At 65.1% G+C, this 55451-nt stretch carries 52 protein-coding genes (1 of these 52 running past the window's edge); 22 read left to right on the top strand and 30 right to left on the bottom strand.

The annotated features are described in order from the left end of the window. From ACVOLQ_RS08820 to ACVOLQ_RS08790, 7 genes are all read left to right on the top strand, one after another. Positions 1–2683, top strand: partial view of an efflux RND transporter permease subunit gene (locus ACVOLQ_RS08820; RefSeq protein ID WP_023093949.1) — the 3' portion only. Its footprint begins 413 nt before the window's first position; the window shows 2683 of its 3096 coding nt (coding positions 414–3096); its start codon lies off the left edge, out of view; it ends in the stop codon at positions 2681–2683. Positions 2684–2750: 67 nt separating this feature from the next. Continuing rightward, positions 2751–3902, top strand: coding sequence for an MlaE family ABC transporter permease (locus ACVOLQ_RS08815; protein WP_023093948.1), 1152 nt, complete (start codon positions 2751–2753; stop codon positions 3900–3902). Continuing rightward, positions 3896–4711: an ABC transporter ATP-binding protein gene (locus ACVOLQ_RS08810; protein ID WP_481527745.1), complete on the top strand. Its 816-nt coding sequence runs from the start codon at positions 3896–3898 to the stop codon at positions 4709–4711. The genes ACVOLQ_RS08815 and ACVOLQ_RS08810 overlap by 7 nt, the downstream gene beginning before the upstream one ends. 86 nt (positions 4712–4797) lie before the next feature. Further along, positions 4798–5727: an MlaD family protein gene (locus ACVOLQ_RS08805; protein WP_023093946.1), complete on the top strand. Its 930-nt coding sequence runs from the start codon at positions 4798–4800 to the stop codon at positions 5725–5727. Beyond that, positions 5724–6434 (top strand): ABC-type transport auxiliary lipoprotein family protein, encoded by a 711-nt coding sequence (locus ACVOLQ_RS08800; protein WP_023093945.1) that lies wholly within the window; start codon positions 5724–5726, stop codon positions 6432–6434. Before ACVOLQ_RS08805 ends, ACVOLQ_RS08800 begins: the two co-directional genes overlap by 4 nt. Positions 6435–6463: 29 nt before the next feature. Further along, on the top strand, positions 6464–6841 hold the full coding sequence (locus ACVOLQ_RS08795) for an FAD-dependent oxidoreductase (RefSeq protein ID WP_128665403.1): 378 nt from the start codon (positions 6464–6466) through the stop codon (positions 6839–6841). Beyond that, entirely contained in the window at positions 6838–8142 is a 1305-nt protein-coding gene (locus ACVOLQ_RS08790; RefSeq protein WP_031687786.1) for an NAD(P)/FAD-dependent oxidoreductase, read from the top strand. Before ACVOLQ_RS08795 ends, ACVOLQ_RS08790 begins: the two co-directional genes overlap by 4 nt. 198 nt (positions 8143–8340) lie before the next feature. Here ACVOLQ_RS08790 and ACVOLQ_RS08785 read toward each other — a convergent pair whose 3' ends face one another. The 9 genes from ACVOLQ_RS08785 to ACVOLQ_RS08745 all read right to left on the bottom strand — a co-directional run bounded on the left by ACVOLQ_RS08785 (position 8341) and on the right by ACVOLQ_RS08745 (position 16080). Then, a complete protein-coding gene (locus ACVOLQ_RS08785) occupies positions 8341–10335 on the bottom strand; it encodes a relaxase/mobilization nuclease domain-containing protein (RefSeq protein WP_023093942.1) in 1995 nt (664 codons plus the stop codon). A 448-nt stretch (positions 10336–10783) separates the two neighbouring features. Next, positions 10784–11383: a S26 family signal peptidase gene (locus ACVOLQ_RS08780; protein WP_023093941.1), complete on the bottom strand. Its 600-nt coding sequence runs from the start codon at positions 11381–11383 to the stop codon at positions 10784–10786. Continuing rightward, positions 11380–11925: a DUF2840 domain-containing protein gene (locus ACVOLQ_RS08775; RefSeq protein ID WP_023093940.1), complete on the bottom strand. Its 546-nt coding sequence runs from the start codon at positions 11923–11925 to the stop codon at positions 11380–11382. The genes ACVOLQ_RS08780 and ACVOLQ_RS08775 overlap by 4 nt, the downstream gene beginning before the upstream one ends. After that, on the bottom strand, positions 11922–12206 hold the full coding sequence (locus ACVOLQ_RS08770; protein WP_023093939.1) for a hypothetical protein: 285 nt from the start codon (positions 12204–12206) through the stop codon (positions 11922–11924). The genes ACVOLQ_RS08775 and ACVOLQ_RS08770 overlap by 4 nt, the downstream gene beginning before the upstream one ends. After that, positions 12203–12841 carry a ParA family partition ATPase gene (parA, locus tag ACVOLQ_RS08765; protein WP_023093938.1) on the bottom strand — a complete coding sequence of 213 codons (639 nt, stop codon included), beginning with the start codon at positions 12839–12841 and terminating at the stop codon, positions 12203–12205. Before parA ends, ACVOLQ_RS08770 begins: the two co-directional genes overlap by 4 nt. Positions 12842–13094: 253 nt before the next feature. Continuing rightward, on the bottom strand, positions 13095–13964 hold the full coding sequence (locus ACVOLQ_RS08760) for a replication initiator protein A (RefSeq protein ID WP_425529046.1): 870 nt from the start codon (positions 13962–13964) through the stop codon (positions 13095–13097). A 14-nt stretch (positions 13965–13978) separates the two neighbouring features. Further along, the gene (locus ACVOLQ_RS08755; RefSeq protein ID WP_023093936.1) at positions 13979–14263 is read right to left on the bottom strand and encodes a helix-turn-helix domain-containing protein; all 285 of its coding nucleotides are present in this window, start codon (positions 14261–14263) and stop codon (positions 13979–13981) included. A gap of 111 nt (positions 14264–14374) precedes the next feature. Then, complete coding sequence (locus ACVOLQ_RS08750; RefSeq protein WP_023093935.1) at positions 14375–15142, bottom strand: DUF2285 domain-containing protein; 768 nt, start codon at positions 15140–15142, stop codon at positions 14375–14377. A 344-nt stretch (positions 15143–15486) separates the two neighbouring features. Beyond that, a complete protein-coding gene (locus ACVOLQ_RS08745; RefSeq protein ID WP_441084493.1) occupies positions 15487–16080 on the bottom strand; it encodes a DUF2958 domain-containing protein in 594 nt (197 codons plus the stop codon). 36 nt (positions 16081–16116) lie between these two features. Between ACVOLQ_RS08745 and ACVOLQ_RS08740 the strand changes: the two genes are divergently transcribed. Next, entirely contained in the window at positions 16117–16449 is a 333-nt protein-coding gene (locus tag ACVOLQ_RS08740) for a helix-turn-helix domain-containing protein (protein ID WP_220276632.1), read from the top strand. Between the two features lie 303 nt (positions 16450–16752). Here ACVOLQ_RS08740 and ACVOLQ_RS08735 read toward each other — a convergent pair whose 3' ends face one another. Continuing rightward, complete coding sequence (locus tag ACVOLQ_RS08735; protein ID WP_023093932.1) at positions 16753–17067, bottom strand: DUF736 domain-containing protein; 315 nt, start codon at positions 17065–17067, stop codon at positions 16753–16755. Between the two features lie 713 nt (positions 17068–17780). Beyond that, positions 17781–18167, bottom strand: a complete 387-nt coding sequence (locus ACVOLQ_RS08730) for a winged helix-turn-helix transcriptional regulator (RefSeq protein WP_049419227.1) — start codon at positions 18165–18167, stop codon at positions 17781–17783. Between the two features lie 89 nt (positions 18168–18256). On the opposite strand from ACVOLQ_RS08730, the gene ACVOLQ_RS08725 reads away from it, so the two are divergent. Then, positions 18257–18664 carry a YybH family protein gene (locus ACVOLQ_RS08725; RefSeq protein WP_023093931.1) on the top strand — a complete coding sequence of 136 codons (408 nt, stop codon included), beginning with the start codon at positions 18257–18259 and terminating at the stop codon, positions 18662–18664. Positions 18665–18760: 96 nt separating this feature from the next. On the opposite strand, the gene ACVOLQ_RS08720 is transcribed toward ACVOLQ_RS08725, so the two are convergent. From ACVOLQ_RS08720 to ACVOLQ_RS08710, 3 genes are all read right to left on the bottom strand, one after another. Then, positions 18761–18970, bottom strand: coding sequence for a hypothetical protein (locus ACVOLQ_RS08720; RefSeq protein WP_023093930.1), 210 nt, complete (start codon positions 18968–18970; stop codon positions 18761–18763). Between the two features lie 59 nt (positions 18971–19029). Further along, complete coding sequence (locus ACVOLQ_RS08715; protein ID WP_023093929.1) at positions 19030–21099, bottom strand: ParB/RepB/Spo0J family partition protein; 2070 nt, start codon at positions 21097–21099, stop codon at positions 19030–19032. Positions 21100–21178: 79 nt separating this feature from the next. Further along, entirely contained in the window at positions 21179–22009 is an 831-nt protein-coding gene (locus ACVOLQ_RS08710; RefSeq protein WP_023093928.1) for a DUF932 domain-containing protein, read from the bottom strand. A gap of 652 nt (positions 22010–22661) precedes the next feature. Between ACVOLQ_RS08710 and ACVOLQ_RS08705 the strand changes: the two genes are divergently transcribed. Genes ACVOLQ_RS08705 through ACVOLQ_RS08695 form a run of 3 tightly spaced genes read left to right on the top strand, consistent with a single transcriptional unit; the run spans position 22662 to position 25694 of the window. Continuing rightward, on the top strand, positions 22662–24161 hold the full coding sequence (locus ACVOLQ_RS08705; protein ID WP_023093927.1) for an MFS transporter: 1500 nt from the start codon (positions 22662–22664) through the stop codon (positions 24159–24161). 13 nt (positions 24162–24174) lie between these two features. Further along, a complete protein-coding gene (locus tag ACVOLQ_RS08700; protein WP_023093926.1) occupies positions 24175–24750 on the top strand; it encodes a TetR/AcrR family transcriptional regulator in 576 nt (191 codons plus the stop codon). Beyond that, a complete protein-coding gene (locus ACVOLQ_RS08695) occupies positions 24747–25694 on the top strand; it encodes a cation diffusion facilitator family transporter (RefSeq protein WP_023093925.1) in 948 nt (315 codons plus the stop codon). Before ACVOLQ_RS08700 ends, ACVOLQ_RS08695 begins: the two co-directional genes overlap by 4 nt. A 176-nt stretch (positions 25695–25870) precedes the next feature. Here ACVOLQ_RS08695 and ACVOLQ_RS08690 read toward each other — a convergent pair whose 3' ends face one another. From ACVOLQ_RS08690 to ACVOLQ_RS08675, 4 genes are all read right to left on the bottom strand, one after another. Continuing rightward, complete coding sequence (locus ACVOLQ_RS08690) at positions 25871–26380, bottom strand: JAB domain-containing protein (protein WP_023093924.1); 510 nt, start codon at positions 26378–26380, stop codon at positions 25871–25873. Positions 26381–26713: 333 nt separating this feature from the next. Continuing rightward, positions 26714–27778, bottom strand: coding sequence for a PDDEXK nuclease domain-containing protein (locus ACVOLQ_RS08685; RefSeq protein WP_023093923.1), 1065 nt, complete (start codon positions 27776–27778; stop codon positions 26714–26716). Further along, entirely contained in the window at positions 27775–28974 is a 1200-nt protein-coding gene (locus ACVOLQ_RS08680; protein WP_023093922.1) for a tyrosine-type recombinase/integrase, read from the bottom strand. The genes ACVOLQ_RS08685 and ACVOLQ_RS08680 overlap by 4 nt, the downstream gene beginning before the upstream one ends. A gap of 246 nt (positions 28975–29220) precedes the next feature. Further along, positions 29221–29934: a response regulator transcription factor gene (locus ACVOLQ_RS08675; RefSeq protein ID WP_057630720.1), complete on the bottom strand. Its 714-nt coding sequence runs from the start codon at positions 29932–29934 to the stop codon at positions 29221–29223. Positions 29935–30097: 163 nt separating this feature from the next. Between ACVOLQ_RS08675 and ACVOLQ_RS08670 the strand changes: the two genes are divergently transcribed. Further along, positions 30098–30451: a DMT family protein gene (locus ACVOLQ_RS08670; protein ID WP_313494765.1), complete on the top strand. Its 354-nt coding sequence runs from the start codon at positions 30098–30100 to the stop codon at positions 30449–30451. A 238-nt stretch (positions 30452–30689) separates the two neighbouring features. Here the strand turns inward: ACVOLQ_RS08670 and ACVOLQ_RS08665 are convergent, their stop codons facing one another. The 4 genes from ACVOLQ_RS08665 to ACVOLQ_RS08650 all read right to left on the bottom strand — a co-directional run bounded on the left by ACVOLQ_RS08665 (position 30690) and on the right by ACVOLQ_RS08650 (position 35574). Beyond that, positions 30690–31616: a DUF6607 family protein gene (locus tag ACVOLQ_RS08665; RefSeq protein WP_481527730.1), complete on the bottom strand. Its 927-nt coding sequence runs from the start codon at positions 31614–31616 to the stop codon at positions 30690–30692. A 90-nt stretch (positions 31617–31706) separates the two neighbouring features. Beyond that, a complete protein-coding gene (locus ACVOLQ_RS08660; protein ID WP_481527729.1) occupies positions 31707–33911 on the bottom strand; it encodes a TonB-dependent hemoglobin/transferrin/lactoferrin family receptor in 2205 nt (734 codons plus the stop codon). 151 nt (positions 33912–34062) lie between these two features. Further along, the gene (gene hemP, locus ACVOLQ_RS08655) at positions 34063–34257 is read right to left on the bottom strand and encodes a hemin uptake protein HemP (RefSeq protein ID WP_313173472.1); all 195 of its coding nucleotides are present in this window, start codon (positions 34255–34257) and stop codon (positions 34063–34065) included. Between the two features lie 345 nt (positions 34258–34602). Next, complete coding sequence (locus ACVOLQ_RS08650) at positions 34603–35574, bottom strand: aldo/keto reductase (protein WP_313173425.1); 972 nt, start codon at positions 35572–35574, stop codon at positions 34603–34605. Positions 35575–35778: 204 nt separating this feature from the next. Here ACVOLQ_RS08650 and ACVOLQ_RS08645 point away from each other — a divergent pair, with 204 nt between their 5' ends. From ACVOLQ_RS08645 to dusB, 3 genes are all read left to right on the top strand, one after another. After that, entirely contained in the window at positions 35779–37077 is a 1299-nt protein-coding gene (locus ACVOLQ_RS08645) for a NupC/NupG family nucleoside CNT transporter (protein ID WP_481527728.1), read from the top strand. A gap of 101 nt (positions 37078–37178) precedes the next feature. Continuing rightward, complete coding sequence (locus tag ACVOLQ_RS08640) at positions 37179–38129, top strand: ribokinase (protein WP_313494758.1); 951 nt, start codon at positions 37179–37181, stop codon at positions 38127–38129. A 150-nt stretch (positions 38130–38279) separates the two neighbouring features. Then, complete coding sequence (gene dusB, locus ACVOLQ_RS08635; protein WP_481527727.1) at positions 38280–39269, top strand: tRNA dihydrouridine synthase DusB; 990 nt, start codon at positions 38280–38282, stop codon at positions 39267–39269. Between the two features lie 312 nt (positions 39270–39581). Here dusB and ACVOLQ_RS08630 read toward each other — a convergent pair whose 3' ends face one another. After that, positions 39582–40181 (bottom strand): nitroreductase family protein, encoded by a 600-nt coding sequence (locus ACVOLQ_RS08630; RefSeq protein ID WP_313173421.1) that lies wholly within the window; start codon positions 40179–40181, stop codon positions 39582–39584. 355 nt (positions 40182–40536) lie between these two features. Here ACVOLQ_RS08630 and ACVOLQ_RS08625 point away from each other — a divergent pair, with 355 nt between their 5' ends. Continuing rightward, positions 40537–41358, top strand: a complete 822-nt coding sequence (locus ACVOLQ_RS08625) for a methyltransferase domain-containing protein (RefSeq protein WP_296247192.1) — start codon at positions 40537–40539, stop codon at positions 41356–41358. Here the strand turns inward: ACVOLQ_RS08625 and ACVOLQ_RS08620 are convergent. The 7 genes from ACVOLQ_RS08620 to olsF form a co-directional block, all read right to left on the bottom strand. Further along, positions 41352–42407, bottom strand: coding sequence for a metal-dependent hydrolase (locus ACVOLQ_RS08620; protein WP_481527726.1), 1056 nt, complete (start codon positions 42405–42407; stop codon positions 41352–41354). The genes ACVOLQ_RS08625 and ACVOLQ_RS08620 overlap by 7 nt on opposite strands. Positions 42408–42436: 29 nt before the next feature. Further along, entirely contained in the window at positions 42437–43549 is a 1113-nt protein-coding gene (locus ACVOLQ_RS08615) for an ABC transporter permease (protein WP_481527725.1), read from the bottom strand. Further along, positions 43546–44709, bottom strand: coding sequence for an ABC transporter permease (locus ACVOLQ_RS08610; protein WP_313494753.1), 1164 nt, complete (start codon positions 44707–44709; stop codon positions 43546–43548). The genes ACVOLQ_RS08615 and ACVOLQ_RS08610 overlap by 4 nt, the downstream gene beginning before the upstream one ends. Then, on the bottom strand, positions 44694–45704 hold the full coding sequence (locus ACVOLQ_RS08605) for an HlyD family secretion protein (protein WP_481527724.1): 1011 nt from the start codon (positions 45702–45704) through the stop codon (positions 44694–44696). Before ACVOLQ_RS08605 ends, ACVOLQ_RS08610 begins: the two co-directional genes overlap by 16 nt. After that, complete coding sequence (locus ACVOLQ_RS08600) at positions 45701–47086, bottom strand: TolC family protein (protein ID WP_481527744.1); 1386 nt, start codon at positions 47084–47086, stop codon at positions 45701–45703. The genes ACVOLQ_RS08605 and ACVOLQ_RS08600 overlap by 4 nt, the downstream gene beginning before the upstream one ends. A gap of 66 nt (positions 47087–47152) precedes the next feature. Then, complete coding sequence (locus tag ACVOLQ_RS08595; protein ID WP_481527723.1) at positions 47153–47956, bottom strand: UDP-2,3-diacylglucosamine diphosphatase; 804 nt, start codon at positions 47954–47956, stop codon at positions 47153–47155. Next, on the bottom strand, positions 47953–49665 hold the full coding sequence (gene olsF / locus ACVOLQ_RS08590) for a bifunctional ornithine lipid synthase OlsF (RefSeq protein ID WP_481527722.1): 1713 nt from the start codon (positions 49663–49665) through the stop codon (positions 47953–47955). Before olsF ends, ACVOLQ_RS08595 begins: the two co-directional genes overlap by 4 nt. Positions 49666–49859: 194 nt before the next feature. On the opposite strand from olsF, the gene metK reads away from it, so the two are divergent. The 5 genes from metK (at position 49860) to ACVOLQ_RS08565 (ending at position 55393) form a co-directional block, all read left to right on the top strand. Next, a complete protein-coding gene (gene metK, locus ACVOLQ_RS08585) occupies positions 49860–51095 on the top strand; it encodes a methionine adenosyltransferase (protein WP_293715206.1) in 1236 nt (411 codons plus the stop codon). 128 nt (positions 51096–51223) lie between these two features. Next, positions 51224–52438 carry a DUF1444 domain-containing protein gene (locus tag ACVOLQ_RS08580; RefSeq protein WP_481527721.1) on the top strand — a complete coding sequence of 405 codons (1215 nt, stop codon included), beginning with the start codon at positions 51224–51226 and terminating at the stop codon, positions 52436–52438. Positions 52439–53196: 758 nt separating this feature from the next. After that, positions 53197–53820 (top strand): CDP-alcohol phosphatidyltransferase family protein, encoded by a 624-nt coding sequence (locus ACVOLQ_RS08575; RefSeq protein ID WP_313173413.1) that lies wholly within the window; start codon positions 53197–53199, stop codon positions 53818–53820. Continuing rightward, positions 53820–54413, top strand: a complete 594-nt coding sequence (locus tag ACVOLQ_RS08570; protein WP_313173412.1) for a lysophospholipid acyltransferase family protein — start codon at positions 53820–53822, stop codon at positions 54411–54413. Before ACVOLQ_RS08575 ends, ACVOLQ_RS08570 begins: the two co-directional genes overlap by 1 nt. 77 nt (positions 54414–54490) lie before the next feature. After that, positions 54491–55393, top strand: a complete 903-nt coding sequence (locus tag ACVOLQ_RS08565) for a phosphatidate cytidylyltransferase (RefSeq protein ID WP_481527743.1) — start codon at positions 54491–54493, stop codon at positions 55391–55393. Positions 55394–55451 lie beyond the last annotated feature (58 nt).

Here is a 55451-nt window from a genome sequence, read left to right as displayed (position 1 = left end):
GGCCTCGATCGCTGTCACCGCGCCGGGCTTCGGCATGAGCGAGATGCGCGAGCCGCTACGCGACCTGCGCGCGCAGTTGCATACCTTGCCTGGCGTCGAGCGGGTGACATTCTATGGCCTGCAGGAAGACCGGGTCTACGTGGCGTTCGATCGCGGGCGCCTGGTCGAGGCCGGGCTGAGCCCGGCCTCGGTGATGCAGCAGTTGCAGGCGCAGAACGTGGTCGCGCCCGGTGGGCTGGTGTCGGCTTCGGGGCTGGCGATGACGGTGGCCACTTCCGGCGAGTTGCGCAGCACCGAGGAGTTGCGCCACTTTCTGGTCTCGGTGTCGGACACATCCGGTGCGGGCGGTACGCGCGAGGTGCCGCTGGGACATCTTGCCCGGATCGAGGTGATGCCGGCCGATCCGCCCGAGAGCGCCGCGGTCTACGAGGGCATGCCGGCGGTGGTGGTCGCGGTGTCGATGGCCACCGGCTACAACATCGGCGACTTCGGTGCGCAGCTGCGTACTAAGCTGGAAGAGACCGCACGGCAGTTGCCGGCCGGCTTCGAGCAGCACGTGGTCACCTTCCAGGCCGACGTGGTCGCGCGCGAGATGGGCCGCATGCACCAGGTCATGGGCGAGACAATCCTGATCGTCATGGTCGTCGTGATGCTGTTTCTGGGTTGGCGCACCGGTCTGATCGTCGGCGCGATCGTGCCGCTGACCATCCTCGGCGCACTGATCGCCATGCGCGCGCTGGGCGTGGAACTGCAGACGGTATCGATCGCGGCCATCATCATGGCTCTCGGCCTGCTGGTGGACAACGGGATCGTCATCGCCGAGGACATCGAACGACGGTTGGCCGCCGGCGAAGAGCGCCGCCATGCATGTATCGAGGCCGGCCGCACGCTGGCGGTGCCGCTGCTGACCTCCTCGCTGGTGATCGTGATGGCGTTCTCGCCGTTCTTCATCGGCCAGACCGCCACCAACGAATACCTGCGTTCGCTGCCGATCGTACTCGGCCTGACCCTGCTCGGCTCCTGGCTGCTGAGCATCACGGTGACGCCGCTGCTGTGCCTGTACTTCGCCAAGGTGCATCCGTCCCACGGCGAGGGTGCTGGCCAGTACGATTCGCGCTTCTACCGCGGCTACCGCCGGATCATCACCCGGGTGCTGGACCACAAGGCGCTGTTCATCGGCACCATGCTGGTGCTACTGACCGGCGCCGGCGTTGTGCTGGCGTCGATCCCCTACGACTTCCTGCCCAAGTCCGACCGACTGCAGTTCCAGATGCCGGTGACCCTGCAACCTGGTAGCGACTCGCGCGAAACCCTGCGCACGGTGGAGGCGATGAGCCGCTGGTTCGCCGACGACAAGGTCAATCCAGAGGTGACCGATAGCATCGGCTACGTCGCCGACGGCGGTCCGCGCATCGTGCTGGGCCTGAATCCCCCGCTGCCGGGCAGCAACATCGCCTACTTCACCGTCAGCGTCGCGCAGGGCACCGACATCGAGCAGGTGATCGACCGCACCCATCGGTACATGCGCGAGGCGTTTCCGCAGGCTCGCGCCGAGCCCAAACGCTTCCCGCTGGGTGCGACCGAGGCCGGCGTGGCCATCTACCGCGTGGTCGGCCCGGACGAGGCGGTGCTGCGCGAGACGGGCGAGCGCATCGCCGCGGCGCTGCGCGGGTTGCCTGGTATTCAGGACGTCTACGACGATTGGTTGCCGCGCGTGCCGCGCTACGTGGTCGAGGTCGACCAGCTCAAGGCGCGCCGCGCCGGCATCAGCAGCGAAGACGTGGCCCAAGCACTGCAACTGCGCTACAGCGGCCTGCAGGCCTCGCTGATCCGCGACAACGGCGTGGCTGCGCCGATCGTGTTGCGCGGCGATGCGCGCGAGCGCGATGCCGCGGGCAGCCCGGCCGATACGTTGGTCTATCCCGGCGCGGGCGGCGCGCCGCTACCGTTATCGGCGATCGCGTTGGTCTCCACGGCGAGCGAGCCCTCAACGATCATGCGCCGCAACCTGGTGCGCACGCTGACGGTCACCGGCCGCCATCCCAGCATGACCGCCAATGGAATCGTCGCCGAGATCGCGCCGCAGATCGATGCGATCGAGCTGCCGCCGGGCTACCGCATCGAACTTGGCGGCGAGATAGAGGATTCGGCTGAAGCCAACCAGTCGCTGCTGCAGTTCATGCCGCATGCGCTGATCATGATCCTGCTGTTGTTCGTGTGGCAATTCAATTCTTTCCGCAAGCTGTTCATCGTGGTGGCGAGCATCCCGTTCGTGCTGATCGGCGCGGCCCTGGCGCTGCTGCTGACCGGCTACCCGTTCGGCTTCATCGCCACCTTCGGCCTGCTGGCGCTGGCCGGCATCATCGTCAACAACGCTGTACTCCTGCTCGAGCGCATCGAGGCTGAACTGGCCTCGGGCCTGGCGCGGCGCGAGGCGGTGATCTCGGCGGCTGTGATGCGGCTGCGCCCGATCGTGATGACCAAGCTGACCTGCATCGTCGGCCTGATCCCACTGATGCTGTTCGGCGGTCCCCTGTGGACCAGCATGGCGATCACGATGATCGGCGGCCTAGCGCTGGGAACACTGGTGACGCTGGGCCTGATTCCGATCCTGTACGACCTGCTGTTCTCGCTGCGCGTGCGCAGCGGCGGCAAGTCCACGAATGGGGAAGCGACCGCATGAGTTTCCCCTCCGCCATGCATGCACGCCGACTCCGGTCCGCGTTGCGCCACGACCAGGAGGCTTTGCGATGACGCAGGCATGGCTACGCCGCGAGGCCAACGCTGACGGACACGCGGCCTGGATTGCCGGCGGCGACTGGACGATCGAGCACTACGGCCGATTGGCCACGTTGGTATCCGACGCGCGCGCAAACCCCGGTGCGCAGCGCGCGGTGCCGTTCCTAGACTGGACGCAGGTCCGCCAGCTCGACACCGCGGGCGCGGCGCTGCTGGTCGAGATGCTCGGCCCAGTGCTGGCGCGCGAGCACCTGCGCGCCGATCCACGGCTGGAGCCGGAACGCCGAGCCCTGCTGGAGGTGCTGGTGGACGCTGCGGAGGCCCAACAGGTCGCGGGGCACCCTGCGCTCGATTCCGCGCCTGCATGGCTGCGCGGCATCGCGGGCATCGGCGCAACGGCCGAGCGGGGGCTGCATTCGTTACTGGATCTGGCCGGCTTCGTCGGCCAGATCCTGGAGACTTGGCTGCGCATTGCGCCGTACCCGCGGCGCTGGCGGCTGACTGCGGTGGTCGCGCAGATCCAGCGTGTCGCTGTCGATGCTGTGCCCATCGTCGCCCTGCTGAGTTTCATGGTCGGTACCGTGGTCGCCTTCCTCGGCGCAACCGTGCTGGCCAACTTCGGCGCCAGCATCTTCGCCGTGCACCTGGTCGCGTTCTCGTTCATGCGCGAGTTCGGCGTGCTGCTACCGGCGATCCTGATCGCCGGGCGCACCGCCAGCGCCTACACCGCACAGATCGGCTCGATGAAAGCGAACGAGGAGATCGACGCGCTGCGCTCGGGAGGGTTGAACCCAATCGAGCTGCTGGTGTTGCCGCGGGTGCTGGCACTGCTGGTCTCGCTGCCCCTGCTGACCTTGGTGGGCGTTCTGGCGGGCATCGCTGGCGGTGCCGCGGTCTGCGTGCTGAGTCTCGACATCTCGCTGGCGCAGTTCCTGGCCATAGTGCAGGACAAGATCGAGGTGCGGCATTTTCTGGTCGGGCTGAGCAAGGCACCGTTCTTCGCCGTCATGATCGCCGCGATCGGCTGCCACGAGGGTTTCAAGGTCTCCGGAAGCGCGCAGTCGGTGGGCGACCACACCACCTCGAGCGTGGTGCAGTCGATCTTCGTCGTGATCCTGCTCGACGCGCTGGCGGCGCTGTTCTTCATGGAGATGGGCTGGTGAGCGGCCTTTCGAACGGAACGGCAACTCATGCCATCGAGGTGCGCGCGCTGGACAACCGCTTCGGCGAGCAGCAGGTGCACCAGAACCTGGACTTGGACGTTCGGCGTGGCGAAATCCTGGGTGTCGTCGGCGGTTCGGGCACCGGCAAATCGGTCCTGCTGCGTAGCATCGTTGGTCTTCAGCGCCCGCATGCCGGCGTGGTCCGCATCGAAGGCCTGGATCTGCTGCAGCTCCACGGCGCAGCGCGCACGCATCTGGAACGGCGCTTCGGCATCCTGTTTCAGAAGGGTGCCCTGTACTCGTCGCTGAGCGTGACCGAGAACGTCGCCCTGCCGCTGATCGAGCACGCCGGCCTGCCGCGTGCCCAGGCCGAGCACCTGGCGCGCAGCAAGCTGGCGCTGGCTGGCCTGCCACCGGATGCCGGCGACAAGTCGCCGGCATCCCTGTCGGGTGGCATGGTCAAGCGTGCGGCCTTGGCGCGGGCGCTAGCCTTGGACGCGGGCATCCTATTCTTGGACGAGCCGACGGCAGGACTGGACCCGATCGGCGCAGCCGCGTTCGACCAGCTGATTCTGACCTTGCGCAATGCGCTGGGGCTGACCGTGTTCCTGGTGACCCATGACCTGGACTCGCTCTACACGATCTGCGATCGCGTGGCGGTGCTTGCCAATCGGCAGGTGCTTGTCAATGACAGCATCGAGGTGGTGGAGCGCTTCGACCACCCCTGGATCCAGGCCTATTTCCACGGACCGCGCGGCCGCGCGGCGGTGCAGGCGCGCGCCGGATCCCCGCGCGCGGCGCCGCCGTGATGCGCGGGTCCGCCTCCTTCCCCCGACCGCGGTCGCGCGCGCCTGCGCCGAACAGCCGCATGCCTATCAGAGAGGTGCACTGAATCATGGAGCCCCGTGCCCGCCACGTCGCCATCGGCGTCTTCGTCCTTTTCCTGGCCGCGCTCGGCTTCGGCGTCGCGCTGTGGCTTGGCGACGCCCGTTCCGACCGTGACTTCCACTACTACCGCGTCATGTTCGACGAGCCGGTGACCGGGCTCTCGATCGGCAGCCCGGTCCAGTACAGCGGCATCACCGTCGGTGAGGTCGCTGCTTTGTCACTGCTGCCCGAGGACCCGCGCCGGGCCATCGCCCGTGTGCGCATCGAGACCTCGATTCCGATTCGCCAGGACACCCGGGCCGAACTGGTGATCACCGGCATCACCGGCGCTGCGGTGATCGAGCTGAGCGACGGTGGTCCTGACGTGCCGCTGCTACCCAGGAAAGAGGGCGAGGAACCGCTGATCCTGGCGCCGCGCTCGGCTCTGGCTTCGCTGGTCTCCGGCGACGGCAACACCATGACCACGATCAACGGCATCTTGCTGCGCACGCATGAACTGTTCTCCGAAGAGAACGTGGCACTGGTGCATAAGACCTTGGTGAACCTCGAGGACACCACCGGCACGCTCGCCGGACAGCGCACCGAGCTGGCCGGGCTGGTCAAGAACCTGACCGAAGCGAGCCGGGAATCAACCGCGGCACTGCGCCAGGCCAATGCCGTGATCGACGATGCCCAAGCGATCCTCAACGAGGAGGGACGCCCCGCACTGGCCAGCACGCGTGAGGCCATGGCCTCGCTGGAGCGTAGTTCGGCGCGGATGGAAGCCCTATTGCAGCGCAATGCGGCCTCGCTGGATCAGGGCATGGCCGCTACCGGCCCGGCGATGAACGAACTGAGGCAGTCACTGGCCAGCCTCAACACCGTGCTGCGCCGTCTGGATCGCAACCCCGCCGGCTACCTGCTCGGCAGCGAGAACATCGAGGAAACCACCCCATGACCCATGCTTCCCGCAAGCTGCCCGCGACCTTCGCGGCGCTCCTGCTCGCCGCCACGCTGCCGGCCTGCAGCATCCTGCCCAAGCAGGCGCCAGCCGCCACCTACCAACTGCCGTTGCAGCACCCGGCACAGGCGCGCAGCGGCGTACATGGGCCGCGCGCCGATGGCCCCATACTGGTCATCCATTCCCCGGCGAGCAATCGGGTGCTCGATTCGGACCGGGTCATCATTGCCCAGCCCGATGGACGCCTTGCGGCCTGGCAGGGACTGCGCTGGGCCGATACCGCACCGGTCCTGCTGCGCGACCGCCTGGCCGAAGCCTTCATCCAGGATGGACGACTGACCGTGCACGTGGACAGTGCGGCGCCCGCCGCCGAACTGGACCTGCTCGGCGCGCTGCGGGCGTTTCAGGTCGAACAGCGCGGCACCGCGCCGGTGGTGGCGATCCGGCTCGACGCGCAACTGGCCGAGCGCGACCGTGCGGGCGCCGGCGTCAGCCGGCGCTTTGAGGTGGTGCATGCCGCCGCGAGCAAACGCGAGACCGACGTGATAGCTGCGTTCGGCGCCGCGTCGGATGCGTTGGCTGCCCAAGTCGTCGACTGGGTCCTGGAGCAGCCCACGGCATCCGCCACCGGTTCGGACGCGCGCGCGCGCCACGCCGACCTGCCATCCCCCGCTGCGGCCGAGTCGTCGCACTCGACTAGGTAAGCTGCCATGCCCAAGTCCGTCCACAGCTACTGGTCACCCGAGCCCATCGCCGTTACCCAATCGCCGAACTGCAGGAGCTCGGCTACGACTGCGCCTTGGTGTCGCCAGAGCAGGTCGCGGTGACGAGCGCCCAGACTTTCGGCGCGGCCCGGATCCTGCAGTGGATCGTTGATCCGGCCAAGTTCATCGTCTCACTGAAACAGCTGGCACTGCGCGCCGGTATCCGCATCCACGTGCGCAGCCAGGTCTCCGGCATCAACGAGGTTGGTGCGGGAGTGCGCGTCGATACCTTCGCCGGTAAGGTGACGGCCGCCAAGGCGATGCCGTGGGTCAGCGCCTTGCCGCCGTCACATTCACAAGCCTGCCAGGTTCCGCCTGCAGCCTTTCTGCTTGGGGTTCTATCATGACTGATCAGCGGCAAAGACATCGCCTAGTGATCGTTGGAGGGGGCGTGGCGGGGCTGGAGATTGCCAGCGCATTGGCCCGCCGATGGCGACGTCCGGGAACGCCCACAGTCACACTGGTCGATCGGGATTCGGCCCACGTCTGGAAGCCTATGCTGCACATGATCGCGGCAGGTACGCGCGATGTTTCGCAGCAGCAAACACCCTACTTGGCGCAGGCGCGCGATACCGGATTCGTCTACCAGCCTGGCGAGCTGTGCGGCCTGAATCGGGAACGGCGAGAACTGCAGATCGCCGCAGTCTACGCTGACGACGGGCGACTTCTGATTCCCGGCCGCATAGTTGGATATGACACTCTGATTATTGCCATCGGCAGTCAAGCGAACGACTTCAGGACGCGTGGTGCCGCAAACCACTGTTACCGGATCGACTCGCGCGAGCAGGCCGATGCATTCAACCGGGAGATTCGACTTCGTGTCCTGCAGTGCGTGGCGCAGGATGCCCAACTCTCAATCGGGATAGTTGGCGGCGGCGCCACAGGCGTGGAGTTGGCTGCCGAATTGGTGCAACTGGCCGAATCAGCGGCGGCGTATGGCGCCCACGACCTGATGTCGCGCATGTCAGTTGCTTTAATCGAGAGCGGACCGCGATTACTGGCCGCCTTTCCCAAAGACATCTCTGAAGCTACCCGAGCGCGTTTGGAGCAATTGGGTGTCCGTGTGTACACCGACACACGGGTCAGCGCAGTGGATGCCGATGCCTTCCTGTTTAGCGACGGCACTCGGCGGGAGGCATCCCTAAAGATCTGGGCGGCCGGGGTCAAGGCTGCGAACTTGCTGTCGAATCTAGCGGGGCTGGAAGCGAATGCTATCAACCAGTTACTGGTACGGCCCTCGCTGCAGACGACGCAGGACCCGCGGATCTACGCCGTGGGCGATTGCGCGAGCCTTACTTTGTCGGGCAACCAGCGCTCCTTGCCGCCGACAGCACAGGTTGCACATCAGCAGGCGCAATACCTCATCCGCCAACTTCCGCGCGTGATCGAGCGAGGCTTGACGCCCCCTGACTTCGTGCACCGCGACCTTGGATCCCTGGTGTCACTAGGCGAGTACGACGCATTTGCGTCGCTGGGCAAGTTCGGCCTGCTCAAGGGGACAACGCTACGCGGAAGGCTGGCGCAGGCCAGCCATGTGCTGCTCTATCGTAGCCACCAGGCACGCCTGCACGGGATCATTCGCGGTAGTCTCTTGTGGCTGGTTGATCAGCTCAACGCACGTTTACGTGGATCGATACGACTTGATTGAGCGATTGGAAGGAATTGGTGAGTTGGATATCCAGATAGTCGACACTGAGACCACTGCGTTCGTATGCATGAGCACGAGAGCACCGAGCGTCAGGACACCTTCCACATGCTCTGGTCATCCAGCAAGCATATGGCGCCGAAACTATGAGCACTCATAGACTTCATGACGACGGAGATTTTAAAGGACTAGTACCTGGAACTAGCCCAACGATGGCCCCTTTGGCCGACCGACTTCCCACGATGCCCCGATACCGTGCATCGTCGCTGCGAGTTGCTGCCCCCGCCGCTGTTCGATCACAGGCCGCCACGGCACCAGGCTGAACCCCATGCCATCATCGAGCATCGCATAGCGCCCGCTGGCAAGCATGACGGAGCGCCGGTAGATGCCTGCAACGCGCTGCCCGTCCGTGGCGGGCCGATGCGCCAGGCCGGTTTCGGCGGCAATGTCCTTGGCGGCCTGCGCCAGTTCCCGATTGCGCAGCGTGCCCAGCAGGTTGCGCGCCAGGATCACTCGCTGCCCGCGCCGCTCCGCCAGCCCCTGTTCTTCAAGGAAGTCGGCGCGCTGTTGCAGGGTGTTCTTGACCTCGCCACCAAAGCCCAAGTCGCCCAGCCCCTTGCCGCCGCCGATCAACTGCTGGTCGAGCCAGGTGGCTCCGATCACGCGCGCCTGCAGCTCGATGGACAGGTGCGATTTCAGCTCCACGGCGACGCCGCCCAGCCGTTGCGCGTCGTACTGGCGGCCACGCTCGGTCAGGTCGTCCGGCACCTTCCATAACCCCTCGGCCACGCGCTCCACGATGCCGGCCCGGCGCAGGGCTTCCAGCCGGCGGACGTGGGCCGCGACGACTTGCTGCGGGTCGCGGTCGGGCTTGGCCCGGCCCTGCTCGATCGCCAGGTGATGATCGGTGCGGTACAGGCCATCGCTCGCCAGCGCGGCGATGTTCTTGTCGGCCGCCCGTACCTCCGCGGAACCACGCACCTCCACCACCGATCCGGTTGGATAGTTCGCCAGCTCGTCGCCGGCGTTCAACGCGACGTAGTGGGCCTTGCCGTCCACCCCGTCGATGACCAGATAGCCGCGGTCGTGCAGCTCGTCGGCCAGCCCCTTGCCGGCCACGCGGCCGACGATGGTGCGGCCGTCGTCGCCCGGCTCGAACACCGCCAGTTCGCGCGGCTGGCCGCTCATGGCGCGCTGCATGGTGCGGATGATGTCGCCACGCTCGCCCAGGGCACGCAAGGTCTTCTCCGCGTCCGCATGGACGGCCCAGGTGCCGGGCTGCACCTCGTCGGCCAGGCCCAGGCGCTGCAAGCGTTGGAGTCGGCCGATCAGCAGCAGCCGCTGGCGTTGCAGCCGGGGTTCATTGAAGCGTTCGATCTGCACCCGGCCATCCACGCCGGCCTCACGCTGCAATGTGCGGTCGAGGCTCGTCCACCGCTCCTGTTTCACCTCGCGTCCCAAGGTCTGCTGGATCTCCAGTTCGGTGCGCTGCCCCAGCCATTCGGTCGCCAGTTCGGCGGCCCGATGGCGGAAGCCGTGGGCGATGTAGTCGCCGGCGATGATGAGGTCTTTGCCGGTGTCGTCGCGTCCGCGCACGATCAGGTGTGCGTGCGGGTTGTCGGTGTTCCAGTGATCCACCGCCACCCAATCCAGCCGCGTGCCAAGGTCGGCTTCCATCCGGTTCACCAGATGCCGGGTGTAGGTGCGCAGGTCGTCCAGCTCGGCGCCGTCCTCCGGGGAGACGATGAAGCGGAAATGGTGCCGGTCGTCGGCGGCCCGCTCCTTGAAGGCATCGAGGTCGGCTTCGTCGGTCTGCGGCCCGTAGGCCCGGCCCGGTTCGCCATCGCGGCCGGCGCCGTCGCGCTCAATGTAGCGCAGGTGCCTGGCGAGCGACTGCGGGCTGGCGTTGCGCTGGTTGACCAGCAGGGTCTTGATGGTCACGCGCCGCGACATGGGCGTCAGCTTCGCCCCGGCGAAGCGCGCCGCCGTGTGGCCGCGCCCAAGCCGTGAACCGGGGCGCTGACCGGCGCGTGCGCCGCTGCCGCCGGCTGCGGAATGGCGCATCGAGGACTTGCCGCTGCTGGCCTTGCCTGCCTGCTTGAGCACCTTGGAAACGAAGCTCTGGCCCTGACCCTTGCCCCGGTTCTTCGGGGCGCTGGGGCGTACCCGGAAATCGTCGTCGCGGCGGTCGCTCATGGCCGCGCATCCTGCAAGCTCTGGCGTGTCCTGTCGTGCGAAGCACGCGGACATACCTGCATTGGCGCGACCTTCGCGCCCCACGCGGCACGGCGGCGAAGCCGCTCCGTGCCGCGCCACCCCCATGTGCAGACAGGCTTTCGACGCGGCCTAGTGCCGCGTCCTTTTGTCTTGCCTTCCGCCTTTGCCTTCCGCTGTCGCTCCAGGCACCGGCGGCCCGGCGGTGCTGCTGCGTGAGCAGCCAGCGCGCCGGCGAACGCGGCGATGGCCGCAGGCCGGGCGCGTTCGAGGCAAGACGCCTGCACGTTGGCCGGCTGCGCCGGCGACAGCGCGAAGTGCGGCGCGGATGCGCTCGCACTGCATGCGCGACGACATGCGGAAAGCCACGGGATCGACACGCCCGATGGCACGAGAAGATGCACGGCCACGTGCAGCGAGTCGGCGGCCATCATGGGCGTGTCTCCAGCCAGATCGGGCGCGCAACGCCGATCACGGCGGATGCGCTGACCGGGCCGAAGTAGCGGCTGTCGAACGATGCCGGATTCGTCACGCTCAACAAGAACAGTTCGCCCGGTTCAAGGCGGCGGCAAAGCTGCAAGGACGGCAGCGCCCGGCCCAGCCGGTCGGCAGGCAGCACGGCGGCGACCGGCACGCCGTCGATGCGTACCTGACCGGCGACGATGCAGACGTGTTGCGGCGCGACCGCGCCCACACGTTTGAGCAGCGGCACGCGGGTCGGCAGATAGCCGCGCTGTGCTGCCAGCATGGCGGCCCTGGTCGGCAGCGGCACCAGCACGATGCTGTCCACGGACAACGGACGTGGCAGCGAGGCGGTGCACGGGTCGAACGGCTCGATGCGATACCAGCCGACCGCCACGCTGTCGGACGGGTTGTAGGTCAGGCGCGGCAGCGGCGACACGAAAGCCGCCCAGGCCAGCGCAGCGAAGCCGAGGGCGGCCAGTGTCACCACGACGATGCGAGCGCGCAGGCGCGAGCGAGGACGCGGCGCCACGTCGGGCGCGTTGGGTGTGGTGGTCGGGGCGGTCATGGCAGCACCTTCCCGGCCAGCCAAGCAGCGTGCCGCTCGGCGGTGTATTCGGGCAGCGGCGAACGCGCTGCAAGACGGTTGCCCAGCGTGCGCCAGTACGCGGGCGACACGTCGATGACGGCGATGCCCTGCGCCTCGATGCCGTCGATGCGTTCCAGCACGGCGCGCACGTTGGCGTCGCCTTCGGTGTGCAGCAACAGGCGCGCGCCCGGCTGCACGCCGGGGATGCGCTGCGCCGCGTCCAGTGGCGTGCAAGCCTGCATCACCATGAGCTGCCAGCGGATCGTGCCGTAGTCGTTGGCCTGCCAGCGGATGCGGCAGAGCATCGCGCCCGGCAGGAACACCGCGCAGCGCCGCCAGTCGTCCAGGCGCAGCGTGCGTGCCGGTTCACCGAAGCGCAGGTAGAGCTTGAAACGGGCCTCGATGTAGGCCAGCGCCACGCGCGTCAGCGGCGCGCTGGCGGGTTGGCCGGAAGGCACGATAAATGATGGCTGTGGCGTAGCCGTGGCCGCGCCAGCGGCAGGCGAAGCGGATGCAGTCATGGTGTGTTCTCCCTGTGGTTCTCGGGAAACTCCCGCTCCAGCAGGCCGCGCAGCAGGTCGGCCACAGTCACGCCTCGCGTGAAGGCCGACACCTTGATGCGCGCCCGCAGCGCGGGCGTAATGTCGAGGGTCAGGCGCGCGGTGTAGAGGTCGCCTTTGCCCAGCGCATCGGCGTCGCCCTGGCGAATCCACGCCTCGGCGTGCGGATTCGCGGGCGGACGTGCGCCGATGCCGACGCGCTTGCCCATGCGTTTGCGGTTGGGTGGCTGCTGCGCTGTCATGGCGTCCACCGCAGCAGTTCGTCCACCAGGGCCGTGATTTCGCGGGCGGCGGCGCTGTTAGGTGCTGTCTCGCGTGCGAGCCGGCCAGCGGCCACGCTGTCGGCGAACACGATGCGCTGATGCACTTCCGAGCGCAGCGCAGGCAGCGGCTGTTCTGCCAGCGATTGCCGCGCCTCACGGCCGATGATGGTGGTGCTGACGCGCCGGTTGATGACGAAGGCTGCGCGGAGCAGCGGCCGGAACACCTGCGCCTCGCGGATGAGCGCCACCATCTCTGCGCTGGCCCACACGTCATAGGGGCTGGGCTGCACCGGGATCAGCACACGCTCGGCCGCCAGCAGCGCGGAGCGCGCCAAGGCGGCGATCCTGGGTGGCCCATCAATAACGACGTGATCGGCCCGCCTGGCGAGTTCTGGCGCTTCCTGATGCAGCGTTTCACGGGCCAGGCCCACGGCGCTGAACAGCCGTGGCAAGCCTTGCTGGCTTCTGCGCTGCGTCCAGTCCAGCGAGGAACCCTGCGGGTCGGCATCGAGCAGGACGACATGCTGGCCGCGCAGCGCCAGTTCGCCCGCGATGTGCGTGGCGAGCGTGGTCTTGCCGACACCGCCTTTCTGGTTGAGCAGAGCGAGGATCATGGCGCGGCCCTCCGTGTTGGAAAGCCGGTCTTTCGCTTCTGCGTGTGGTGCCGTTGGGTGGTTGTCCACCGAAACGGCGCGCTTCTACTAAAAGTTATGTATTTACTGTTAGGGAAGTTAAGGGGCGCGAAAACCCAATGCTGGCGCGGCTTTGCGGCCGATTTTGTTGCCTGATAGCACGAGGATTTGTTGCCTGATAGCACGAGCCTCCTGTTGCCTGATAGCACGAGTGAATTAACAGGTTTTCCCAGACTTATCCCCGTGCCGTGGGCGGCACGGGCCGAAAGGTCAGCAGTTCGGTTTTCTCGCCGGGCATGCGCTCGATGCCCAGGACGTAGCCGGGCAACGACTGCCGCGCCACCAGGGTGCGCAAGTCGGCGGCGAAGTCGTAGAAGCGCGCCACGCTGCCGGACTTGCGGTACAGGTGCTGGAAATCGAATTGCCAGCCGTGCTCCTGCCGGCCGCCATGCTTGCGCACCAGCCGGTACAGCCAGCGTTCGATGCCGCCCGTGAGCCGGAAGTACGTCGGGTCGATGGTCAGTACCAGGGCGGCGTCCACCACGCCCGCGTAGAACCAGTCCGGCAGGATCAGTTCGATGCCCAGCGGCGTGCCGCTGGCATCGGCCAGCTCGCGCCATTCGTTCACCCACGAAAAGCGATGCAGGCGCCGTCCGGTCGTCTCGCGGATGGACGTGGCCACCGTTGTCGATTGCAGGCGATCCAGGGCCGCTTTCAGGCGCTGGTAGTCGCGCAGCGACGTGCCGCGCCCGATGAAACGCAGGATCTCGTAGGGGCGCACCTGCATCAGCCGCGAGGTCGGAATGCCCGCATCGCGGGCTTCCACGATCTGCGAGGCGGCCCAGATCAGGATGTCGGCATCCCAGATTGTGGCAATGCCGTGCTCCTGCGTACCCTCCACTCGGATGGTGATGCCACCGGCGCGGAAGTCGATCGGCGCCGTGCGGCGCGACTTCGCCAGCGAGAAGAACGGAAAGGCCATCAAGTCCTGGCTGTCGCGCGGCGCCATGTCGCCCGGCAGCGCGCGGAACAGGTCGAGCTGTTCGCGCTGCTGCACTGGTCGCTGCCGCAGGGGCAGCGATGGGCTGGACATGGCGATGGCCACCGGCGAGCCAGAAATCAGCGGCCATCACGGTAGTCGCCCGCATGCCGCTCGGCATATTCCGGGTCGGAAGTCGCCTCGTAGCTGCGCTGGTCGGCCCAGGCATCGAGGTCGGACACGGCGTACATGACGCGGCGGCCGAACTTGCGGAACTTCGGCCCGCCGCCGATCACGCGCTGTTTCTCCAGCGTGCGTGGCGACAGGCGCAGGTATTCGGCGGCTTCGTCGTTGGTCAGGTAGCGTTGGGGCTGCGCAGGCGCAGCGGCAGCAGCGGCGGCAGGCCGCAAGGGAGCGGGTCGCATGGGATGTACCTCCATCAAGCCCGGCCACACCACGCGGCCGGATAGAGGCACTTTCAAGAAAGCGAGGCTGCTTGCTAAGGGACGATCTGCGGGGGACGCGAAACGTCCCCCCTACTGCAACGGCGGCGGAAGCTGTGCCAGGCGGCGATAGCCGCCGCGCATCAGCGCCTCGCCACGACGTACCAGCCGCCGCACGCGGGCACGCAAGGCGCTGTCCTTGTGCCAGTCGGCGGCGACCGCATCCACGCCGAACAACCCTTCGGCGATTTCGCGCAAGGACGCGCCCGCCTGGGTCGCATCGAGCGCCTGCAAGGTGTGCAGTTCCAGCACCGCGGCCGGCGTGGGCCGGGAACGGGCCGCCGCCGCAGGCACGCCAACCGTGGCTGCGGCCAGAGCGTCCAGCTCGGCCGTGAGCGTGCGATAGCGCGCGCAGGGCTTGGCGCAGGCGCGGGTGGCATAGAGGTAGGCCATGCCGTCTTCCAGACCCGGCCCGAGCGCGAGCCGCAGGCAGCAGCCGGGCCAGTGTGACACCAGCACCAGGCGCTTGCCGTCGTGGATCAGTTGCTTGCGGCCCGGTACGCGCCAGAACTCGAAGGCATGGGCCGCAGGTGGTGGGTCGGCATCCGGGTAGAGCTGCACCACGGCATCGTGATCGGGGAACCAGATCGGATGCGCGTCGCGCGCATCCAGGGCTGGGTCTTCCAGCAGGCGCAGGCCCCAAGTCTGCGGCGCGTCCCGCCGTCGGTGGCGGCGCAGCCAGTCGCGGCGATAGTCGGGATTCCTGCGCAGGTATTCCCAGGCCAGCGCGGGGCCATCAAGGTGCAGAACGTAGAGATAGGCCGCTGTGGGATACCAGTGTTCGGCGCTGCGATCAGTCATGGCGAGACCTCCCTGTGCTTGGGGTTCGTCGCCACGGATTCCGCCGCACGATAGCTATCGAATTGCCATCAGGTCGTCATCAAGAAGGGCTAAGCTGTAGTTTTGGGTGTCAAGACCGTTTGGCTCCGGCGTGTTGCGGAAATCGTCTGAATGCGACGGCTGCGCAACCCCAAAAATGGTGCGCCGCATCAGATACCGTGCCGGAGCCCACGCAAAAGATCATGACTGTTTGCATCAGGCTGGCACCGCTTCAGTGCATCAATACGGATTAAGACCTGCACGGTCTTGGCAATGACTGAAATAGTCACAATGCTCCCCGGCTGGCCGGTCCGCGCTGGGGTTCATCAGTCACTGATCGAACCATCCTCCTGCGACAGCCGGACATACTCCGACAGCGGACGCACCGCTAGGAAATACCGATCCCGTCGCACTGGTAATCCGCGCGGCCCCACGATGCCGGCCAGGTCGGATAGCTTGACCGTCCCGAGCGCAGGCATCCCGATACCGAGGTCGATCAGGCCGTAGGCCGTATCGGTATCCGCAGGGTCGAGAGACACCAGCAGCCAGGTCGCGTGCGCGTCCGGGGTGAACAGACGTACCACCGGCAGTGGATCGAATCGCTGAACAGCGGCTAGCGCCTGGCCGTGGGTCAGCAGCCGCGCGCGTTCATCAGCGGTGACAAGCGGCAGGGTCATGGGCAGCCTCCTCACGAAACCGAGGATGCGCGGATGCGCTTTGGTGCCGAAGCGCAGAACCGCCGAAACGCATCCGTGCATCCGTGTGGAAGCACGAATGCGCAAACCATCGCATCCGTAGAAGAACAGAAGCGCCGAGGCGGAATTGTCGGAAGCCGGAAAGACACGGATGCGATTCCCCGGTTCTGTCGGAAACCGTAGAGGCGGATTTCCGTAAAAGCACGAAAGCGGCCTTTCAGCCATGAATGAACACTATAGATTGTAGCCCTATAGGGCGCAATGGGCTGTCATCTTGGTTTTTATGGGGGAACCAGGTTGGTGGCAGCGAAACACTCATTGGCGACGGCAATACGGACAGTCAGGAAGGCGCGAGGCTTGAGCCAGGAAGCGTTCTCCGACGTGTCCAGCCGCACCTATATGAGTACGCTGGAGCGCGACCTGAAAAACCCGACCCTGCACAAGCTGACCGAGCTGTGCGAGGTCATGGAAGTGCATCCGCTGACGTTGCTGACGCTGGCCTATGCCGGCGACGACACGCACAAGGCCGACGAGCTGCTGGCGCGGGTGCGCCAGGAGTTCGAGGCCGTGCTGAAAGAGCGCGACGCGCCCTAGCGCGTCTGAATGCCCGCAAGCGGAGCGCGCAGCGCCGCCAGGCGCGAAGGCGTGAGGGATTGAAGCCGAATGGACATGACGCCATTGGCGGCATGGGGCGCAGCCCGAAAGCCCGGCGGCGCAATGCGCCGACACGCCATATTGTTCCTGCCGCCACGGGCTTCGAGCCATCCGACCATCGCCGATGCGATGCAAGCCCCAGGACATGCGGGGCATAAAGCAACCGGCGAAACCCTGTGCGTGCGGTGCTGAGATCAGCAGCACCGCGCCCCGCCGCAAAGGGCGGGACGCGGTGGGCGGTCGTCAGGCCGCCTTGGGCTTGCTGCGCGACCAGATCAGGTCGTGCGTGCCGTTCTCGCCTTCGATCAGGCGGGCATAGACCGTCGCCGGGAATGAAGGATCGTCGATGGCCACCGACAGGTAATCCCGCCCAGCCTCGCTGGTTTTCTTCCACGCCGCGCCGAAGTCGTGGCCGGCAGCTTGCAGGCGGAAGTCCGGGGCGCTTTCGTTCTCGCCCTTGTCGTTGGGAACGAGCTTGACCTTGACGTTGAGGGTCAGGGTGCGAAGCGTGCCGGTGAAGCCGTCTTTCTCTGCGGTGAAGGTGCCGATGTTAGCCATGGTGATTTCTCCTTTCGGGTTGAACAAGGTCGCGCCAGTGCGTCCTTGTTGTGATCCGTCCGGTGGGGGATGGGCTGGCCGCACCGCGCAGCGGTCGCAACACCGTGGAGAGCCTGGAAGCGAAAAGAATTTGTCCCGCGAGGAATGCGCACAGCGCAGGGGAAATTGTTTTCGCTGGAAGGTTGCGGCCATGAAGCCCAGCCACCGCCAGGATTCAAAACAACACAAGGACGTACTGGCCGCCCGCTCCCGAATAGAGACATGGCCGACTCGGCATCCCCGCGTGACGGCTTCACCTGCCTGCGCCCTGACACGGGCAAGGACAATGCCAAGCGACAAGGTGAAAGCGCCCCTCTCGCTGCTTGCGGCCCTTTGCGTGAGGCGTGGTGTGGAAGCTCCATTGCAAGGCCGGGCGGTGTGTCGGTGAACCGTCCTTCATGACGTACAGGCGACGAACCGCCAGCGTCGAGGACGGCACGCTTTTGCACAACCTGCCGCAGCAAGCCGGGGCGTAGGCCCGCACAAGTCCCGCCCTTTGCGGCGGGGCGCTGCCTTCCACGCAAGCGGAGCGCGCAGCGCCATAGGCGCGAAGGCGTGAGGGATTGAAGCCGAATGGCCGTGACGGCGAAGTCGGCACGGGGCGCAGCCCGCAAAGCCCGACGGCGCACCGCGCCGACACGCCCATCAGCGAGATGCGAAGGCTTCCCTGCGCGTCAGGGAAGTGCTGGTTCTGCCGGTGGCCAGCCGCTGCCAGCGACCGCGCCTTGATCGAACTGACAAGACCAAATCTCCAACTGATCGAGAATATGCAGCAACGCCTTCCCCGAGTGCGTCAGGCCATAGGCCACTTCTCTTGGGAACACCGGCATGGTGCAACGCTCAAGCAAGCCCCGGCCTTCCAACCCCTGCAAGCGTTCGGACAACACCTTGGGCGATACGCCGGGAAGAGCGGCCGCAAGTTCGCTGTGCCGCCTCTTGCCCTCTTGCAGATGCCATAGCACAAGGGCATTCCAGCGATGACCGAGAAAGGCCAGCAAGTCCTCCACCGGACATTCCGATGGCCGGCGCGGCGTGGGCGGCTCCAGTGTGTGTTCGCTCATTGGGCGTGTTCCGTTCTGTTCTTTCCGTTTGGTGAGTTCAATCCACTCCATCCATCATCGCCCGCTTCGACATCAATGGAAACGCCATCATGACATTCGACGTCACATCGCCCGAGCGCATGAACGCCACGTTCGCCAACGCATTCAACAGCCGCAACGTAGGCAATCTGCTCGCACTGTACGAGCCGGGGGCCGTATTGCGCACCAATGGGGGCAACACGAATCTGACGGGCCTTGAAGCTATTGAGGGTGCGTTGACGCAACTTCTCCAAGTGCCGGGCCGGATGGCTTCGCACAACAATTTCTGCATCCTTCATGGCGATCTGGCCCTGCTTCGCGCGGACTGGGAGCTGACCGCCGACGATGGCGCTGTGGTCGCATCGGGAAGTTCTGCCGAACTGGTGCGTATGCAGCCGGATGGTCGTTGGCTCTATGTCATAGACCATGCCGTTGGCGCGGGCCTTCCACGCACTCCGGCTGCGGGTGGAGCGAAGTAGCGGCAGGCTTTGAACACTGGGCGCGGCCACCGCCGCGCCCGGATTTGCATTTTACCGCGCCCAGGACGGCACGGCCTGGGCGCGGTGCTGATCGGGTTACTCCTTCGTCTCGACAATCCACCACACGGCACACGGCAAGGCGCGGCCTGTGATGGGGTGAATGTCTGTCAGGTCGGCGCGGGCCGTCCAGCCGTGAGGCGGACGGTAGCCGCGCACGTCGCCATCGCCATGCCAGCGGCGGGCGCGTACCGTGCCGGGGGCATAGGTTGCGCCCATGCGTGGGCGGCTCGTATGGGTGTGGGTCATGGTCGGCATCCTCGACGTGAAGCGCCCCGGTCGGAACCGGGGCGCTTATCGGGACAGGGTCACGCAGCCAATGCCTCGGCCGGTTCATCGGTCATGGCGGCGGTGTCCGTGGTGTCGGGTTCCGCATCCGTCGCCACGTCCTGCGCCGCCTGCTGCTCCGGGGCTTCGGCGGCGAAGATGGCGAGCATCCAGCCGGTGCCGTCCGCCAGCCGCTCGGCTTCGCTGGCAATGTCGGCCTTCTTCAACTTCGCCAGCCGGGTGACGTGCGCCGGGGCGTACTGCTCTATGGCTTCCAGAATCGCGGCCTTCGGCACATGCCGGAAATAACCCTCATTGGTGGGCTTCCACCATGCGGCCATGTCCAGCCCCACGGCCTGCGCCAGTTCCGCGCCCGGTTGCTGCTGCGTGGCGCGGGGTGTCACCACGTCCACCGTGACGGCCACGCATACCGCCAGCAGCCGCACCAGTTCATCTTGCGACTTCGCCAGCAGCACGGCGAACAGTTCGGCACTGTCCTCCGGCAAGGCTTCGCCTGCCACCTGCTGCAACTCGCGCAGCGCCACAGCAGCGGGCGAATCCGGTATGTCCGGGGCCAAGCCTTCCAGCCGGTCTTTCACGGTCAGGCGCACGCCCAGCGGCAGGTCGTGGCCGTAGTGGCTTCCCTGCAGGACGGTCTGCACCATGCCATGCACCAGTGCGGCCAGCGCCACTTGCGGATGCCGGGCGACTTCGACTTGCAGCGCGACGGTGCGGTGGGCGCTCAACCGCTGCGCCAGCTTGTCGGACATGGCTGCAGTCTTGGGCTGCGCGTCGCTGTCTCCGTCCTCGCCTTCATCGTCGTTCTCGGCTTCCGTGCCGCCGAAACCCTGCCGCAGCCTTTCCAGCGTGCGCAGCGCCTTGGCTTCGGCCTCGCGCATCAGCCCGCGATGAATCACGGCCTGCCCGTTGCGGTCGATGGTGACGATGGCACCGGCTGCGGCCTTCACGGTCGGGCTGTAGTCCTGCAAGCCATCTTCCAGCGCCTGCAATTGCTCGCCCACGGCTTCGCCTTCTTCCTGCAAGGCGTCGGCCTTTTCCTCGTCGTCGGCGTCCAGCGCGTCATCCACGGCTGCGGCCAGTTCCTGCATCTTGGATTGCAGCTTCTCGATGCGCTGCGCTTCGCGCTTGGTCGGTTCGCGCCGTTCCCTCGGCGCACGCTGGAAAGCGTGCAGGTCAGCATGGGTCACGGCGGGCGTGGCATCCACCCACGCCCAGCCTTCGGCCTTCACCTCGGCGGCGATGCCCGCCAGCCGGTCTTGTGCCAGCCGTTCCAGCAGCGCGGCATCGGTCAGATACACGCCCGCGTCACCTTCGGCGAACAGGTCACGGCGCACGCCACCGCCTGCGGCTTCGTAGGTGTCCAGCCCGACGAAGCGCACCAGCGGATGCCGGTAGGCGTCAATCTCGCGCTCGGTGAGGCGGTCGCGCAGCGCGGACGGCTGGCGCTGCCACGTCGGCGCGTCGTAGAAGGCGGTTTCCTGCGCGGCGTGGTCGTCGGTGATGGCAAGGGCCATCAACTGGTCAAGGTTCACGGCATCGGCCCGATAGTCGGCCATCAGGCGCGGCGAGACATTGGCGAGTTTCAGGCGGCGTTGCACCACCAGCGGCGTGACGGAAAAATCCGCTGCAATGTCCTCGATGGGTCGGCCTTCGGCCACCAGCGCGGCAAACGCCTCGAACTGGTCTGCCGGGTGCATCGCTTCGCGCTGCACGTTCTCGGTGAGGCTCGCGGTTCGGGCCGTACCATCGGCCACCAGCAGGCAAGGCACCTCCCATTCCTTGCTGATGCGGTGCTTCTTCGCCAGCAGCTTGAGGGCTGCGAGGCGACGGCCACCGGCCACGACTTCGTAATGCTCGCCATCGGCGGCGGCAATCACGATCAGGTTTTGCAGCAGGCCCACGCGCTGGATGGATGCGGCCAGTTCGGGGATGGACATGCGCGGGGTCTTGCGCACGTTGCGGCCCGTGGGGCGCAACACCAGCCGCGACAGCGGAACCAGTATCAGGTTCTTGGTCGGGTCGGCGGCTTCCAGCGGGACAGCGGCGGCGGCATTGACGGCGCGGGCTTCGGTGTAGGTGACGGCGTTCATGGTGATAACTCCTAACGGTTCAGGGATGCAGCAGCGAGGGATGCGGCAAGGGCTGCTGCCTGCCCTGCCGCGTGGGGAATCAGGCTTTCAACTGGCGCAGGCCATCGGCCAGCATCCAGAGGGCGCGATTGAGGCGCACATCGGAATCAATGCCCTGCACGGGGCGGGTCTGCTGGCGGCGTCCGTTGGCGCTGCGGCCATGCAATCCGCCTTTGGTCAGGTTTTCTTGCGTGCGGTTGAACACGCTCCACAAGTCCGGGCGGCGGTCGTCGAACCGGCGCGGCATCAGGATTTGCGATTCGGTGATGGGCGCGGGCTTGTTGTCGGTGGGGTCGTACTTGAGGGCCAGCGCGGCGCGGGCGAATACTTCGGCCTCGCCTTCGTCCAGCGTGATCGCGCGCATGGCATCGCGGGAATCCTTCACCCGGTCGAAGCCGCGCAAGACTTCGTAAGCGCCTTCGATGACATGCCCGGAAACGTCGCCCTTGTGGGGTACGCGCACATCGGCCACGGTGTCGCCACACACCAGCCCATTGCTGCACACGAACCGGAACATGCCTGCGAGCATTTGATAGCTGCTCGTGCCATCGTGCGAGTTCAACAACACGATTTCATTGGCCTCCGCGCCGTTGATCTGGCTGGCGTGGCGCAGGCGCAGCATGTGTTTCGTATGCTCGCGCTTGCCTTCATCGCGCACGCGGGTTTGCGTCACCATGAAGGGCTGGAACCCTTCTTTGCGAAGCTCGGCCAGCACGGCGGCGGTGGGGATATAGGCGTACCGCTGCGAACGGCTTTCATGCGGCGCGTCCGCGAAGATGGACGGCGCTACCCGGTGAATCTGGTCATCGGTCAGCGGGTAGTCGCTGCGCAGCGAGGGGGAACGGGAAGCGAAACGGGATGCGAGTTGCATGGTCTTTCTCCTGACAAAAAGGGTTTGCTGTTCAAGCCGCACACCGGATTCCTAGATTCGGAGCCCAGCCTTTCGGCTGTTCTGTGCGGTTGGCACGAGGAACCCGGTTGGCCCTGTTGCCACCGTCTTTCCTGAGTTCATCGCCCGCGGCCAAAGGAGCGCGCGGACGGGGGCCGTCAAGGAGACAAGCGCAGGGTTGGTGCGGCCCGCAGGCGCAGCCGAGGACACGGCCCTGCGCGCCTTGACGGCACACGGGAGCGGGCTACGGTCGCGGAGAAGGTGATGAAGTCAGGGGAGACGGCTGGACATGGCAACGGCCGCCTCGATGTGCCGAACCGCACGCAAGCGAAGCGCGCAGGCCCGAAGCTGGAAGCCGGGCCGAAGGCGTCAGCCGAGCGGAGCGAGGGAACGATGGAAGCCCGTCAGGGGCGAAACCCCGAAGGGGGTTCGATGCGCAGCACGACAGCGCGACCGGCCATGCTTAATGGCCAGAGACGCTAATGAAGCGGTAGTTTGAATTCTTGTTTTTCACAATAACTATACAAGTCATCCTGTATAGTTATAATTCCTATACTCTCCGCCAATGCACCTGCGGGAGCCCTGCCGCATCAGTTCGCGGCCGCTTGTAACCAGCCCAGGAGCCTGCTTGCCTATGATTCCCTCCAAATCCCAGCGCTGGTCCCTGCTGGTAACCGTCGCCGCCGGCCTTCTCCTGGTGACCTTGGACAACTCGGTGCTTTACACGGCGCTGCCAACGCTGACCCACGAGCTGCACGCCAGCGCCACGCAAGGGCTATGGATCATTAACGCCTATCCGCTGGTTATGGCAGGCCTGCTGCTAGGCACGGGCACGCTTGGCGACCGCATCGGCCATCGGCGCATGTTCCTGTTCGGCCTGGTGATTTTTGGCGTTGCATCCCTGGCCGCAGCGTTTTCACCGACTGCTTCGCTGCTGATCGCCGCACGGGCATTCCTTGCGGTGGGTGCGGCGGCCATGATGCCGGCAACCCTGGCGCTGATCCGCATCACCTTCGACAACGAGCGCGAACGCAATATCGCCATCGCCGTATGGGGCAGTCTGTCGGTAGTGGGCGCTGCGCTCGGCCCGATCATCGGAGGCCTGCTGCTGTCGCATTTCTGGTGGGGTTCGGTGTTCCTGCTCAACGTGCCGGTGGTCGTGCTGGCCTTCATCGGCACCCTGGCGTTCGCGCCCAAAGGAACGGTAGAGAGCGACAAACCCTGGGATCTGTGGTCCTCGATCCTGGCTCTGTTGACCCTGTCCGGCCTCGTCGTCGCCATCAAGGAAGTCGCGCACGCCGGACCCTCGTGGCCGTTGGCAGGCGCTGCGCTGGCAGTCGCCGCCGCAGGCGGTTGGCTATTTGTCCGGCGGCAGGCGCGTCTGCGCTCGCCGCTGCTTGATTTCAAGATCTTCCGCAAGCCTGCTTTCAGCGCGGGTGTGCTGGCTGCCGCGTTCGCGATGTTCACCATCGGCGGCATGCAGCTGGTGACCACCCAACGCTTCCAACTGGTCGCTGGCTTCACGCCGCTGCAGGCCGGTTTGCTGGTCTCGGCAGTGGCGATAGGATCGCTGCCTACGGCCTTGCTGGGCGGGGCTTTCCTTCACCGGCTGGGATTGCGGGTTCTCATCGCCGGCGGACTGGCGGCGGGTGCCATTGGCGCACTCGCCACCACAGCCGGCCTTCACCTGGGCCTGGGGTGGCTGGTAGCCGGGATGGTTCTCAATGGCGCAGGCCTTGGCGCTGTGATGGCAGTGGCCTCCAGCGCCATCGTCGGCAACGTGCCTCCGGCCCAAGCGGGCATGGCATCGTCGGTCGAGGAAGTCTCATACGAATTCGGCAGTCTCATCGCCGTGGCCCTGTTGGGAAGCCTGCTGGGGGCGCTTTACTCGATGGGCGTGAGCTTGCCGCCTGACGTCCCCGATGCCGCACGTGCAGGGATTGCCCAGGCGCTGGAGATCGCTCAAGCCAGCGAGCCTGTGAATACCGCGCTGGTCGAGTCCGCATCATCCGCCTTCGATCGAGGCTATCTGGTGGTGTTGTGGGTCATCGCAGGCGTGCAGGCTTTGGGTGCGCTGGTGACTGCCTGGTTGCTACGGCACCACGGGCCGGGCACTGCCACGGCCACCCATTGAAGGAGCGGTGCTCATGCGCCCCAGCAATCGCAGCAAGATCCTCGACGCCGCCATCCGTGTGGTGCATCGCGATGGCGTCACCGGGATTACCTTCGAGTCGGTGGCCGCCGAGGCCGGGCTGACGCGCGGCGGTATGCTCTACCACTTCCCATCCCGCGATGCCTTGCTTTTGGGCATTCACGAACACCTGGCGAACCAGTGGGAGGCACTGCTGGAAAAAGTCGCGGGCAAACCGGCTCATGAGGCCAGCGCGGAAGAGCGCTTCGCGGCCTATGTGCAGGCTTGCGCCCAAGGCAAATCCACCCGAGTCGAACTGCAGCTCATGCTGGAGGGCGCTACCCAGACTGCCCTGGCCGCGCCTTGGTCGGCGGTGCTGTCGCGCTGGATTCCCGCTACCCCGGCACAAGAGGATGTCGTCGCTGCGCTGTGGGTGGTGCGCCTGGCGGCCGACGGCCTGTGGGTTCACCAATCGTTCTCCAACAAAGCGCTGCCCGCGAGCTTGCGCAAACGTATCGGTCGTATGCTTCTGGACATGATTCCAAGGTCTGAGAAGAGCACTCAGGTGTCCAAAGAGGACGCGGACCAATGAAGCGCGTGGACATTGAACCAGGGGCGCAGGCGATGACCCCAGTGGACATTGAACTCAAGGTGCTGCGCCTACCGATCTACACCGGCGCGGTGGTGTCCCTGCTCGCCCTGATCGCAGTGCCGTTCACGGGTTCACAGGCCATCTTGCTTGATGGCTTCTTCAACCTCGTGTACCTCATCACCGGCATCTTCACGTACCGGGTCGGCCGGCTGTTGCGACTCGGCGCCAGTCGACGCTTTCCATTTGGCTACGCGCCGCTGGAACCTCTGGTCAACCTCATCAAGAGCCTGCTGATCGCCGGTGTCTCGATGCTCTCGATTTGGTACGCCGTATCCAGCCTTCTCACGGGCGGAACCGACATTCGCTTCGGGGTCGCGCTGCTCTATGCCTTCGTGTCTGCGGCCGTCACTATTGGTATGGCAGTCTATGTTTGGTTGCGCTACCGTCATCTGCAAAGCCCACTGGTCCAAGGCGACCTGGCTGCGCGTGTCATCGACGCACTGACCGCGTTCGGTGCGTTGCTGGCCTTCGTGATTGCATACCTGTTGCAGGCTTACGGCTACACACAAGCTGCACGTTATGTCGATCCGATTCTGTCGCTTGCCCTGGTCGCCATGACCGTCGGTATTCCCTGGTCGCTGGGTAAGGGGGCCTTGGCCGAACTGCTGTACATGGCACCGCCACCCAGCAAGACGGAGCCGATCGAGGCCACGATCCGGCAGGCCTTGAAAGCTGTGCCCCTGGTTGCGCTGGACATTCGCACCGTACGCATCGGTCGCTCCTGGGAAGTCATGATCCATGCCCAGCTCGGCCCGGATACCGAGATGAACACGCACGCGGCGGATGAGTGTCGCCAGCGCGTGGAGGCCGCGCTGGCTGGCGGGCATGATCAGGTTCGCCCGGTGCTGGTGTTCTCGCACCATGCACCTGAGCCGCTGAGATAGCGCGGGTTCGGTCGCTTCAGGAGTAGGGCTGCTGGATTGTTGGGGCGGCTGCGCTGCCGACTGCGCGTGGCGCTTTGGCAAAGGGGAATTGAGCACAGTCCAGCCTCTAAAGGCCATGCCAACTCCCATCGCCACATCATGCGGGTGAGCAAAAAAAGGGGCCGAAGCCCCTTTTGTCAGATCAGCCCGCGCTCGGCAAACGATGTGGCGTCGGTGCCTGCGACGATGATGTGATCCAGAACGCGCACGTCCACCAGGCCTAATGCCTCCTTCAGCCTCTGGGTCAGTGTCCTGTCGGCACCGCTCGGCTCGGGACTACCGCTCGGGTGGTTGTGCGAAACAATGACCGCCGCCGCGTTGAGCCGCAGCGCCTCCTTGGCCAGCTCGCGCGGATACACCGATGCGCCGTCGATGGTGCCTCGGAACATTTCAGCGTATTCGATCAGCCGATGCTGCGTGTCCATGAACAGCACCGCGAACACTTCATGCTCGAAGCCGGCCAGCTTGGCGCACAGATACTCCTTGACCGCCGCCGGTGAAGTGAACGAAGTACCGCGCTGCATCTTGCGCTCGATGGCGTGGCGCGCGGCCTCCAGAATCTGCTCTGCAGTCGCTAGCAGGTAGCGGCCCTGTGCGTCACGCACCATCAGCGGGGAATCGAACGATGAAAAGGACAGTTGCGACATGATCGTGCTCCGGTTGCTCGGGCGGAATTGCCCGGAACCGTGGAAGCACGGCGCAGCGCAAGCAGTCAGGGGTCGAAAGACGGCCGCCAGGACGCAAGGGCCATCGGCCCGAAGCCCTTGACGGCGAGAACGCCGTGGTACGGTGAAAGGGACAGCAAGACCGCCTACACCCGCCCAATGCACACACTCGCCTTTTTGCAAGCGGAGCGCGCAGGCCCGCCAGGGTCGAAGGCGTCAGGGGTCAAAGCCGGATGGCCGCACTACGGCACGAAGCGCGGGGTGCAGCCCGCGAACCCGACGGCAGCACGCCGGGACGCATGGTTGCTGCTTGGCCTACTCTGTGTCCTGCTTGCGCTGCTCGATCTGCAACCGCGCCCGCTCGGTCGCCTGCTGCAACTTCTCGCCCAGTACCGCGCGTGGCGGCAAGCTGGTCAGGTACTCGGCAACGTGGATGCCCGACTTATCCAGTTCCAGCAACTCGATCTGCTCGCGCTTCTTGCCGGTGCAAAGGATGATCCCCAGCGGCGAGGCTTCTTCCGGCTCCCTCTCGTGCTTGTCCAGCCAGCGCAAGTAAAGCTCCATCTGCCCTTTGTACGCCGCCTTGAACTCGCCTATCTTCAATTCGACGGCCACCAGGCGACGCAGTTTGCGGTTGTAGAAAAGCAGGTCAAGGTGAAAATCATCGTCGTCAACCGGGATGCGCTTCTGCCGGGCGACAAAGGAAAAGCCCGCGCCCAGTTCCAGCAGGAAGGCTTCCATTTCGCGGATGATCGCGGCTTCCAAGTCGCCTTCCTGCCAGGTATCGCGCAATCCCAGGAAGTCGAGGATGTACGGGTCGCGCATGACCAGTGCCGGCGTCATGCGCTGTGCCTCGCGCAGGGCCGCCAGCTCCTGTGCGATGGTTTCCTCCGGCTTTTGGGACAGCGCCGTGCGCTCGTACAGCATCGAGTCGATGCGCTCGCGCAGCGTCCGCACGCTCCAGCGTTCGGCGCTCGCCATCTGCGCGTAGTAGTCCCGCTGGAGCGGGTCTTTCAGCGGAATCAGGGCTATGAAGTGCGTCCAGCTCAATTGTCGTATCAGCGATACGACAATTCGCTCGTCCGGGTAAGCGGCGGCGAACTGCACCATCCGGCGCAGATTTTTGACCGAGAAACTGGTGCCATACTCCTTTACCAGTTGCGCTGCCAAGGTCAGCACGACTTCCTCGCCGTAGTCGGCCCGCCGACCTTCCAAGACCTGCGTATGGATGCGCTGGCCGATGCGCCAGTAGAGCATCGACAGTTCGCTATTCACCGCCGAAGCGGCGCGCTTGCGCGCGGCGTCGATCAATGTCCGAATATCGCCCAGCAGCGCCGTCGGCGCTGTGGGTGCTGCAATGGAGGCTCTGCGTCTGGTCATACCCGTACCTCCGCCGTGTTCCGCGTGCCGGTAATCGCCAATCGCCGGTTCGCCACCAGTTCGGCCGCATCCCGCACCGGCTTGTCTTCGGTATGAACATAGTGCATAAACATCGCCACGGTCTTGTGGCCTGTGAGCTTCATGCCCACCTTGGTTGGTACGCCTGAGTTGGCAATGTCGGTCGTCGCTCGGTGGCGGATGCCATGCGTGCCGACATGCGGCACGCCAGCGACCTTGAGCACGCGCTTCCAGCCGCCATAGTGCTCACCGTGGGTCAGGTGCCGAGTCGGATCGTTTGGCGATGGCAGGACGTAGGGGCAGCCATCCCGGCGCGGTGCGGTGGATAGCAACCGATAGGCTTCTTCACTCATGGGCTTGGATATGCCGCCGGTCTTGCTATCGGGCCACACCACGCGGCGCTTCTCCAGATCAACCCACGCCCATTCGAGCGGGCAGATTTCGGAGCGGCGGGCGGCGAACTCGAATTGCAGGCGGATTGCCAGCGGGATGACGTAGTTTTCCAGTCCTTCCGCCTCCAGCTTCTCCAACTGGCGAAAGATCCGCACCAGTTCATCGTCCACGATAAGCCGGGTTTCCTTGCCGGGTGGGTACATCGGGACGTGGCGGCATGGATTCGTGCCGTCCGGGCGTAGTCCCCACACTTCGGCCAAGTTGAACATCTTGCGCAACACGCCGAAGGTGCGGTTTGCCTCGGCCTGCTTGTAGGCCAGCTTCTTCATCAGAGCGGCCACATCCGGGCGCTTCACGTCCTGCACTTTCATCCGCCCCATGATCGGGATGATGCAACGGTCGATGACGCCCTGATAGCCGCGCTGCGTGCTGGCCTTGTTGCGCTGCTTGGAATAGTCCTCCATGAAGGTGTGGCAAAACTCCTTCATGGTCGGCGCCTTGCGGGCAGCGTTCTTGGCCGCGCTGGGGTCGCCGCCCTTGCGTACCTCAGCCAACCACTCCTGCGCCATCGTGCGCGCCTGATCGACGGTCAGTTCCCCGTACTGGCCTAGGGCGGGCTTGCGGCGCTCACCGGCGTTCGTGCGGTACTGGAGCATGAACACCTTGCGGCCCGCCGGGGTGATCTTGCAAAGGAAGCCCGGCACCACGGTGTCCCGCAGTTCGACGGCCTTGGCCTGGGGTTGTGCCGCATCGACTGCGGACTTGGTGAGCTTGATTTTTGCCATGATGACTCCTCGGAAAGCCCGGATTCCAAGAGCTGCATGGGAGCCACGCGAGGGGAAGCCGGGTCAAGTTTCGGAAAGCACCGGCATATGTTGAACTCGCCTAAGTAATTGATAAACCTGCTGTATCGAGCCTTGGCGTAGTCCAGCGAATTGCCGAGCTGGAGTCATCGTGAAACAAAAAAAACCGCCGCGAACCTTGTCCTGCGGCGGTTTTCCCCTTGCAGGTGCCATTCAAGCCCCTGCAGATCAGCCCATTGACTGACCGATGTCGGCAATCCGGTAACCCGCACTTTGCACGGTATGCAGCAAAGGCCGGTCAAACGGCTTGTCGATGATCTTGCGCAGGTTGTACAGGTGGCTGCGCAAGGTATCCGAATCGGGCAGACCATTGCCCCATATCTCGCGTTCGATCTCCTGGCGGGTCACCACACGCGGTGATTCGCGCATCAGGATGGTGAGCAGGCGCAGTCCGATCGGTGACAGCTGAAGTTCGCTGCCGGCGCGGGTGGCACGCATGCTGACCGGGTCCAGTACCAGATCGGCGACCTTGAGCACTTCGGCCCCCACCTGGCGGCGTTCGCGTCGGATCAAGGCACGCAGCCGGGCCTCCAGCTCCTGGATCGCGAATGGCTTGGTCAGGTAATCGTCGGCGCCGTAACCCAGCCCGGTGAGCTTGTCGTCCAGCGTATCTCGCGCAGTCAGCATCAATACCGGCGTCGACTTGCGTGCCTCGTTACGCAGTCGACGGCATACCTCGATGCCGTCCAGACGTGGCAGCATCAGGTCGAGCACCACGACGTCGTAACTGTTCTCAGCGGCCAGCCGGTAGCCGTCCAGGCCATCAGCTGCATAGTCCACTTCGAAACCCTTGCCTTCCAGATATTCGCCAATCATCTCGGAGATGTTGCGGTTGTCCTCGACGACCAGTACCAACCCGGACGATTCCTTTGTCTGTCGCATGGAGCCTCCTTAGTCTTCAGCTTTGTGAAAGATGCCGCACTCCTGGTGGATGTCGCGTGAAGACGCGATGACGCAACTTGGTAACAAGTGAAACTTATCCGTCACAAGGAAAGAGTCGCCCTTCCGCGCCCTATGCTATCGACCCGCCTGAACGAATCTGGATATGGTCGCCCCATCGTTTACCGCCTACCTGTACCCGGTACTGCTGCTGGTTGCCAGCAACGTATTCATGACCATTGCATGGTATGGCCATCTGAAGTTCAAGACCGCCCCGTTGATGACGGTGATCCTGGTCAGCTGGGGCATCGCCTTCTTCGAGTACTGCCTGCAGGTGCCGGGTAACCGCCTGGGCAGCGCAGTGTATTCGGCGCCGCAGCTCAAGGGCATGCAGGAAGTGATTACCCTGGTGGTGTTCGCGGTGTTCTCTGCCACCTACCTGGGGCAACCGCTGAAGTGGAACCACTGGGCGGCGTTCGCGCTGATCGTGGTGGCTGCACTGCTGATGTTCAAGGAATAGGCCGCAAGCCTGTAGGAGCGGCGTCAGCCGCGAAGCTGGCTTCAGTGCAATCACGGTCATGCCCGCGACCTGATGGACCCTCAGCTTCGCGGCTGACACCGCTCCTACCGCTCTGCTCCCTCCCTTTGGCGGAGCCAAGGGGAGGGTTGGGGAGGGGTGAGCTCTTACCCCTGATGTTGCAGTAGCTTCGCGGCTAACGCCGCTCCCACAGAACCAAACAAAGCCGGGCAAGGCCAACTTACCTGGCGGCTTCCACATACTTGGCGAACACCGCATCGATCTTGCCGGTATCCAGCGCCGCGCCACCCTGTATTTCCTCGGCCTGCTGGAACAGCGGCATGATCATCGCCATGCCATCAAGCTTGGTCTTCAGGTGCACGCCCGGTGCCTTGCCGAGGAAGCCGTCCCAGCGCTGGCGTACCTGTGCCCAGAACGGCGCGGTGGCAGTCCAGTAAGTACGCGCCGGGGTGAAATCCACTTGCGTGGTCTTGATGTAGTCATTGAAACCAAACTCGCGCGCGATCTCCACCTGACTGCCATCGACATTGCGCTGCACCTTGGTGTTGAACTGCTCGTGGGTCCAGCCGTTCGGGGTCAGCGTGTGCTGGTTGACCACCGCCAGCGCGTTGTAGTCGCTGCGCTTGGTGTATTCACGACGCGGCAAGGGCCGCCAGCTCAGGTCGCTGGTCCAGGTCGGCACATTGTTGTTGTAGCTCCAGCGGCCGGTACCGCAATAGCGCGGCGCGTCGCTGACTTCGTAGACGCACTGCGTCCACGCCCCCTGGTTCAACGCGGCCGGAATCGGGCGCACCGTCCAGGTCTGGTCGGCGCTGAATTCGAAACGCTGTGCTGCTTCATAGACCCAGTCCTGGCGCCAGTGCTTGGTGACATGCCCGCTCTTGGTATCCACCAGCAGGTGCTGCAGCACGATGCGCTGCGGGCTGTCCTCAACCACGATCACCACTTCGTCACCACCGCTGCGCATCGCCGACGCACGTTCGTAGCCGGGCTTGAGCAGCACGGTCTCATCGAAGGCAAAGTCCACCGTGTACTCACCCTGCATCTTCAGGATGCTGTCGTGGTCACGGGCGATATCGGCAGGGGCGGCGCTGGCGGCGGTGCTGGCAAAAATCAACAGCGGCAGGCTGGCACAAAGCAGCTTCATGGGTGTTCCTTGTGTGGATGAAAGGGATGGCCATCCGTGGCCGCGACGCGCTCCTTCGCCGGCTCCTGGAGGAACCGCTAACGTCGTTGCTTACCAGGACACCGAGACGCTGGCTGAAACGGTGCGCCCCGGGTTGCTGAAGCGGTCGATCACGCTGCTGTTGCCAGCCAGCGTCGAGGTGATGCTCGACCAGTCGATGTAGTTGCGATCGGCCAGGTTGAATACGCCGACATTGAACTTGGCACCCGGTGCGAAGTCCCAATGCGCCATCAGGTCGAGCACGCCATAGCCAGCCGGGCGGTAAGCCGTGGCTGCAGCGACGCGATCCTTGCGGCGGGCAAAGCTACCTGCAAGTTCCACGCCCCACGCGTCGCGGTCGTACATCAGGCCGACGGTGCCGCGCAGCGGGTCCACCGAATCCAGCGGCGTATCGGCGGTACGGTTCTGCCCATGCGCCCATGCCACTGCGCTGCGCAGACCCCAGCCCTTCAAGGCATCACTGAGCTCGCCGAAGTCGACGCCGGCTTTCAGTTCGGCACCGTAGATGCGCGCATCGGCGATGTTCTGCGACTGGAACACCATCAGACCCTGCGCATTGACGCCCACATAGCGCTGCGATTCGATGAAGTCGCGGTAGTCGTTCCAGTAACCACTGACGCTCATGTAAGCGGCAGGGCTGACATAGCGCACGCCCAGTTCGACGCCATTGCTGGTTTCCGGCTTCAGGTCCGGGTTGGGAATGGCGGTGTAGCCGAACATCAGGTTGGTGAAGCCAAGGTTGACGTCGTTGTAAGGCGGTGAACGGAAACCATGCGCATAGCCGGCGAACACCGACCACTGGTCATCGAAGCGCCACACCACACCCAGCTTCGGCGAAACGCTGGTCTTGGTCAGGGAGGCCACTGCCATGTCCGGATTGTCTTCACTGAAGATGCTGTCCAGCTCTGGCTTGAGCCGGTAATGGTCCACGCGCAGGCCGGGCACCACCGACAGACGGCCATCGGCCAGGCGCATTTCGTCCTGCAGGTACAGACCGAGTTCGGTGGTCTTGCTGATCGGGAAATCGCGCACCGGGAAGTTGTCCGGCGAGATGTTGGAGCTGACCGTGCCGTTGGCCAGCACCTGGTAGCCATCGCGCTTCTGGCGGATGTCGGTCTGGGCGCCATCGAAGCCCCAGGTCAGCGCGTGCTCGACCGAGCCGGTATGCAAGGCCTTGTTGAACTGCAGCTGCGCGCCGTACACGAGCTGATCGAAATGGAAGGCGCGATGGCGACGGCTGCCGTTGGTACGGCCTTCGTTGGTGACCTGTTTGGTTTCGCTGTTCTGGCGATAGACCTGCCAGTTCAGGCTATCGGCAAACGCCGCGTCCAGCGCATCCATTTCATGGACAAAGGACAGACGGGTACGGTTCTGGGTGTCGTGCGCGGTCATGTCGGTGGTGGTACGAGACGCGGCGACGGGGTGCTTGTCGTTGACCGAGGAGAACACGTCGGTATCGGTGCTGTCTTCATTGCCTTCCACGGTCAGGCGGAAGCGCTGGCTTTCGTCCGGCGCATAGACCAGCTTGGCCAGCACACTGCGACCATCGCGTTCCTGCGGGTTCGGCGCGGTGCGGGTGTAGTCCCTGCTGCGCACGTCCCCCTTGTTGACCGTCTCCTGGCCCTGGTGGTGGTTGACGTTGAGCATGCCGCTCCAACGCTCACCGCCCCAGGCTGCGGTTGCACCGGCCAACAGGCCCTTCCACTCGCCGTCATAGCCGAACTTCAGGCCGACATGGCTGTCCTTGCCGTCCTTCAGATAGTCGGCAGGATCCTTGGTGACGAAGGCCACCACGCCACCAAGTGCATCGGAGCCATACAGCGAACTGGCCGGGCCGCGCACGATTTCCACGCGCTTGAGCGTCTCCAGATCGGTGAAGTTGCGGTTGCTGTTGGCGAAACTGCCGATGTTGAAGCTCTTCGGCATGGCAATGCCGTCGGTCTGGATCAGCACGCGGTTGGCGTCCAGGCCACGAATGCGGAAGCCACCCAGGCCGAAACGGGTAGCGCTGCGGGTGACCGACACGCCCGGCTCGTAGCGCACCAGATCGGCGATGTCATTGGCCAACTGCTTGTCCAACTGCTCGCGATCAATCACATCGACCGTGGCGGCGACATCGCTGATGGCACGTTCGGTACGGGTGGCGGTGACCTGTACGCGGTCGAATTCATGCACAGCCGGCAAGGCCGCATTTTCAGCATGCGCGGAAGACAGCACCGCCCACAGGGCAGCACTCAGAACAGTTGGACGGATCATGGAGGCCTGGAATCGTCAGGTGAACAAAACCCCTGGCAGGCAGCCGGGTTGCCTGGACAACCCGGCTGTAGCCAAGGGGGGAGAGAGCTGTGCACTCAGGAGCCAAGCGCGATGCGGCGCGGGCTTGCGGCGAATGCGGCCGTGTTGCGGCTTACTTGGTGAGGATCAGCTTGTCGTTGCTGGTATGCCGCAGGCGATAGAACTTGTCGCCATGCTGGATCACGATCTCGCGCTGGCCCTTGAGCAGGGCACCGCTGTCAACAACGCCATCGACCGGCAACAACTGGACCGGGCGCTGCGGCAGGTGGAGGGTACGGGGGCGAAGCAGAACGGGCTGGGCCGACATCATCGTGATTCCGTGCTGGGGACGGAGTTGATGATAATGATTCTCAATAACTATGCAAGAACTATTTGCATCAAACAACATTCGGTGCGAAACCCCGTTGGACAGGGCCATTCGCTCCACCTGTAGTGCCGAGCCATGCTCGGCAGGGGCCTCACCGGCCCAGCATCACACTTGTGGGAGCCGCGTAAGCCGCGAAGCTGGCAGCACTGAAGCTACCAACATGCCCGGAATCTGACGGATCTGTGGCTTCGCGGCTCACGCCGCTCCCACAAACCCCATGAACACGGGGCTGAAAGTCTGCTGGCACGGCGTTGCCGAGCATGGCTCGGCACTACCGCTTCACTATCAGGCGAAGATCGCCTCGATCTGCTGCCAGGCACCCTCTTCCACCCTGCCCAGCACATCCAGCGCGCGCAGGTTCTCTTCCAGCTGCGACACCCGGCTCGCACCGAGAATCACGCTGGACACCTGCGGGTTGCGCAGGCACCAGGCAACGGCCAGCTGCGCCGGCGACTCACCTAGCTCCGCGGCCAAGGCGGTGAAGCGGCGCACCTTGCCCAGGCGGTCATCGGCCGGCTCGCCCAACACCGAGGCCTGCAGCCAGCCCAGCGTGGACTGCCCCAGGCGCGAATCGGCGGCGATGCCGTCGTTGTACTTGCCTGTCAGCAGGCCCGAAGCCAGCGGCGACCAGATGGTGGTCCCCAAGCCTGCATCGGCATACAACGGCGCGTACTCCTGCTCCACGCGGGCGCGGTGCAGCAGGTTGTATTGCGGCTGCTCCATGCTCGGCGCATATAGATGGTTGGCGCGGGCAAACGCCACGGCCTCGGCAATCTGCGCGCCCGACCACTCCGAGGTCCCCCAGTACAGCACCTTGCCCTGCCGGATCAGGTTATCCATCGCCAGCACGGTTTCGCCGATCGGGGTCTCCGCATCCGGGCGATGGCAGTAGTACAGGTCCAGATAGTCCACCCGCAGGCGCTTGAGCGCGGCATGGCAGGCATCGGTGACGTGTTTGCGCGAGAGCCCACGCTGGGTCGGCGCCGGCTCATCGACCGCGCCAAAGAACACCTTGGACGACACGCAGAAGCCATCGCGCGGCAGGCGCAGGTCGGCAATCACATCCCCCATCACCTCCTCGGCGCGGCCCTTGGCATAAACCTCGGCGTTGTCGAAGAAATTGACCCCGTTGTCCCAGGCGCAGGCAATCAGGTTGCGCGATTCGTCGCGCCCGATCTGGCTGCCAAAGGTCACCCAGGCACCAAATGACAGGGCGGACAGCTGCAGGCCGGACGACCCGAGACGACGGTATTGCATGGCTGGCTCCAACTAGGGGACGGTGCGCGCAATCCGCGCAGACAGGCCGCCAGTGTAACCCTGACTGCGCATCCGGCAGGCCCGCGGACCTTGCCGATACCGGCGCAATCCCAGCAAATACCGGCTTATGCCGGAGATATTCTTGCCCGGCATCAGCCGCTGCTCTAGGCTTGCGTCTTTTGCGGGCACGCCCGGGGATTACTCATGTTCGAAGGTTTGGGCAGAATCGGCTTCGGCCTGTTCGGCCTGGCGGTGCTTTTGGGCATCACCTGGCTTTTCTCCAACAACAAGAAAGCCGTTGATTGGAAACTGGTTGCCACCGGCATCACCCTGCAGATCGCGTTTGCGGCGCTGGTATTGCTGGTTCCGGGCGGCCGTGACGTGTTCGACTGGCTGGGCAAGGGCTTCGTCAAGATCCTGAGCTTCGTCAATGAAGGCTCGAACTTCATTTTCGGCAGCCTGATGGATGTGCCCAAGTACGGCTTCATCTTTGCCTTCCAGGTACTGCCAACCATCATCTTCTTCTCGGCGCTGATGGGCGTGATGTACCACCTGGGCGTGATGCAGGCCATCGTGCGGGTCATGGCTGCGGCCATCACCAAGGTGATGCGCGTGTCCGGTGCCGAAACCACCAGCGTCTGCGCCAGCGTCTTCATCGGCCAGACCGAGGCGCCGCTGACCGTGCGCCCCTACATCTCCAAGATGACCCAGTCCGAGCTGATCACCATGATGATCGGCGGCATGGCGCATATCGCCGGCGGCGTGCTGGCCGCCTATGTCGGCATGCTCGGCGGCGGCGACCAGACCGCACAGGCCTTCTACGCCAAGCACCTGCTGGCCGCCTCGATCATGGCCGCGCCGGCCACGCTGGTGGTCGCCAAGCTGCTGGTGCCGGAAACCGGTACCCCGCTGACCCGCGGCACGGTCAAGATGGAAGTGGAGAAGACCTCCTCCAACATCATCGATGCCGCCGCCGCCGGTGCCGGTGACGGCCTGCGCCTTGCGCTGAACATCGGCGCCATGCTGCTGGCCTTCATCGCCCTGATCGCGCTGCTCAATGCGCCGCTGACCTGGATCGGTGACGTCACCGGCCTGGCCGCCGCCATCGGCAAGCCGACCAACCTGGCCACCATCTTCGGCTACGTGCTGGCACCGATTGCCTGGGTGATCGGCACCCCATGGGCTGACGCCACGACAGTGGGTTCGCTGATTGGCCAGAAGGTCGTGATCAACGAATTTGTCGCGTACATGGATCTGTCGGAAATCATCAAGGGCAACGTCCCCGGCGTTACCCTGAGCGAAGAAGGCCGCCTGATCGCTACCTACGCCCTGTGCGGTTTCGCCAATTTCAGCTCGATCGCCATCCAGATCGGCGGCATCGGCGGGTTGGCACCGGACCGTCGTCAGGACCTGGCCAAGTTCGGCCTGCGTGCAGTCCTGGGCGGCACCATTGCCACCCTGATGACCGCCACCATTGCCGGCGTGCTGACCCACTTCAGTTGATTCAATCCAGCTGATCCGGCCCGGCCGCCGCAAGGCGGCCGAGTCAGATGGCCAAGCCATCGCAGCTGCTGTTTCATCGCCACCTTAGAGACATAGATTCCATGAGTTCTGTAGTCGTTGCCGGTTCTTTCAATGTCGATCACGTCTGGCGCTGCGATGCCCTGCCCGCGCCGGGAGCGACCATTGCTGGCCGTTACAGCACCGGTCCCGGTGGCAAGGGCTTCAACCAGGCGGTTGCGGCGCGCCGCGCCGGTGCTGACACCAGCTTCGTCTGCGCGCTCGGTGCCGACGCTGGCGGCGACCTCGCCCGCCAGTTGGCCCAGGCCGATGGCATTGCGCTGGTGGCCGAAGCCAGCGCGGAACCCACCGGCACCGCCGGCATCTATGTCGATGGCCGCGGCCGCAACTCGATCGTGATCGGCGCTGGCGCCAATGCCTCGCTGAGCACCGATTTCATGACAGCCAACGCCGCGCTGATCAGCAATGCCAAGGTCCTGCTGGCCCAGCTGGAGTCGCCGGTGGAATCGATCGAGGCTGCGCTCAGCGTGGCCCGCGAGGCCGGCGTGCTGACCATGCTCAATGCCGCCCCGGCCAACGCCCCGTCCACCATCAGTCTGCTCAAGCTGGCCGATGTGTTGACTCCCAATGAAACCGAGTTTGCTGCCCTGCTCGGCCGTCATGTCGGCGAGCGCATCGAGGCCGACGACGTCGCAACCCTGGACGGCGCCAGCCTGCACGCGCTGTGCCGCAAGCTGTCCGGCAGCACCGTGGTGGTGACGCTGGGTGCGGTCGGCGTGTTTGTCTCGCACGATGAAGACAAACTGCGCAGCGACAGCCAGCCCTACTACCGGGTGGCAGCCGAATCGGTGCAGGTGGTCGACACCACCGGCGCCGGCGACGCCTTCAATGGCGCCCTCGCCGCCTCGCTGGCGGCGGCACCGGACGCTGCCTTCATCAAGCACGTGCGCTTCGCCAACCAGTACGCCGCCCGCTCCACCGAGAACGAAGGCGCCGCGCTGGCGATGCCGCGAATGACCCCGGCCGACGTCTGAGGACCGGCCATGCCCCCTCCCTTGCGCAGCAGGGGAGGGTTGGGGAGGGGTTAGCTCTCTGGCCTTTTGCGCATTGCCAGCTTCGCGGCTTACGCCGCTCCCACATCCCCACACAGCGCGGGTTGCGACCCGCAGCCTTACACTAGCCCCATGCAGATCGGCCCCTACACCATTGCACCCAACGTGGTGCTCGCGCCCATGGCCGGCGTTACCGACAAGCCATTCCGCCAGCTGTGCAAACGGCTTGGCGCGGGTCTGGCTGCCTCGGAAATGACCATCAGCGATCCGCGCTTCTGGACCACCCGCAAGTCGATCCATCGCATGGACCATGCCGGCGAGCCCGCCCCGATCAGCGTGCAGATCGCCGGCACCGAGCCACAGCAGCTGGCCGAAGCGGCACGCTACAACGTCGACCACGGCGCGCAGATCATCGACATCAACATGGGCTGCCCGGCCAAGAAGGTCTGCAATGCCTGGGCCGGCTCGGCCTTGATGCGCGATGAAGCACTGGTAGCACGCATTCTCGAATCCGTGGTCAATGCGGTCGATGTGCCGGTGACACTGAAGATCCGCACCGGCTGGTGCGCGGAAGTGCGCAATGCGCCGACCATCGCGCATATCGCCGAAGACAGCGGCATCGCCGCGCTGGCCATCCACGGCCGTACCCGCGACCAGCACTACACCGGCGTGGCCGAGTACGACACCATCGCCGCGATCAAGGCGATGCTGAAGATCCCGGTACTGGCCAATGGCGACGTGGACTCACCGCGCAAGGCCGAACAGGTGCTCAAGCAGACTGGCGCCGATGCGGTGATGGTGGGCCGTGCCGCACAGGGCCGGCCGTGGATCTTCCGCGAGATCGCCCACTACCTGGCCACCGGCGAGGAACTGCCACCGCCATCGGTGGAGGAAGTACGCGACATCCTGCTGGGACATCTCACCGACCTGCACGCCTTCTACGGCGAACCACAGGGTGTGCGCATCGCCCGCAAGCATCTGGGCTGGTATGCCAAGGACCGGCCTGAGAACGCCGCCTTCCGCGCGGTGGTCAATGCCGCCGAAACCGCCGATGCGCAGCTGCGCCTGACCCGTGATTATTTCGATGCGCTGGTAGCGGGCGAAACGGCGTACGTCTTGTAGAGCCGAGCCATGCTCGGCTGGGGCGTTACCGGCAATCTGTCAGATTTTGCAGAAAGCCCTGCCGAGCATGGCTCGGCACTACGCCACCCTGCTTCTGCCCGACCGGGCATGAAGCCCTGTAGAGCCGAGCCATGCTCGGCTGGGGCGTTACCCACAATCTGTCAGATTGTGCAGGGAGCCTATGCCGAGCATGGCTCGGCACTACATCACACAAAAAAAAGGGCCCACCAGCTTGCGCTGATGGGCCCGTCCGACTGTCATCGACGCGCAGGGGAGAGAACCGCGTCGACCGGGATCAGCCGAACACTTCGATCAGGCAAATACCTTGAAGCGCGCTTCGTCTTCCATGAAGGTCTTTTCGCCGAACGGGGCTTCATTCGAGCCGAACGGCATCTGCGCGCGCAGCTGCCAGTTGCCGTGCACGCCCCAGTGCTTGCGCACCACCTCGTCCACCAGCGGGTTGTAATGCTGCAGGCTGGCACCGACGCCAGCGTCGGCCAATGCGGTCCACACCGCGAACTGGGCCATGCCGTTGGACTGTTCGGCCCAGATCGGGAAATTGTCGGCGTACAGCGCGAACTGTTCCTGCAGGCCCTTCACCACATCGGTATCTACGAAGTACAACACCGTGCCGGCACCGGCAGCGAAACTGTTGATCTTGCCTTCGGTGGCCGCAAACGCCTCAGCCGGCACGATCTTGCGCAGCTCTTCCTTGGTCAGCTCCCAGAACTTCTGGCTGTGGTCGCCGAACAGGATCAGCGCGCGCGAGGACTGGGCGTTGAAGGCCGACGGTGCCTGGCGCATCGCCTGCTTGATCAGCTGGGTGGTGTCGTCCTGGCTGATCGGCAGCTGCTTGCCGAGGGCATACTGGGACCGGCGCTTCTTGTACAGGGAGATGACTTGGCTGTTCATGATCGTTTCCTTGTGGGGAAAGCAGGCCCGCAACACCGCCGGCCTTTGCTTGATGGCGTCCATTTTATTTTCCATCAAAATTAGAACAATTACTTAAATTCCAATAATTCGTTTCATTTTCAGAACGAATGAATTTTCGCCCTTTCAGCGCCCGTTGCAGGTGCCTGCACGTTCGCACCAAACCCTGATGCCCAGCCGGTGGATTCTCAGAACCAATGGCTATCAACCGCCCATGGCCGCAAACCCACGCCACGCCGACATTGCCTGCGGCACCGCAATGCTGGGTTCCGTTACGCATGCGCCGCGGTAACACTGGCTGGCGATACTGGGTGGATCACTGCACGACGCTGTTTTCATGACCCTCAACGACTTCCCCTACCTGCATGGCTTCTCGGCGAACGAACAGGAGCGGCTGCGCAAGCAGGCACGCCTGTTCGAACCGGCGATCTTCCACGACATCGATTTCCGCAATTCACGCCACATCCTCGAGGTCGGCAGCGGCGTAGGAGCGCAGAGCGAGATCCTGCTGCGCCGCTTCCCCGAGCTGCGGGTCACTGGCATCGACCTAAACGAGCGCCAGCTGGCTGCCGCCAACGCGCATCTGGCGCAGATGCCGTGGCTGCAGGAGCGCGTCGAGTTCCAGCGCGCCAATGCCACCGACCTGCCGTTCGAACCGCGCAGCTTCGACGGCGCCTTCCTGTGCTGGGTGTTGGAGCACGTCCCCTCACCTGCACGCGCACTGGCCGAAGTGCGACGGGTGCTGAGCCCGGGCTCGCCGGTATTCGTCACCGAGGTGATGAATGCCTCGTTCCTGCTCGACCCCTACTCGCCCAACCTGTGGCGCTACTGGATGGCGTTCAACGACTTCCAGATCGACAGCGGTGGCGACCCGTTCGTCGGTGCCAAGCTCGGCAACCTGCTGCTGGCCGGTGGCTTCCGCGATGTGCAGACGCAGACCAAGACCGTGCACCTGGACAACCGCGAACCGGCAAGGCGCAAGGTGATGTTCGCACTATGGGAAGAACTGCTGCTGTCAGCGGCCGAGCAACTGCTGGAAGCCGGCAAGGTCGATCAGGCCACGGTGGACGGCATGCGCGCCGAGTTCACCCAGGTGCAGAACGACCCCAATGCGGTGTTCTTCTATTCCTTCGTGCAGGCCCGCGCCACCGTCTACTGAGTTGCGGCGGCGCCGGTTGCCACCGGCGCCCGCCAGATGCGCTGCCACATCAGTGCCAAACGCTGTTTCAGCACATCACGATTGCCGGCCTGCCGATAGGCCGGCATCAGCTGCCGTGGCGGCATCGCCTGCCACTGCCCCTCACGTTCGCTGGCAACGGCAAAGTTGAAGTTGTAATCCGGTTCCAGACCCATGCGCAGATCGCTGAGCACCAGCTCGCCATCGACTACCTGGGCACGCATGAAGCCATGGTTGAACCAGTTCAGTCGCTGCACCGCAGGCACATCAGCCGCCTGCCGCAACGCCTGCACATTTGACGGGTAACCCTGGAACTGCATCGGCCCGTGGTCGGCCCATAGCGAACGGTCGCCGACCACATAGCCCTGCGGCGTCATCGCCACCACCCGCCACAGCAAGGTATTGAACGGCATCGGCACCGAGAAACGCGGCGCATCGGCCAGCCCCAACTGCGCCAGGGACTGCGCGGCAACGCGGTCCACCTGCGCCTTGGCGATCAACGACCAGCCCAGATAGCCCGTGCTCAACACCAGCCCTGCCACCAGCGCGCGCTGTGCCAATGGCCGCGCCCGCGCAAACCAGGCAATGACGCAGCCGATCAGCAGCCAGATCGTATACAGCGGATCGATGATGAAGACGCTGGACCACATCGTCGGTGGCGGCATCAGCGGCCACCACAGCTGCGTGCCGTAAACGGTGAAGGCATCCAGCAATGGATGCGTCACCAGCGCCAGCACCATCGCCCACCACCAGCGCGTCGGCGCCTGGGCGACGCGGCCATGGCCGAAGCGCTTGTACAACCACCAGATCAAGGTGCCCAGCACGGGCAGCACGAACAGCGAATGGCTGAAGCTGCGGTGCACCGTCATCAGGCTCACCGGGTTGTCGGTGAAGGCCATGATCGCCAAGCCGTCCAGATCAGGCAGCGTGGCCAGCGCAGCACCGGCCAGCAAAGCGGCGCGACGATGGGCGGCGGGGGTGATGGCGGCGGCAAGGGCGCCACCGAGAACGATCTGACTGAGGGAATCCATGTCGCCGATGCTAGCAGCCAACGCTGCGCTCAGTGCCTCCGCCTGCCATGCAGCCGCCAAAGCACCAGGCTTCCGTACAGCAGCGCCAGCAACAACAGGTTGAGGAGCTCGCCAGCTATCTCAGGCAGGCGCGCACCCAACTGCTGGGTGCGGACGATGGCGTTGATGCCGGCAGTAGTCGGCAGCAACTTGGCCAGCGCCACCAGCGCTGGCGGCGAGGCGATGGCCGGCCAGGACAGGTTGGACAGGAAGAACAACGGGATCGACACCGCGGTGACATATTGGAACGCCCGCTCGCGGGTATCGAAGAAACTGGCGATGAACATCCCGAACGGCACCGTCGCCAGCGCGAACAGCAGCACCGCCAACAACATTCCCGGGATATTGCCGCCGCGCGGATAGTCCTGCGCCCAGGCGGTGAAGCCGACGTAGTACAGCAGTCCGCATACCGCCACCACAGTGAACGCCAAGGCCATGCCCGACAAGGTCGGCAGGTCGAACTGCAATCGCCTGCCCAGCTGCGCGCGGCGGCTACCTAGCAGTACACCGATACCGAGCAGCAGGGTCTGGTGCACGATCAGTTCCGATACCCCGGGCACCACGCTGCTGCCATAGCCTTCGCGGGTGTTGTACAGCGGCCGCTGCACCAGTTGCAGCGGCGCTGCCTGCGGCGCGCCCATGAACGCCGCCTGGCGCACGGCCTGCTGGCGGCCAAAGCCGGTAATGCCTTCAGCCAACCCGTTGAGGATGGTGCTGGCCCTGCTCAGGTAGGCGCCGTTGCCCAGCAGCACCAGTTGCCCGCTGCCCCCGCGCAGGATGTCACGCTCCAGCCGCTGCGGGATCAGCACGATGCCATCCACCTCGCCGCGCAACAGTTGCTGTTTGGCCTGACCAAGGTCCACTGGCTGGCTGACCACCCGCACCGCAAGCAGTGCATCCACATGCCGGATCAGCTCGCGACTGCTTGCGCTGTGGTCAGCATCCACCACCGCGATCGGCAGGTCACTGGCGACCTGGTGGCGATAGGCCGCCGGGTAGAAAAACGAATACAGCAGCACCGCGCCTATCATCACCGCGCGCGCAGCCGGGTCAGCGAACATCGCCTGCAAGGCGCTCCGGAAGCCAGCACCAAAACCGCTCATGCACGCACCTGTTGCCGTGCGGTGCGCAGCAGCAGGCAGGCCCCCAAGCCACCGGCCACCACGGTCATCAACAGCAGTACCGCCAGCGGCCGTAGCGACACCTGCCACGGCGCACCCATGAACAACTGCTGCATCTGAACCTGCACGTAGGCGGTCAGCGGCAGCAACAGGTTCCAGACGCGGGTGAACAGCGGTGCCTCGATCACCGGAAAGGTGGCACCGGAGAACGCCAGCGCGGTACCAATCGTCAAACCCACCGCCGACAGCCCGGTGCAGGTGTCGCGGGTCACCGCGATGAACAGCAGCGCGAAACTGCAGCAGGCCAGGTAGAACAGTGGCTGCGCCAGCAGCATCAAGCACAGGCTGCCGGCCACGCCATCGCCCCGCACATAGGCCAGATAGACCATGCCCGCTGCGCCATACAGCGAGAACAACGCGACATACGGAAACAGCTTGCCGGCCATCGTTGCCCACGGCCGTTGCTGCAACCAGCCGGCGAGCAGGCCATCGCGCTGCTCGCGACCAAACGCGGCACCGGCCGCAAGTGCGGCCAGCAGGGACAGCATGGCAGGGAAGATCAGCGGCAGCAGGAACAATTCATAGCTGCGCGCCGGGTTGTACAGCACCGTCGCCTGCACCGTCACCGGTGGCCCTCGCAGTTTTGCCGGGCCAACCTGCAGCGCGATCTGCTCCTTGAGCATGCGTGCATTGTAGGCGCTCACCGCGTCGCCGATATCACGCCCGGCCGACTGCCCGGTCGCCATGTAGGTGGCGTTGTAGAAGGCGTAGACCGGCACGGTTTCGCCGCGCAGCGCACGCCGGCTCAGGTCGCGCGGTATCAGCACGATGGCAAACACCTGCAGCGCACGCAGCTGCGCCTGCGCCTGCTGCAACGAGGCCGGCTGGCTTGCTACCTGCACGCCGGGGCTGTCATCGATGGCGCGTGCCAGGCCGCGACTGGTCGGGCTGTGGTCGAGGTCAACCAGGGCGATCGGCACCTGCCGCAGCACCGAGCCGGAAAACAACCACATCATCAGCGCCATCAGCAGCAGCGGCAGCACCGTCACCAGTGCCAACTCCCAGCGGTCACTGCGCCAGTGCTGCAGCTCGCGCCGCAACGAGGCGGCGAAGGCGCCTGCCGATGTCAGTCCTGCGGCCATGCAAACAGCACGCTCATGCCCGGCCGGAATCCTTCGATTGCCTGTTGCGGCCGTGCCCGCACCTCGAAACTGCGTACGTCATAGCCGGACGACTGCCGCGTGCTGCGCCAGGTGGCGTAGTCACCGGCGGGGTTGATGAAATAGACCTCGAACGTAGCGCTGCGGTCCTGCAGCGCCGGAATCGTGCCCTGCAGACGGGCGCCGGGCTTGAGCCCGTTCATCTGGTCCTCGCGCAGGTTCAGCGCCACCCACATATGGTCGATGTCGACCAGGGTGAAAACCGGGTAGCCGGCCGGTACCAGCTCACCGATATCGGCCATGCGCTTGCCAACCTCGCCTGCCAGCGGGGCGCGGCCCTGGGTTTCCTGCCGGGCCGCATCGACCTCGGCCTTGGCACCCTCGGCCTGCCGCACCTGCGCCAGTGCCGCGTCCTTGTCCTGCACCCGCGCACCGGCAAGGGCAAGGTCGTACTGCGCGCGGGCAGCGCGGGTCAGCTCGTTGGCACTGCGCGCCTGCGCCTGTGCTTCGTCGCGCTTCTGCCGGCTCACCACGCCTTCGGCATAAAGATTGTCGAGCCGGCGGAAGGTGCTGGTCGCCAGCTCGGCACCGGCCTGCGCACGCTTCCAGTTGGCTTCGGCGGCGCGGATATCCTCGCTGCGTGCGCCCTCCTCGGCCTTGGATGCCATCGCCGCAGCCGCAGCCACCACCGCGTCGGCCTGGCGTTCCTTGGCGGCGACCTCGGGGCTGTCGAGATCGAACAGCACCTGCCCTGCCTTGACCCGGTCGCCTTCGCGCACATGCAACTGCTGCAGGCGCGCGGTGACCTTGGCGGCGACGTTGACGTTGTCGGCATCGGCCATGCCCTGCACCTGGTCCGGCGGGCTGCGCAGGCCCAGCCACAGGCCGACCGCCACCAGCACCAGCAGCACCACACCGGCAATCAGGAACACGCGGCGTTGCCGCGGATTGGTCTCCACCTGCAGCGAATCGCTCATTCCAGCACCTTGTCCGCGCGTTGGCGGTAGTCGTCAAAACGTTGCAGCTGCCCGCTCACTTCCAGCAGCTGCGCCAGCGCCACGTCGAACTGATAGGCGGCCTGTGCACGCTCCACCTGTGCCGCACCCAGGCCCAGGCGTGCGTCGATCACATCCAGCGAGGTGGACTGGCCTTCGCGGAACGACAGCTCCTGCAGGCGCAGGTTTTCCTGCGCCTGGGCGATGCTGCTGTCGAGCAGCTGGAACTGCGCGCGGGCGGTCTCCAGCTCGTTCCAGGCCTTGCCGACACCGAGCTGCAACTGGTTTTCCACTTCGCTCAGCCCCGACTGCGCCTGCTCCAGCTGCGCGCGTGCCGCGCTGACCTGCAGCGGTCGTGCCGTCGGCGACAGGAAGGTGTAGCGCAGGCCGATGCCAAACGCCCAGTCGGCATCGGTCAACAACGCATCGCGACGGCGCAGGTCGTATTGGCCGAACAGATAGATCTGCGGCTTGAGCTTGGCCTGCTGCGCACGCACGCCCTGCTCGGCCTGCGCGGTGAGCGCGCGCAGACGGCCAACCTGTGGATGCCGCTGCTGGGCGCTGCGCTCGAACTCCTCACGGGCGCCGACCGGGCCGTTGATCACGAACAGCGGCGACGTCGTCGCAACCGTGCCACCACTGCGCAGCAGGGTCGCCAGCGCCTGCTGCAGCGTAGACAGATCGTTGACGGCCTTCTGGTACTCGCGCTCGGCCTTGTCGCGCGCGACATTGGCCTGCAAGCGCTGCGCCTTGGTGGCGAAACCCTCGCGTTCGAGCTTCTGCGCGTCCTCAAGGTGCCGCTGCAGGCCATCGCGCACGTCACGCCGCACCTGCAGCGCCTGCTCGGCCAACTGCTGGCCGAAATAGGCCTGCACCAGCTGCAGCGACAAGGACTGCCGCTGCAGTTCGCGATCGGCCTGGGCCAACTCGCTGGCGGCTTGTGCAGCCCCTTGCGCGGCCGGGATCAGGCCACCGCTGTACAAGGGCACGCTGGCAGTAACAATGGGACGCGTACGCCAGTCACGCTCGCCGAACTCCAGCGGCGACTCGATGCCGAATGCCTCGGCCACCGGTGCCAGTGAACCCAGTGGCAGGCTCAAGGTCTTCTGGAACTGCATGCGACGCACGTCGGCGGTGATTTCCGGCAGCCGCAGGTAGCGGCTGGCATCCTGCAGGTCGAGCTTGTTGCGCACCCCGGCATCGGCGGCGGCCAGCGCATCGGACACCTGCTCCAGACGCTGACGCGCCTGCTCGTAGCTCAAGGCCGGCACCACCTCTGCCGCCGCTGCCGGCGGCGCCAGCAGCAACCACAGCACACACAACCCTATCGCGACCGATGCTGGTTGCTTGCCTGCCACCCCGATACTCCCTGCTCGTTGGCTGGACCCAGCATAGCCGCCCAACGGGTGAGGAAGAAGTCAGCCTTGCGATCAGGCCGCCTGCGCCTGCCGCAGGCTTCCCGGCAGACAGACCAGGCTGCGGCCGGAATGATCGAGCAGGCGCAGGCTGCCATCCGGGTCCTCGGCCAGCGCGGTCAAGCTTTCCACCCAATCGCCGTCGTTGGCATAGACCAGGCCATCGCACTCGACCAGCGCCGCGCGGTGGATATGTCCGCAGATGATGCCGTCCAGCCCGCGTCGGCGAACGTCGGCCAACCCTGCCTGCACGAAGCGCTCGATATAGCGTTCGGCCGCACCGCTTTGCCGCTTGAGGAATTCCGACAGCGACCAGTAGCGCAGGCCAAGCCGGCGCCGCGCGGCGTTGAACAGGCGGTTGCCGGTGAGGATGCGGTAATACAGCCAGTCACCGAAGCGTTCCTGCAGCCCACCGAAGTGGGTGGCGCCGTCGTAGTCATCACCATGCACGACCAACAGGCGCCGGCCATCGGCGGTGGTGTGGATGGCGCGGCGCCGCACCTGCATGGCCGGCAGCATCAAACCGCAAGTGCGCCGCAGTGGCGCATCGTGGTTGCCGGGGATGTAGATGATCTCGGTGCCGGCGCGACGCAGCGCGTGCAAGACCTCGATCACCTCGTTGTGCGCCTGCTGCCAGGTTGCACGCTTATGGGAAAGCCACCATAGATCGACGATGTCGCCGACCAGATACAGGCGTTCGCAACGCAGGCTGGCGAGGAAGCGCGCCAGTTCCGCCGCATGGCAATGGCGCGCGCCCAGATGCGTGTCGGAGATGAACACAGCGCGCCGGTGCGGCGGCAGCACCGGCACCGCACTCATGCCACTGCTCCGGCATCACGCAGATAGCGTTTGCGTTTGTGCGGGCGGATGGCCTGCAGGTCCACCTCGATCAGGCCGTCGATGGAATCGCTGAAATCCGGATCCACGCCGAACGCAAGGAAACGTGCGCCACCGGGTTCGCACAGATCGGTGTACTGCCGGTACAAGGTCGGCACGTTGGCGCCCAGCGTCGCGAGGTTGGCCTTGAGCACATCGAACGCGGCCTGCGCATCCAGCTCGCCGAAACTCGGCGGCGCGGCGAAGTACTGGAAGGGCCGGTTCGACTCGGCCAGGCTGCGGGCGGCGCCGTAGTACTGCTGGTAATAGGCGACCAGCTGTTCGCGCGCCTCGCGCGGCAACGCAGCGCTGATCGACACCGCGCCAAACAGATAGCGCACACCCGGCTGGCTGGCCAGATAGGCGCCGATGCCCTGCCACAGATAGTCCAGGCTACGGCTGCCCCAGTAGTCGGGCACCACGAAGCTGCGGCCCAGCTCCATGCCTTCGGCGATGCGCGGGATGGCATCGTCCGAGTAGCGGAACAGGCTGGCGGTATACAGGCCCTGCAGGCCAGTGCGCGCCAGGGCCGGTGCGCCGCGCATGACCCGGTAGGCACCGGCGATGCGCTGGGCGGGCGCGTCCCAGACCACGATGTGCTGGTAGAGCGGGTCGAAGTCATCCAGGTCCCGGCTGCGGCCTGTGCCCTCCCCCACTTGGCGGAAGGTCACCTCACGCAGCCGGCCCAGCTCCAGCAGCAAGGGTGAGTTGGCGGCGCAGTGGGCCAGGCGGATCTGCTTGCCATCGCTGGTCTGGCCCAACAAGACCGTCGTGTTGATGGCGGCGGCGACATCAGCCACCGCTACCGGCTCGGCCAGCGGCTGCGGGCCGTCCTCGCGCAACTCGGCGTTCTGCTGTTCCCTACCCAGCGCGTACAGCGCGTCGCGCACCGCCTGCAGCTGCCGCGCCGGGTCCTGTTGCGCCTCCAGCCGCATCAGCTGGCCGATCTGCAGGCGCAGCGGGCGCTTGCGGCGGGCAAACATCTCCCGTGCCAGCAAAGCGGTACCTGCAGGCTTGAACAGCGCCGAGGCGCCGTAGAACAGGGCCGAGTTACGCGCCTGCACCCGTACCGGCAGCACCGGTGCGTCGCAGGCGCGGGCGAAACGGACGAAGCCACGGTTCCAGCGGCCGTCGCGGATACCCTGCAGCGACAGTCGCGAGACCTCACCGGCCGGGAACACGATCACGCACTGCTCGGCCTGTAGCGCCTGCTCCACCGCCTGCAGGCTGGCCCGCTGGGCGCGGCCGCCGAGGATGCGAACGGGCAGCAGCAGCTCACGCAACGGCTCCAGCTCCAGCAGCACGTCGTTGGCGATGATCCGCACGTCGTTGCGGACCCGGCCCACCGCGTCCAGCAAGGCCAGCGCATCCAGCGCCCCGGATGGGTGGTTGGCGACGATCAGCAGGCGGCCGCTGGCCGGAATCCGCGCCAGCGCCGCCGCATCCACCGCATAACCGGTGTCCAGGAAGCCCAGCGCGGCAGTGACGAAGGCGAAGCCCTGCAGCCCGGCACTGCGCTGCAGGAAGGCGTCCATCTGCTCGAAACGTGACCAGCGTCCCACTGTGCGCAGTAACGGCTTCGCCAAGTGGCGGCGCGGGCCGTGGAACCAATCGGGGTAGCGTTGCTGCAGGCGCTGCGCGATCTGTTGCATGGCAAGGTCTCCCTGACGGCCCATTGGCCGGGAGCCTGCGCCCGCTACAAGGCAGGCCGGTTGCGGATTTGCGGCAATTCGGTGACCCCGGCTTAACCGTATGGCAACAGCCGTATCGGCACTATTCCGTCAAGGGGCCGAGCGTGTATCATTCGCGCCCATCTTTCCATCCGAATCAAGGGATATATAGCCCGATGTCCAGCTACCTGTTCACCTCCGAATCGGTCTCCGAAGGCCATCCGGACAAGATTGCCGACCAGATCTCCGATGCGGTGCTGGACGCGATCCTGGCCCAGGACAAGCGCGCCCGCGTGGCCTGCGAAACCCTGGTCAAGACCGGTGCGGCGATTGTCGCCGGTGAAGTGACCACCTCGGCGTGGGTCGATATCGAAGAACTGACCCGCAACGTCATCAACGAGATCGGCTACGACAACTCCAACGTCGGCTTCGACGGCCACACCTGCGCCATCATCAACATGCTGGGCAAGCAGTCGCCGGACATCGCTGCCGGCGTTGATGGCACCAACAAGAAGGCAAAGAAGCCGGAAGAACAGGGCGCTGGCGACCAGGGCCTGATGTTCGGCTATGCCTGCAATGAAGCCCCGGAATACATGCCGGCGCCGATCTACTACTCGCACCGCCTGGTCGAGCAGCAGGCCAAGGTCCGCAAGAAGAAGAACTCGCCGCTGCCGTGGCTGCGCCCGGACGCCAAGAGCCAGGTGACCCTGCGTTACGGCCAGGACGGCAAGATCGAAGGCCTGGACGCGGTGGTGCTGTCGACCCAGCACGACCCGGGCGTGAAGCAGAAGGACCTGATCGAGGCCGTGCGCGAGCACATCCTCAAGCCGGTGCTGCCGAAGGCATGGCTGGACAAGCTGCCGAAGAACAAGGTGCACATCAACCCGACCGGCATCTTCGTGATCGGCGGCCCGGTGGGCGATTGCGGCCTGACCGGCCGCAAGATCATCGTCGACACCTACGGCGGCATGGCCCGTCACGGTGGTGGCGCGTTCTCCGGCAAGGATCCGTCCAAGGTTGACCGTTCGGCCGCTTACGCTGCCCGTTACGTCGCCAAGAACGTGGTTGCCGCAGGCCTGGCCGACAAGTGCGAAGTGCAGGTCTCCTACGCCATCGGCGTGGCCGAGCCGACCTCGATCTCGGTCACCACCTTCGGCACCGGCAAGATCCCGGACGCACAGATCGAGAAGCTGATCCGTGCGCACTTCGACCTGCGCCCGTACGGCATCATCAAGATGCTGGACCTGATCCACCCGATGTACCAGCAGACCGCTGCTTACGGCCACTTCGGCCGCAAGCCGAAGGAATTCTCGTACGTCGACGGCGACGGCAAGACCCAGAACGCCACCGCGTTCTCGTGGGAGCAGACCGATCGCGCCGAAGCCCTGCGCAAGGCTGCAAAGCTGAAGTAAGTTCAGCGGCAGGTAAAAGCATCACCCGGACGGGCCGCGCAAGCGGCCCGTCCGTTTTTGCATCTGCGCCCTTGCCAAGCCACCGCGCATCCGCTCACGATGGCGCCGCATACACAGGGAGCGTTGGCATGTTTTCGGCAATCATCGGCAATCTGTTCAAGGACAAGCCCGACCAGGATCGGTTTGCCCGCAAGTTCATGAAGGCAGTGCGCCGCAACGGCTATGCGCATGAACTGGAATACGAGGCGGACGCCTTCCGCATCCGCCACGCCAATGGCTCCTACTTCAACCTGCACAATGCCTATCACGCCTACCTGGGCGCGCCCCGAGGGCAACAGCGCGAGGCGCTGCAATCCTTCAGCCGCTTGCTCGGCATCCACGACAACGATGAGGCGATGGACTGGGAGCAGATCCGGCCGTTGCTGCGCCCGCTGGTCCGCAGCATCACCCAGCTTGAGGAGGTGATGCTCCACCATGCCGAGCAGGAGGGCTGGGACGCTTCACCGTTGCGCCTGCAGTATCGGCGCCTCAGCGAGGAGTGCGTCGAACTGCTGGCTGTCGACCACCCCGACCACACCGCCACGCTCACCCGTGGTCCGGAGGAGGCATGGGGAATCGACTTCGAGCAGGCCCTGGCCATCGCCCGCACCAATCTGCGGCAAAGCCCTGATGTGCCCTTCGTCGAAGTCATGCCCGGCGTCTATCAGGCGGCGTGGGCTGATGCCTATGACAGTAGCCGTGCGCTGCTGCCCGACCTCCTGCACCGGGTGCCGGTCGCTGGCTTGCCCGTGTTCATGCTGGCCAGCCGCGACGTACTGCTGGTCGCCGGTGAAGGCGACCTGCAGGGGCAGGCGCATATGCTGGAACTGGCTGCCATTGCATTCAACGACGGCCGCGTAATTTCATGGGAAGTGCTGCGCTACGACGAAGGACGGCTGCATGCACACACGCTGGCCACTGCCGAGCTGCGTGAGCGACAACGGCTGCTGCAGCTGGAGTTGAACGCCAATAACTATGCACAGCAGAAGCAGTCGCTGGACCGTGTGCATGAGAAGCATGCAGAGGATGTATTCGTCGCCAATTTCATGATTCATACCGAAGAACAGCGCTCGCTATGCGTCTGGACGGATGGCGTCGCCAGTTCACTCCCCCGCACCGACCGCATCGTGCTGATGACGCCTGTCGACGGTCAGGAGTCCGAGATGCTGGTCGTGGATTGGGAACAGGCCCAGCCTGTTCTTGGCCACCTGTTGCGCGAGGACAGCCGGCACATCTACCCACCGCGCTACCTCACGCTTGGGTTTCCGGATGCACAGATGCGCGCGCAGTTGCAGGCGCTCTGATTCCTCGCCCAGACCCATCGCTTTACACCCGTAGCGCTTGAGCAATGCAGGCTGCCTGCGAAGGTGGCGACTTTTGTTGACTTCGGATTGGGGCTTTGAGCTTTGAGCTCTAGCCTCGCGCCTTGAGGTTGGCCATAGCACCGCTTTTGCGTTGACCCCTCTCCTGCTAGCGGGGTGAGAGGGGCCGCTTGCGAACCACTGGTTCGCTGCCCATCGAACACCCTGGTGCCAGCGCAAGGGCCGGGGCGCGGAACGGGGGCGGGATGAGGGCAGCTCTTGCGTTGGATTCTGTTTTGGTTTTGGAAAAGACAAGGGCAAAAGTCTAAAAAGCCCCCTCATCCGCCCTCCGGGCACCTTCTCCCGCAAGCGGGAGAAGAAACAACCAAAAGCAGGAGCCAAAGCGAGAGCCACAGCCACAGCCACAGCCACAGCCAGAGCCAGAGCCAGAGCTTGAATCAAAGCCAAAGCCGAAACTAGAGTCAAAGCCCAAAGCCCAAAGCAAGGAGCAAGGAGCAAGGAGCAAGATTAGGGGCTAACGCCAGGCCTGAAGCCAACACTTGGAAGACAGCTAAAACCTGCAACCACTACCAGGCTCTCAAACACAGTCAGAGCCGGAATCGGGATCTGGAAGGCCACCACCTGGGTTCAACAGAAAACCTGCTGCCTCCGCTTCCACCTGTCCGTCGCAGCCGACCTCTCGATCCCGCCCCCTCGCCCCACCCTGTCCTCCATCACAGCCAATGCACTACCATCCGCGCATGGGGAAAAATGACCGCAGACCAATCGCCGCCCGTTCCACCGGCTGGGCTCAACGCCTGAGCGCCGCGCTGGCACGCTCTTCCATCACACCGAATCAGATCTCGGTGCTCAGCATCTTCTTCGCCGCCATCGCGGCGGTTGGCCTGCTGGCAGCACCCAATCTGCTTGGCCTGCTCACCTGTGCCATCTGCATCCAGCTACGCCTGATCTGCAACCTGCTCGACGGCATGGTGGCGATGGAGGGTGGCAAGAAAACCGCCACCGGTGCCCTGTACAACGAGTACCCCGACCGCATCGCCGACTCGCTGTTGATCGTCGCCCTGGGCTATGCCGCCGGCATGCCGTGGCTGGGCTGGCTGGGCGCCCTGCTCGCCGCACTCACCGCCTACGTGCGCCTGTCCGGCGCCAGCCTCGGCCTGCCGCAGGACTTCCGTGGCCCCATGGCCAAGCAGCACCGCATGGCGGTGCTTACCATTGCCTGCGTACTGGCCATCATCGAACAACTGGTTGGCAATACTGCCTACGTTCTGCCTACAGCGGCCATCGTCATCGCCGCCGGCTCGCTGCTCACCTGTATTACCCGCACCCGCGCCATCGCCGCGCAATTGAAGGCAAGTGCCTGATGCTATCCAGCCTGCTGGTCGCCGCCGTCAAGGTCTTCATTGGCGCCTACCCACGCTGGGTAGGCAGCCGCCCTACCGACACCCAGCGCATCTACTTCGCCAACCACGCCAGTCATCTGGATACCGTGGCACTGTGGTCAGCATTGCCGCCGGCACTGCGCGAGCGTACCCGGCCAGTGGCTGCACGCGACTACTGGAGCAAGGGCGTACGCAAGGTCATCGCCGACAAGGGCTTCAATGCGGTATTGATCGAGCGCGACCGCAGCAAGTGCGTTGGCGATCCGCTGCAGCCGCTGCATGACGCGCTGGATGCCGGCGATTCGCTGATCCTGTTCCCGGAAGGCACCCGCAATCACGAGCCGCTGCCGCAGCCGTTCAAGGCCGGGCTGTTCCACCTGGCACAGCACTATCCGCATGTGGAACTGGTGCCGGTGTATCTGGACAACGCACGCCGTGCGCTGCCCAAGGGCAGCCTGGTGCCGGTACCGCTGGTGTGCACGGCGCGGTTTGGTGCGCCACTCAACCGCATCGCCGATGAGGACAAGGCGCAGTTCCTGGAACGCGCCCGCAACGCCGTGGTGGAGCTGGCATGAACAACGTCTTCCAACAGCTGCCGCTGGGCAGTTTCCTGCAGCAGGCCATCGACCGCGCACCGCCCAGCTTCTGGTGGATGATCGGTGGCGTGTTCGGCGTGCTGATACTCGCCAGCTCGATCGGCTTCATCCTCGGCCGGGTCAAGCCCGGCTCGGTGGTGGACAACCTCAACGCCCGCATCCGCGCCTGGTGGGTGATGGCCGCGGTGCTGCTGTTCTGCTTCGTACTCGGCAAGATCGCCACCCTGGTGTTCTTTGGCCTGCTGTCGTTCTTTGCGCTGCGTGAGTTCATTTCGCTGACGCCCACCCGCCGCGGCGACCATCTGGCGCTGTGCCTGTGCTTCTACATCGCCATCCCGCTGCAGTACTGGCTGATCGGCATCGACTGGTACGGCCTGTTCGTGATGTGCATCCCGGTGTACGGCTTCCTCGCCTTGCCGGCGGTATCGGCGCTGTCCGGTGACACCGAGAACTTCCTGGAGCGCAACACCAAGATCCAGTGGGGTGTGATGCTCACCGTGTTCTGCCTGAGCCATGCGCCGGCGCTGATGCTGTTGCGCATCCCCGGCTACGAAGGGCAGAACCTGATGCTACTGTTCTACCTGCTGTTGGTGGTACAGCTCAGCGACGTGCTGCAGTACGTGTTCGGCAAGCTGTTCGGCAAACACCTGCTGGCGCCGCTGGTCAGCCCGTCGAAGACGGTGGAAGGCCTGGTCGGCGGTGGCTTGGCCGCAACCGGCGTGGGCGCGGCGCTGTGGTGGATCACCCCGTTCTCGCCATTGCAGTCGGCGGCACTGTCGCTGCTGATCGTGATCTGCGGCTTCCTGGGCGGGCTGGCGCTGTCGGCAGTGAAGCGCAGCCTGGGGGCCAAGGACTGGGGCGAGATGATCGAAGGCCACGGCGGCATCCTCGACCGGTTGGATTCGGTGGTGTTCTCCGCGCCGGTGTTCTTCCACGTGGTGCGCTACAACTTCCAGTAAGCCTCCCCTGTAGTGCCGAGCCATGCTCGGCAGGGGCATTCCTGGTAGAGCCCAATGC

The sequence above is a fragment of the Stenotrophomonas sp. STEN031 genome (assembly GCF_056759975.1).
Note: the sequence above shows the minus strand (reverse complement) of the source record. Positions and strands in the feature narration are given on the sequence as shown.

Excerpts from the sequence above, each read along its gene's own strand:
- ACVOLQ_RS08670 (WP_313494765.1), top strand. The coding sequence starts at position 30,098 with ATGGTCGCCCCATCGTTTACCGCCTACCTGTACCCGGTACTGCTGCTG.
- ACVOLQ_RS08725 (WP_023093931.1), top strand. The coding sequence starts at position 18,257 with ATGACATTCGACGTCACATCGCCCGAGCGCATGAACGCCACGTTCGCC.
- ACVOLQ_RS08675 (WP_057630720.1), bottom strand. The coding sequence starts at position 29,934 with ATGCGACAGACAAAGGAATCGTCCGGGTTGGTACTGGTCGTCGAGGAC.
- ACVOLQ_RS08695 (WP_023093925.1), top strand. The coding sequence starts at position 24,747 with ATGAAGCGCGTGGACATTGAACCAGGGGCGCAGGCGATGACCCCAGTG.
- metK (WP_293715206.1), top strand. The coding sequence starts at position 49,860 with ATGTCCAGCTACCTGTTCACCTCCGAATCGGTCTCCGAAGGCCATCCG.
- ACVOLQ_RS08575 (WP_313173413.1), top strand. The coding sequence starts at position 53,197 with ATGGGGAAAAATGACCGCAGACCAATCGCCGCCCGTTCCACCGGCTGG.
- ACVOLQ_RS08805 (WP_023093946.1), top strand. The coding sequence starts at position 4,798 with ATGGAGCCCCGTGCCCGCCACGTCGCCATCGGCGTCTTCGTCCTTTTC.
- ACVOLQ_RS08815 (WP_023093948.1), top strand. The coding sequence starts at position 2,751 with ATGACGCAGGCATGGCTACGCCGCGAGGCCAACGCTGACGGACACGCG.
- ACVOLQ_RS08790 (WP_031687786.1), top strand. The coding sequence starts at position 6,838 with ATGACTGATCAGCGGCAAAGACATCGCCTAGTGATCGTTGGAGGGGGC.
- ACVOLQ_RS08650 (WP_313173425.1), bottom strand. The coding sequence starts at position 35,574 with ATGCAATACCGTCGTCTCGGGTCGTCCGGCCTGCAGCTGTCCGCCCTG.
- ACVOLQ_RS08755 (WP_023093936.1), bottom strand. The coding sequence starts at position 14,263 with ATGCGACCCGCTCCCTTGCGGCCTGCCGCCGCTGCTGCCGCTGCGCCT.
- ACVOLQ_RS08770 (WP_023093939.1), bottom strand. The coding sequence starts at position 12,206 with ATGACAGCGCAGCAGCCACCCAACCGCAAACGCATGGGCAAGCGCGTC.
- ACVOLQ_RS08800 (WP_023093945.1), top strand. The coding sequence starts at position 5,724 with ATGACCCATGCTTCCCGCAAGCTGCCCGCGACCTTCGCGGCGCTCCTG.
- ACVOLQ_RS08750 (WP_023093935.1), bottom strand. The coding sequence starts at position 15,142 with ATGACTGATCGCAGCGCCGAACACTGGTATCCCACAGCGGCCTATCTC.
- ACVOLQ_RS08620 (WP_481527726.1), bottom strand. The coding sequence starts at position 42,407 with ATGGATTCCCTCAGTCAGATCGTTCTCGGTGGCGCCCTTGCCGCCGCC.
- ACVOLQ_RS08645 (WP_481527728.1), top strand. The coding sequence starts at position 35,779 with ATGTTCGAAGGTTTGGGCAGAATCGGCTTCGGCCTGTTCGGCCTGGCG.
- ACVOLQ_RS08785 (WP_023093942.1), bottom strand. The coding sequence starts at position 10,335 with ATGAGCGACCGCCGCGACGACGATTTCCGGGTACGCCCCAGCGCCCCG.
- ACVOLQ_RS08595 (WP_481527723.1), bottom strand. The coding sequence starts at position 47,956 with ATGAGTGCGGTGCCGGTGCTGCCGCCGCACCGGCGCGCTGTGTTCATC.
- ACVOLQ_RS08615 (WP_481527725.1), bottom strand. The coding sequence starts at position 43,549 with ATGAGCGGTTTTGGTGCTGGCTTCCGGAGCGCCTTGCAGGCGATGTTC.
- ACVOLQ_RS08580 (WP_481527721.1), top strand. The coding sequence starts at position 51,224 with ATGTTTTCGGCAATCATCGGCAATCTGTTCAAGGACAAGCCCGACCAG.
- ACVOLQ_RS08565 (WP_481527743.1), top strand. The coding sequence starts at position 54,491 with ATGATCGGTGGCGTGTTCGGCGTGCTGATACTCGCCAGCTCGATCGGC.
- ACVOLQ_RS08710 (WP_023093928.1), bottom strand. The coding sequence starts at position 22,009 with ATGCAACTCGCATCCCGTTTCGCTTCCCGTTCCCCCTCGCTGCGCAGC.
- ACVOLQ_RS08715 (WP_023093929.1), bottom strand. The coding sequence starts at position 21,099 with ATGAACGCCGTCACCTACACCGAAGCCCGCGCCGTCAATGCCGCCGCC.
- ACVOLQ_RS08625 (WP_296247192.1), top strand. The coding sequence starts at position 40,537 with ATGACCCTCAACGACTTCCCCTACCTGCATGGCTTCTCGGCGAACGAA.
- hemP (WP_313173472.1), bottom strand. The coding sequence starts at position 34,257 with ATGTCGGCCCAGCCCGTTCTGCTTCGCCCCCGTACCCTCCACCTGCCG.
- ACVOLQ_RS08780 (WP_023093941.1), bottom strand. The coding sequence starts at position 11,383 with ATGACCGCCCCGACCACCACACCCAACGCGCCCGACGTGGCGCCGCGT.
- ACVOLQ_RS08700 (WP_023093926.1), top strand. The coding sequence starts at position 24,175 with ATGCGCCCCAGCAATCGCAGCAAGATCCTCGACGCCGCCATCCGTGTG.
- ACVOLQ_RS08720 (WP_023093930.1), bottom strand. The coding sequence starts at position 18,970 with ATGACCCACACCCATACGAGCCGCCCACGCATGGGCGCAACCTATGCC.
- ACVOLQ_RS08705 (WP_023093927.1), top strand. The coding sequence starts at position 22,662 with ATGATTCCCTCCAAATCCCAGCGCTGGTCCCTGCTGGTAACCGTCGCC.
- ACVOLQ_RS08665 (WP_481527730.1), bottom strand. The coding sequence starts at position 31,616 with ATGAAGCTGCTTTGTGCCAGCCTGCCGCTGTTGATTTTTGCCAGCACC.
- ACVOLQ_RS08690 (WP_023093924.1), bottom strand. The coding sequence starts at position 26,380 with ATGTCGCAACTGTCCTTTTCATCGTTCGATTCCCCGCTGATGGTGCGT.
- ACVOLQ_RS08775 (WP_023093940.1), bottom strand. The coding sequence starts at position 11,925 with ATGACTGCATCCGCTTCGCCTGCCGCTGGCGCGGCCACGGCTACGCCA.
- parA (WP_023093938.1), bottom strand. The coding sequence starts at position 12,841 with ATGATCCTCGCTCTGCTCAACCAGAAAGGCGGTGTCGGCAAGACCACG.
- ACVOLQ_RS08630 (WP_313173421.1), bottom strand. The coding sequence starts at position 40,181 with ATGAACAGCCAAGTCATCTCCCTGTACAAGAAGCGCCGGTCCCAGTAT.
- ACVOLQ_RS08730 (WP_049419227.1), bottom strand. The coding sequence starts at position 18,167 with ATGAGCGAACACACACTGGAGCCGCCCACGCCGCGCCGGCCATCGGAA.
- ACVOLQ_RS08685 (WP_023093923.1), bottom strand. The coding sequence starts at position 27,778 with ATGACCAGACGCAGAGCCTCCATTGCAGCACCCACAGCGCCGACGGCG.
- ACVOLQ_RS08605 (WP_481527724.1), bottom strand. The coding sequence starts at position 45,704 with ATGAGCGATTCGCTGCAGGTGGAGACCAATCCGCGGCAACGCCGCGTG.
- dusB (WP_481527727.1), top strand. The coding sequence starts at position 38,280 with ATGCAGATCGGCCCCTACACCATTGCACCCAACGTGGTGCTCGCGCCC.
- ACVOLQ_RS08735 (WP_023093932.1), bottom strand. The coding sequence starts at position 17,067 with ATGGCTAACATCGGCACCTTCACCGCAGAGAAAGACGGCTTCACCGGC.
- ACVOLQ_RS08570 (WP_313173412.1), top strand. The coding sequence starts at position 53,820 with ATGCTATCCAGCCTGCTGGTCGCCGCCGTCAAGGTCTTCATTGGCGCC.
- olsF (WP_481527722.1), bottom strand. The coding sequence starts at position 49,665 with ATGCAACAGATCGCGCAGCGCCTGCAGCAACGCTACCCCGATTGGTTC.
- ACVOLQ_RS08640 (WP_313494758.1), top strand. The coding sequence starts at position 37,179 with ATGAGTTCTGTAGTCGTTGCCGGTTCTTTCAATGTCGATCACGTCTGG.
- ACVOLQ_RS08745 (WP_441084493.1), bottom strand. The coding sequence starts at position 16,080 with ATGGCTGAAAGGCCGCTTTCGTGCTTTTACGGAAATCCGCCTCTACGG.
- ACVOLQ_RS08610 (WP_313494753.1), bottom strand. The coding sequence starts at position 44,709 with ATGGCCGCAGGACTGACATCGGCAGGCGCCTTCGCCGCCTCGTTGCGG.
- ACVOLQ_RS08740 (WP_220276632.1), top strand. The coding sequence starts at position 16,117 with ATGGGCTGTCATCTTGGTTTTTATGGGGGAACCAGGTTGGTGGCAGCG.
- ACVOLQ_RS08680 (WP_023093922.1), bottom strand. The coding sequence starts at position 28,974 with ATGGCAAAAATCAAGCTCACCAAGTCCGCAGTCGATGCGGCACAACCC.
- ACVOLQ_RS08660 (WP_481527729.1), bottom strand. The coding sequence starts at position 33,911 with ATGATCCGTCCAACTGTTCTGAGTGCTGCCCTGTGGGCGGTGCTGTCT.